60 protein-coding genes (2 of these 60 running past the window's edge) are annotated in these 53,320 nt (G+C 67.0%); 36 read left to right on the top strand and 24 right to left on the bottom strand.

Annotated elements, in window-relative coordinates; all coding sequences use genetic code 11:
- The 15 genes from AC07O3_RS15070 to AC07O3_RS15140 form a co-directional block, all read left to right on the top strand.
- Positions 1-795: the 3' portion of a Tim44 domain-containing protein gene (locus tag AC07O3_RS15070; protein ID WP_495339709.1), read on the top strand. The gene continues 228 nt to the left of window position 1, outside the view; only the last 795 of its 1,023 coding nucleotides appear in the window; the start codon falls outside the window, past its left edge; it ends in the stop codon at positions 793-795.
- A 160-nt stretch (positions 796-955) separates the two neighbouring features.
- Positions 956-1,525 (top strand): ubiquinone biosynthesis accessory factor UbiJ, encoded by a 570-nt coding sequence (locus AC07O3_RS15075; protein WP_093057475.1) that lies wholly within the window; start codon positions 956-958, stop codon positions 1,523-1,525.
- Entirely contained in the window at positions 1,522-3,087 is a 1,566-nt protein-coding gene (gene ubiB, locus AC07O3_RS15080) for a ubiquinone biosynthesis regulatory protein kinase UbiB (protein ID WP_093077450.1), read from the top strand. The genes AC07O3_RS15075 and ubiB overlap by 4 nt, the downstream gene beginning before the upstream one ends.
- A gap of 13 nt (positions 3,088-3,100) precedes the next feature.
- On the top strand, positions 3,101-4,549 hold the full coding sequence (locus tag AC07O3_RS15085; RefSeq protein ID WP_495339710.1) for a high affinity choline transporter 1: 1,449 nt from the start codon (positions 3,101-3,103) through the stop codon (positions 4,547-4,549).
- A 102-nt stretch (positions 4,550-4,651) separates the two neighbouring features.
- Positions 4,652-4,987 (top strand): FmdB family zinc ribbon protein, encoded by a 336-nt coding sequence (locus AC07O3_RS15090; protein WP_093077447.1) that lies wholly within the window; start codon positions 4,652-4,654, stop codon positions 4,985-4,987.
- 9 nt (positions 4,988-4,996) lie between these two features.
- On the top strand, positions 4,997-5,629 hold the full coding sequence (locus AC07O3_RS15095; protein ID WP_093057479.1) for a DUF502 domain-containing protein: 633 nt from the start codon (positions 4,997-4,999) through the stop codon (positions 5,627-5,629).
- A 38-nt stretch (positions 5,630-5,667) separates the two neighbouring features.
- Positions 5,668-7,473, top strand: coding sequence for an aspartate--tRNA ligase (aspS, locus tag AC07O3_RS15100; RefSeq protein ID WP_093057480.1), 1,806 nt, complete (start codon positions 5,668-5,670; stop codon positions 7,471-7,473).
- 15 nt (positions 7,474-7,488) lie between these two features.
- The gene (gene nudB, locus AC07O3_RS15105) at positions 7,489-7,965 is read left to right on the top strand and encodes a dihydroneopterin triphosphate diphosphatase (RefSeq protein ID WP_495339711.1); all 477 of its coding nucleotides are present in this window, start codon (positions 7,489-7,491) and stop codon (positions 7,963-7,965) included.
- A complete protein-coding gene (locus tag AC07O3_RS15110) occupies positions 7,962-8,735 on the top strand; it encodes an endonuclease/exonuclease/phosphatase family protein (RefSeq protein WP_093178726.1) in 774 nt (257 codons plus the stop codon). Before nudB ends, AC07O3_RS15110 begins: the two co-directional genes overlap by 4 nt.
- A gap of 73 nt (positions 8,736-8,808) precedes the next feature.
- Positions 8,809-9,540, top strand: a complete 732-nt coding sequence (gene folE, locus AC07O3_RS15115) for a GTP cyclohydrolase I (protein WP_093057483.1) — start codon at positions 8,809-8,811, stop codon at positions 9,538-9,540.
- Between the two features lie 3 nt (positions 9,541-9,543).
- Positions 9,544-9,966 carry a BLUF domain-containing protein gene (locus AC07O3_RS15120; protein WP_093057484.1) on the top strand — a complete coding sequence of 141 codons (423 nt, stop codon included), beginning with the start codon at positions 9,544-9,546 and terminating at the stop codon, positions 9,964-9,966.
- Between the two features lie 10 nt (positions 9,967-9,976).
- Positions 9,977-10,858: an EamA family transporter gene (locus AC07O3_RS15125; protein ID WP_495339712.1), complete on the top strand. Its 882-nt coding sequence runs from the start codon at positions 9,977-9,979 to the stop codon at positions 10,856-10,858.
- 4 nt (positions 10,859-10,862) lie between these two features.
- A complete protein-coding gene (locus tag AC07O3_RS15130; protein WP_495339713.1) occupies positions 10,863-11,687 on the top strand; it encodes a DUF429 domain-containing protein in 825 nt (274 codons plus the stop codon).
- 125 nt (positions 11,688-11,812) lie between these two features.
- Complete coding sequence (locus AC07O3_RS15135; protein WP_093057487.1) at positions 11,813-12,010, top strand: CsbD family protein; 198 nt, start codon at positions 11,813-11,815, stop codon at positions 12,008-12,010.
- Positions 12,011-12,075: 65 nt separating this feature from the next.
- The gene (locus AC07O3_RS15140; protein ID WP_093178722.1) at positions 12,076-12,594 is read left to right on the top strand and encodes a BON domain-containing protein; all 519 of its coding nucleotides are present in this window, start codon (positions 12,076-12,078) and stop codon (positions 12,592-12,594) included.
- Between the two features lie 98 nt (positions 12,595-12,692).
- On the opposite strand, the gene AC07O3_RS15145 is transcribed toward AC07O3_RS15140, so the two are convergent.
- The 6 genes from AC07O3_RS15145 to AC07O3_RS15170 form a co-directional block, all read right to left on the bottom strand.
- Positions 12,693-13,247: a ferritin-like domain-containing protein gene (locus tag AC07O3_RS15145; protein ID WP_093058056.1), complete on the bottom strand. Its 555-nt coding sequence runs from the start codon at positions 13,245-13,247 to the stop codon at positions 12,693-12,695.
- Positions 13,244-13,756 carry a hypothetical protein gene (locus AC07O3_RS15150; protein ID WP_495339714.1) on the bottom strand — a complete coding sequence of 171 codons (513 nt, stop codon included), beginning with the start codon at positions 13,754-13,756 and terminating at the stop codon, positions 13,244-13,246. The genes AC07O3_RS15145 and AC07O3_RS15150 overlap by 4 nt, the downstream gene beginning before the upstream one ends.
- Complete coding sequence (locus tag AC07O3_RS15155) at positions 13,743-14,126, bottom strand: phage holin family protein (RefSeq protein ID WP_093058054.1); 384 nt, start codon at positions 14,124-14,126, stop codon at positions 13,743-13,745. Before AC07O3_RS15155 ends, AC07O3_RS15150 begins: the two co-directional genes overlap by 14 nt.
- A gap of 41 nt (positions 14,127-14,167) precedes the next feature.
- Positions 14,168-14,545: a hypothetical protein gene (locus AC07O3_RS15160; protein ID WP_093058053.1), complete on the bottom strand. Its 378-nt coding sequence runs from the start codon at positions 14,543-14,545 to the stop codon at positions 14,168-14,170.
- A gap of 53 nt (positions 14,546-14,598) precedes the next feature.
- Positions 14,599-14,763: a DUF1328 domain-containing protein gene (locus tag AC07O3_RS15165; RefSeq protein WP_007837165.1), complete on the bottom strand. Its 165-nt coding sequence runs from the start codon at positions 14,761-14,763 to the stop codon at positions 14,599-14,601.
- A 199-nt stretch (positions 14,764-14,962) separates the two neighbouring features.
- Positions 14,963-16,282, bottom strand: a complete 1,320-nt coding sequence (locus tag AC07O3_RS15170; protein ID WP_093178720.1) for a CHASE3 domain-containing protein — start codon at positions 16,280-16,282, stop codon at positions 14,963-14,965.
- A gap of 131 nt (positions 16,283-16,413) precedes the next feature.
- Here AC07O3_RS15170 and AC07O3_RS15175 point away from each other — a divergent pair, with 131 nt between their 5' ends.
- Entirely contained in the window at positions 16,414-17,046 is a 633-nt protein-coding gene (locus AC07O3_RS15175; protein ID WP_007837167.1) for a response regulator, read from the top strand.
- A 52-nt stretch (positions 17,047-17,098) separates the two neighbouring features.
- On the opposite strand, the gene AC07O3_RS15180 is transcribed toward AC07O3_RS15175, so the two are convergent.
- Complete coding sequence (locus tag AC07O3_RS15180; RefSeq protein WP_093077435.1) at positions 17,099-17,512, bottom strand: response regulator; 414 nt, start codon at positions 17,510-17,512, stop codon at positions 17,099-17,101.
- Between the two features lie 247 nt (positions 17,513-17,759).
- Here AC07O3_RS15180 and AC07O3_RS15185 point away from each other — a divergent pair, with 247 nt between their 5' ends.
- Positions 17,760-19,778, top strand: coding sequence for an AsmA family protein (locus tag AC07O3_RS15185; RefSeq protein ID WP_495339715.1), 2,019 nt, complete (start codon positions 17,760-17,762; stop codon positions 19,776-19,778).
- Here AC07O3_RS15185 and AC07O3_RS15190 read toward each other — a convergent pair.
- From AC07O3_RS15190 to gpmA, 3 genes are all read right to left on the bottom strand, one after another.
- The gene (locus AC07O3_RS15190) at positions 19,775-20,539 is read right to left on the bottom strand and encodes a HesA/MoeB/ThiF family protein (protein WP_495339716.1); all 765 of its coding nucleotides are present in this window, start codon (positions 20,537-20,539) and stop codon (positions 19,775-19,777) included. The two genes, AC07O3_RS15185 and AC07O3_RS15190, sit on opposite strands and share 4 nt — an antisense overlap.
- Before the next feature lie 13 nt (positions 20,540-20,552).
- The gene (locus tag AC07O3_RS15195) at positions 20,553-21,995 is read right to left on the bottom strand and encodes a S41 family peptidase (protein ID WP_093058069.1); all 1,443 of its coding nucleotides are present in this window, start codon (positions 21,993-21,995) and stop codon (positions 20,553-20,555) included.
- A 125-nt stretch (positions 21,996-22,120) separates the two neighbouring features.
- Complete coding sequence (gene gpmA, locus AC07O3_RS15200) at positions 22,121-22,864, bottom strand: 2,3-diphosphoglycerate-dependent phosphoglycerate mutase (protein WP_093058049.1); 744 nt, start codon at positions 22,862-22,864, stop codon at positions 22,121-22,123.
- Between the two features lie 105 nt (positions 22,865-22,969).
- On the opposite strand from gpmA, the gene AC07O3_RS15205 reads away from it, so the two are divergent.
- From AC07O3_RS15205 to nadA, 6 genes are all read left to right on the top strand, one after another.
- Positions 22,970-23,353, top strand: a complete 384-nt coding sequence (locus AC07O3_RS15205) for a rhodanese-like domain-containing protein (protein ID WP_371127403.1) — start codon at positions 22,970-22,972, stop codon at positions 23,351-23,353.
- A 21-nt stretch (positions 23,354-23,374) separates the two neighbouring features.
- Positions 23,375-23,635 (top strand): glutaredoxin 3, encoded by a 261-nt coding sequence (gene grxC / locus AC07O3_RS15210; RefSeq protein ID WP_093058047.1) that lies wholly within the window; start codon positions 23,375-23,377, stop codon positions 23,633-23,635.
- Positions 23,636-23,762: 127 nt separating this feature from the next.
- On the top strand, positions 23,763-24,227 hold the full coding sequence (gene secB / locus AC07O3_RS15215; protein WP_093058046.1) for a protein-export chaperone SecB: 465 nt from the start codon (positions 23,763-23,765) through the stop codon (positions 24,225-24,227).
- Between the two features lie 34 nt (positions 24,228-24,261).
- On the top strand, positions 24,262-25,302 hold the full coding sequence (locus AC07O3_RS15220; RefSeq protein ID WP_495339717.1) for an NAD(P)H-dependent glycerol-3-phosphate dehydrogenase: 1,041 nt from the start codon (positions 24,262-24,264) through the stop codon (positions 25,300-25,302).
- Between the two features lie 25 nt (positions 25,303-25,327).
- On the top strand, positions 25,328-26,206 hold the full coding sequence (nadC, locus tag AC07O3_RS15225; protein ID WP_093058044.1) for a carboxylating nicotinate-nucleotide diphosphorylase: 879 nt from the start codon (positions 25,328-25,330) through the stop codon (positions 26,204-26,206).
- A 7-nt stretch (positions 26,207-26,213) separates the two neighbouring features.
- Complete coding sequence (gene nadA, locus AC07O3_RS15230; protein WP_489016506.1) at positions 26,214-27,332, top strand: quinolinate synthase NadA; 1,119 nt, start codon at positions 26,214-26,216, stop codon at positions 27,330-27,332.
- A 41-nt stretch (positions 27,333-27,373) separates the two neighbouring features.
- On the opposite strand, the gene AC07O3_RS15235 is transcribed toward nadA, so the two are convergent.
- From AC07O3_RS15235 to AC07O3_RS15265, 7 genes are all read right to left on the bottom strand, one after another.
- The gene (locus tag AC07O3_RS15235; RefSeq protein ID WP_093058042.1) at positions 27,374-27,736 is read right to left on the bottom strand and encodes a 6-carboxytetrahydropterin synthase; all 363 of its coding nucleotides are present in this window, start codon (positions 27,734-27,736) and stop codon (positions 27,374-27,376) included.
- Positions 27,737-27,775: 39 nt separating this feature from the next.
- Complete coding sequence (queE, locus tag AC07O3_RS15240) at positions 27,776-28,414, bottom strand: 7-carboxy-7-deazaguanine synthase (protein WP_097198218.1); 639 nt, start codon at positions 28,412-28,414, stop codon at positions 27,776-27,778.
- Positions 28,411-29,250, bottom strand: a complete 840-nt coding sequence (gene panC / locus AC07O3_RS15245; protein ID WP_307616252.1) for a pantoate--beta-alanine ligase — start codon at positions 29,248-29,250, stop codon at positions 28,411-28,413. Before panC ends, queE begins: the two co-directional genes overlap by 4 nt.
- A gap of 14 nt (positions 29,251-29,264) precedes the next feature.
- Complete coding sequence (panB, locus tag AC07O3_RS15250) at positions 29,265-30,161, bottom strand: 3-methyl-2-oxobutanoate hydroxymethyltransferase (protein WP_495339718.1); 897 nt, start codon at positions 30,159-30,161, stop codon at positions 29,265-29,267.
- Positions 30,162-30,229: 68 nt separating this feature from the next.
- Positions 30,230-31,804: an L-aspartate oxidase gene (gene nadB / locus AC07O3_RS15255; protein ID WP_495339877.1), complete on the bottom strand. Its 1,575-nt coding sequence runs from the start codon at positions 31,802-31,804 to the stop codon at positions 30,230-30,232.
- Positions 31,805-31,837: 33 nt separating this feature from the next.
- On the bottom strand, positions 31,838-32,674 hold the full coding sequence (locus AC07O3_RS15260; RefSeq protein ID WP_093058037.1) for a segregation and condensation protein A: 837 nt from the start codon (positions 32,672-32,674) through the stop codon (positions 31,838-31,840).
- An 89-nt stretch (positions 32,675-32,763) separates the two neighbouring features.
- On the bottom strand, positions 32,764-32,970 hold the full coding sequence (locus AC07O3_RS15265) for a DUF3460 family protein (protein WP_093058036.1): 207 nt from the start codon (positions 32,968-32,970) through the stop codon (positions 32,764-32,766).
- Positions 32,971-33,039: 69 nt separating this feature from the next.
- Here AC07O3_RS15265 and AC07O3_RS15270 point away from each other — a divergent pair, with 69 nt between their 5' ends.
- Complete coding sequence (locus AC07O3_RS15270; protein ID WP_495339719.1) at positions 33,040-33,516, top strand: outer membrane protein assembly factor BamE; 477 nt, start codon at positions 33,040-33,042, stop codon at positions 33,514-33,516.
- Positions 33,517-33,528: 12 nt separating this feature from the next.
- On the opposite strand, the gene AC07O3_RS15275 is transcribed toward AC07O3_RS15270, so the two are convergent.
- Complete coding sequence (locus AC07O3_RS15275; RefSeq protein ID WP_354337692.1) at positions 33,529-35,208, bottom strand: SulP family inorganic anion transporter; 1,680 nt, start codon at positions 35,206-35,208, stop codon at positions 33,529-33,531.
- A gap of 159 nt (positions 35,209-35,367) precedes the next feature.
- Here AC07O3_RS15275 and AC07O3_RS15280 point away from each other — a divergent pair, with 159 nt between their 5' ends.
- Positions 35,368-37,086: an enoyl-CoA hydratase-related protein gene (locus tag AC07O3_RS15280; protein WP_093178697.1), complete on the top strand. Its 1,719-nt coding sequence runs from the start codon at positions 35,368-35,370 to the stop codon at positions 37,084-37,086.
- A gap of 27 nt (positions 37,087-37,113) precedes the next feature.
- Here AC07O3_RS15280 and AC07O3_RS15285 read toward each other — a convergent pair whose 3' ends face one another.
- From AC07O3_RS15285 to AC07O3_RS15295, 3 genes are read right to left on the bottom strand one after another with little or no spacing between them, the layout of a single operon-like run.
- Positions 37,114-38,304 carry a CaiB/BaiF CoA transferase family protein gene (locus AC07O3_RS15285; protein WP_093058067.1) on the bottom strand — a complete coding sequence of 397 codons (1,191 nt, stop codon included), beginning with the start codon at positions 38,302-38,304 and terminating at the stop codon, positions 37,114-37,116.
- Entirely contained in the window at positions 38,304-39,278 is a 975-nt protein-coding gene (locus AC07O3_RS15290; RefSeq protein WP_495339720.1) for a Bug family tripartite tricarboxylate transporter substrate binding protein, read from the bottom strand. The genes AC07O3_RS15285 and AC07O3_RS15290 overlap by 1 nt, the downstream gene beginning before the upstream one ends.
- Positions 39,279-39,327: 49 nt before the next feature.
- Positions 39,328-40,083: an enoyl-CoA hydratase/isomerase family protein gene (locus tag AC07O3_RS15295; protein WP_093058032.1), complete on the bottom strand. Its 756-nt coding sequence runs from the start codon at positions 40,081-40,083 to the stop codon at positions 39,328-39,330.
- Between the two features lie 58 nt (positions 40,084-40,141).
- Between AC07O3_RS15295 and AC07O3_RS15300 the strand changes: the two genes are divergently transcribed.
- Positions 40,142-40,813: a GntR family transcriptional regulator gene (locus AC07O3_RS15300; RefSeq protein ID WP_093058031.1), complete on the top strand. Its 672-nt coding sequence runs from the start codon at positions 40,142-40,144 to the stop codon at positions 40,811-40,813.
- Between the two features lie 48 nt (positions 40,814-40,861).
- On the opposite strand, the gene metG is transcribed toward AC07O3_RS15300, so the two are convergent.
- Positions 40,862-42,952: a methionine--tRNA ligase gene (gene metG / locus AC07O3_RS15305; protein ID WP_495339721.1), complete on the bottom strand. Its 2,091-nt coding sequence runs from the start codon at positions 42,950-42,952 to the stop codon at positions 40,862-40,864.
- Between the two features lie 102 nt (positions 42,953-43,054).
- Here metG and AC07O3_RS15310 point away from each other — a divergent pair, with 102 nt between their 5' ends.
- The 6 genes from AC07O3_RS15310 to AC07O3_RS15335 all read left to right on the top strand — a co-directional run bounded on the left by AC07O3_RS15310 (position 43,055) and on the right by AC07O3_RS15335 (position 47,294).
- Positions 43,055-43,690 (top strand): LbetaH domain-containing protein, encoded by a 636-nt coding sequence (locus AC07O3_RS15310; protein ID WP_495339722.1) that lies wholly within the window; start codon positions 43,055-43,057, stop codon positions 43,688-43,690.
- A 32-nt stretch (positions 43,691-43,722) separates the two neighbouring features.
- Entirely contained in the window at positions 43,723-44,145 is a 423-nt protein-coding gene (locus AC07O3_RS15315) for a hypothetical protein (RefSeq protein WP_495339723.1), read from the top strand.
- 74 nt (positions 44,146-44,219) lie between these two features.
- Positions 44,220-45,254, top strand: coding sequence for an isocitrate/isopropylmalate dehydrogenase family protein (locus tag AC07O3_RS15320; RefSeq protein ID WP_093077414.1), 1,035 nt, complete (start codon positions 44,220-44,222; stop codon positions 45,252-45,254).
- A 25-nt stretch (positions 45,255-45,279) separates the two neighbouring features.
- Positions 45,280-45,978 (top strand): phosphodiester glycosidase family protein, encoded by a 699-nt coding sequence (locus tag AC07O3_RS15325; protein WP_093077412.1) that lies wholly within the window; start codon positions 45,280-45,282, stop codon positions 45,976-45,978.
- Positions 45,979-46,025: 47 nt separating this feature from the next.
- On the top strand, positions 46,026-46,703 hold the full coding sequence (locus AC07O3_RS15330; protein ID WP_307616243.1) for a YceH family protein: 678 nt from the start codon (positions 46,026-46,028) through the stop codon (positions 46,701-46,703).
- An 87-nt stretch (positions 46,704-46,790) separates the two neighbouring features.
- Complete coding sequence (locus AC07O3_RS15335) at positions 46,791-47,294, top strand: hypothetical protein (protein WP_495339724.1); 504 nt, start codon at positions 46,791-46,793, stop codon at positions 47,292-47,294.
- Here AC07O3_RS15335 and AC07O3_RS15340 read toward each other — a convergent pair.
- A complete protein-coding gene (locus AC07O3_RS15340; protein WP_495339725.1) occupies positions 47,263-47,733 on the bottom strand; it encodes an Lrp/AsnC family transcriptional regulator in 471 nt (156 codons plus the stop codon). The genes AC07O3_RS15335 and AC07O3_RS15340 overlap by 32 nt on opposite strands.
- 84 nt (positions 47,734-47,817) lie before the next feature.
- Between AC07O3_RS15340 and AC07O3_RS15345 the strand changes: the two genes are divergently transcribed.
- Both AC07O3_RS15345 and AC07O3_RS15350 read left to right on the top strand, forming a co-directional pair.
- Positions 47,818-49,005, top strand: coding sequence for a M20 aminoacylase family protein (locus AC07O3_RS15345; protein ID WP_495339726.1), 1,188 nt, complete (start codon positions 47,818-47,820; stop codon positions 49,003-49,005).
- Between the two features lie 5 nt (positions 49,006-49,010).
- Positions 49,011-50,255 (top strand): diaminopropionate ammonia-lyase, encoded by a 1,245-nt coding sequence (locus AC07O3_RS15350; RefSeq protein WP_495339727.1) that lies wholly within the window; start codon positions 49,011-49,013, stop codon positions 50,253-50,255.
- 13 nt (positions 50,256-50,268) lie between these two features.
- On the opposite strand, the gene AC07O3_RS15355 is transcribed toward AC07O3_RS15350, so the two are convergent.
- On the bottom strand, positions 50,269-51,465 hold the full coding sequence (locus AC07O3_RS15355) for a patatin-like phospholipase family protein (protein ID WP_093178681.1): 1,197 nt from the start codon (positions 51,463-51,465) through the stop codon (positions 50,269-50,271).
- Between the two features lie 75 nt (positions 51,466-51,540).
- Here AC07O3_RS15355 and apbC point away from each other — a divergent pair, with 75 nt between their 5' ends.
- Both apbC and AC07O3_RS15365 read left to right on the top strand, forming a co-directional pair.
- Entirely contained in the window at positions 51,541-52,632 is a 1,092-nt protein-coding gene (gene apbC / locus AC07O3_RS15360) for an iron-sulfur cluster carrier protein ApbC (RefSeq protein WP_093077402.1), read from the top strand.
- Between the two features lie 14 nt (positions 52,633-52,646).
- On the top strand, positions 52,647-53,320 hold the 5' portion of the coding sequence (locus AC07O3_RS15365) for a LysR family transcriptional regulator (protein WP_307616237.1). 271 nt of this gene lie beyond the right edge of the window; the window shows 674 of its 945 coding nt (coding positions 1-674); the start codon lies at positions 52,647-52,649; the stop codon falls past the right edge of the window.

Consider the following 53,320-nt stretch of genomic DNA (forward strand, 5'->3'; position numbering starts at 1 on the left):
GGCGCGATGCTCGGCGGTCTGGCCGCTGGCCTTGGCCTCGCATGGCTCGCAAGCTCGCTCGGCCTCGGTGCCGGCTTCGGCAACATCCTGCTGATCGGCCTGCTCGTGCTGGCCGGCGTGGTGGTGTGGCGCATGATCAAGTCGCGCTCGCAACCTGCCGGCAATCGCCAGGGCGGCTTCGCGTTCCAGGGCGCAGGCGGCAGCCCCGCCAATGCCAGCGCACCGGTGCAGTACAGCCCGGCCAACGTGGGTAACGACGCCTCGGCACGTCCGTGGGAGCGCAATGCAGCGGCCTTCGACGCCACGCCTGCAAACGAAGCCCCTCACGGCAGCAGCCTCTCGGCAGCGGGCGCCGCGGCCGGTGGCAGCATGATCGGCTCGGCACTCGCCGGTTCGCAGTCCTGGGGCATTCCCGCGGGCTTCGACATCGACGGCTTCCTCGGCGCAGCCAAGCGCAACTTCGTGACGCTGCAGGACGCATGGGACCGCGCCGACGTGTCGATGCTGCGTTCGATGATGACCGACGGCATGGTCGACGAGATCCGTGCCCAGCTGGCCGACCGGGCCAGCCACACCGGCGGTGCCTCGAACAAGACCGAAGTCGTGATGCTCGACGCCAAGCTGCTGGGCATCGAAGAGCTGCCCGACGCCTACATGGCCAGCGTGGAGTTCTCCGGCATGATTCGCGAAGACGCCTCGGCCGGCCCGGGTCCGTTCCGCGAAGTGTGGAACATGACCAAGCCGACCAGCGGCAACAGCGGCTGGCTGGTGGCTGGCGTGCAAGCACTGCAGTAAATAAAGGCTCGCTCCCAGGCTTCGCGCACTTCGTGTCGCTTCTCCTGCCCCCTGCCGGGGGCAACACCAGCAGCCCGGCAAAGCCGGTTCTGCGGTGTTTCTGGAAAAGGGCATGCGGTCTATGAGTCGCGGGGCGCTACAGTGACGGGATAATGGGGACATGGCCACACCATCGTCCCCATTTTCTTTTCTCGGCGACCTCTTCAACCGCATCGGCGAGCGCCTGCAGCCGCCGGACTGGGCCGTTCACGAGATCCAGCACCGCGCGGTCCTGTTCCTGAACCATGTGCTGCAGCAGGAGCCCGAGGCCCAGCAGCGGCTGCTGCGCCAGCAGGGGCGGGTGGTGCGCTTCCAGTGGCGCTTCGTGACCATGGAGCTGGTGGCCACGCCGGCCGGATTGCTCGACCTGGCCCCTGCCGGTTCGGTGCCCGAGCTCACGCTCACCGTCACCGACGATTCCCCCTTCGACATCGCCCGCGCCACGCTGCGCGGCGACAAGCCGGCCGTGCAGATCATCGGCGACGTACAACTGGCGGCCGAGGTCAACTGGCTGGTCGACCATGTGCGCTGGGACGTCGAGGACGACCTTGCCCGTGTGATCGGCGACGTGCCTGCGCACACTCTGGGCAACGGCGTGCGGCGTGTCGTAGGCGCGCTGCGCCAGTTCGTCGGCGACCGCACGGCCAAGGCTGGCGGCTCGACGGCCGGCTCGGCGAGCACGGCCGAATGAGGCGCTTCTACCGCGGACTGTTCATCGTCTGGGTCGCGCTGCGCTACGGCCTCGACGAGCTCGTGCTCACGAGCTTCCGGAAGCCCTGGCTGCTCGTTGTGGCGCGTGTCGTTTCGATCGGGCGCAACCTCGATGCGCCGCGCGGCCAGCGGCTGCGCGAGGCGCTCGAGCGCCTCGGCCCCATCTTCGTGAAGTTCGGCCAGGTGCTGTCGACCCGGCGCGACCTGCTGCCGCCCGATATCGCCGACGAGCTGGCCTTTTTGCAGGACCGCGTGCCGCCGTTCCCGTCGGCGGTGGCCATCGCCACCATCGAACGCGCATTCCGCCGCCCGGTGGGCGACGTGTTCGTGCAGTTCGACGAAACCCCCATTGCCAGCGCGTCGATCGCGCAGGTGCATTTCGCGACCATCCGCACCAACCAGGGCGATGTGCGCGAAGTGGCGGTCAAGGTGCTGCGCCCCAACATGCGCGGCGTGATCGAGAAAGACCTGGCGCTGATGGCCATGATGGCCGGCTGGCTCGAGAACCTCTCGGCCGACGGCAAGCGCCTGAAGCCGCGCGAGGTGGTCGGCGAGTTCGACAAGTACCTGCACGACGAGCTCGACCTGGTGCGCGAGGCCGCCAACGCCGCCCAGCTGCGCCGCAACATGGCCGAGCTCGACCTGGTGCTGATCCCCGAGATGTTCTGGGACTTCTGCCATCCCGAGGTCATCGTGATGGAGCGCATGAAGGGCGTGCCCATCGCGCAGATGGACCGCCTGCGCGCGGCCGGCGTCGACATTCCCAAGCTGGCGCGCGACGGCGTCACGATCTTCTTCACGCAGGTGTTCCGCGATGGCTTTTTCCACGCCGACATGCACCCCGGCAACATCCAGGTGAGCCTGGAGCCCGAGACCTTCGGGCGCTACATCTCGCTGGACTTCGGGATCATCGGCACGCTGACCGAGTCGGACAAGGAATACCTCGCGCAGAACTTCGTGGCCTTCTTCCGGCGCGACTACAAGCGCGTGGCCGAACTGCACCTCGAAAGCGGCTGGGTGCCGGTGGGCACCCGCATCGACGAGCTGGAGGGCGCCATCCGCACCGTCTGCGAGCCGTACTTCGACCGGCCGCTGAAAGAGATTTCGCTGGGCATGGTGCTGATGCGCCTGTTCCAAACCTCGCGCCGCTTCCACGTCGAGATCCAGCCGCAGCTGGTGCTGCTGCAGAAGACGCTGCTCAACATCGAGGGCCTGGGTCGCAACATCGACCCAGAACTCGACCTCTGGGCCACAGCCAAGCCTTTCCTCGAGAAGTGGATGGTCGACCAGATCGGCCCCAAGAAGCTGCTGCAGCAGCTCAAGGCCGAGGCACCGCGATACGCCAAGCTGCTGCCCCAGCTTCCTCGATTGCTGCACGATTTCCTGGAAAATCGCCCCTCCGACAACCGCCGCGAGCTGCTCGAACTGCTGGCCGAGCAGAAGCGCACCAACCGGTTGCTCCAGACCATCGTCTACGGTGGCATAGGTTTTGTATTGGGGTTGCTCGCCATGCAACTGCTGGTGCGCGTGCGCTTGTTCTAGAGGAGTTTCCGCCGTGTTGTTGACGCTGGTCATCGTCTATCTGCTGGTCACCATCGCAATCGGCCTCTATGCCGCCAAGCGGGTGAAAAACACCACCGACTTCGCCATCGCCGGGCGGCACCTGCCGCTCTTCATGATCGTTACGACCACCTTTGCCACGTGGTTCGGCTCCGAAACGGTGCTCGGCATCCCGGCCAAGTTCATCGAGGGCGGGCTCAACGGCGTGGTCGAGGACCCGTTCGGCGCGGGCACCTGCCTGATCCTGGTGGGCCTGTTCTTCGCGGGCAAGCTCTACCGCATGACACTGCTGACCATCAGCGACTACTACCGCGAGCGCTACGGCCGTACTGTGGAGGTGGCCTGCTCGCTGATCATCATGCTGAGCTACCTGGGCTGGGTGTCGGCGCAGGTCACGGCGCTGGGGCTGGTGTTCAACCTGCTGTCGGGCGACGCCATCAGCATTCCGGTGGGCATGGTGATCGGGGTGGTCTCGATCCTGGCCTACACGCTGTTCGGCGGCATGTGGTCGGTGGCGGTGACCGACTTCATGCAGATGATCATCCTGGTGGCTGGCCTGGCCGTCATCGCGGTGTTCGCGGGCAACATGGCCGGCGGCGCCGACAAGGTGGTGGCCTTTGCCGTGAGCAAGGACCTCTTCAAGTTCTGGCCCGAGCCGAGCTGGCACGACATGGTGTTCTTCTTCGCGGCTGCCATCACCATGATGCTTGGCTCGATTCCGCAGCAGGACGTGTTCCAGCGCGTGATGTCGGCCAACAGCGTCAAGGCGGCCCAGCGCGGCCCGGTGATCGGCGGCCTGGCGTACATCCTGTTTGCCTTCGTGCCGATGTTCCTGGTGGCCAGCGCGCTGCTGATCATGCCGGAGCAGACCGCCACGCTGCTGAAGGAAGATCCGCAGAAGGTGCTGCCCACGCTGGTGCTGCAAAAGATGCCGTTCGTGATGCAGGTGCTGTTTTTTGGTGCGCTGCTGTCGGCCATCAAGTCGACCGCCTCGGCCACCTTGCTGGCGCCCAGCGTCACTTTCACCGAGAACATCTGGCGCCAGTTCCGCCCGGCCGGCACGGACCGCCAGAACCTCATGACGATGCGCATCACGGTGCTGCTGTTCAGCGCCGCCGTGCTGGCCTACGCCATTCGCATGCAGGGCACCCCGATCTACGAACTGGTGTCGGGTGCCTATCAGGTGCCGCTGGTGGGGGCCTTCGTGCCGCTGGTGTGCGGCCTGTACTGGCGCCGCGCCAGCACCCAGGGGGCAGTCGCTTCGATCGTCCTGGGCATCGGCGTGTGGCTGCTGTTTCTTTGGATGCCCTGGGGCAGCGCGTTCCCGGCCCAGCTGGCGGGCGTGCTGTGCTCGTTCGTGGGCATGGTGGCCGGCTCGCTGCTGCCGCAATGGTTGGCGAACACTCACACGCCGCACCGCCCGCTGGCCACCGAGCCAGCCTGAAGCCCGGGCTCGGCGGTCGGGCTGGGCGCCCTTTGGCAGGGGCGCCCCTATAATCGAGGGCTTTGCGAGCGGCAGCTGCGCCGCTTTTTGACCTCATTTCCCATGCCCATCTACGCCTACAAGTGCAGCGCCTGCGGCTTTGCCAAAGACGCCCTGCAAAAGATGTCCGACGCGCCCCTGACGGTGTGTCCGGCGTGCGGTGCGAGCGCATTCGAAAAGCAGGTCACGGCCGCCGGCTTCCAGCTCAAGGGCTCGGGCTGGTACGTGACCGATTTCCGTGAGGGCGGCGGCAAGAAGGCCGAGCCTGCCACGGCGCCCGTGTCGAGTGACGGTGCCAAGTCCACCGAATCTTCCTCTTCCGCCGCCACGCCGAGCCCCGCTCCGGCGCCCGCGGCACCGGCCCCAGCGCCGGCTGCTGCCGCCAAGAGCGGCGACTGATCGATCACCATGCTCGCCCTGCGCAAATGGTTGCTGTCCGGCCTGCTGGTCATCGTGCCGCTGGTCATCACGCTCGGCGTGCTGAACTGGATCATCGGCACGCTCGACCAGACGCTGTGGCTGCTGCCTGAGCAATGGCAGGTCTGGCTTAGCGACCACAAGGTGCGTGGCCTGGGCGTGTTGCTCACGCTGGCGATCCTGCTGGTGGTGGGTGCCACCGCCAGCAACTTCGTCGGCAAGCGCCTGCTCGGCTGGGGCGACGCCGTGGTGCGCCGCATTCCGGTGGTGCGCTCGATCTATTCCAGCGTCAAGCAGGTGTCGGACACGCTGTTCTCCGAGAACGGCAATGCCTTTCGCACTGCGGTGCTGGTGCAATGGCCGCGCGAAGGCGTGTGGACCATCGCCTTCGTCACCGGCGCGCCCGGCAATGAAGTCGCTGAACACCTCGGCGAAGAGGAATTCCTCAGCGTCTACGTGCCGACCACGCCCAACCCCACGGGCGGCTACTTCGTGATGCTCAAGCGCAGCGACTGCATCGAACTGAAGATGAGCGTGGACGAAGCGCTCAAGTACATCGTCTCGATGGGGGTGGTCGTTCCAGGCGGCCCCACCACGGTGGCGGTGAAATCTTCCAACTCATAAAAAACGAACGCGCCGACAAGGCGCCGGAATGGATTCCTATGGCCATGCGTACTCACTATTGCGGTCTCGTGACCGAAGCCCTGCTGGGCCAAACCGTCACCCTGTGCGGCTGGGTCAACCGTCGCCGCGACCACGGCGGCGTGATCTTCATCGACGTGCGTGACCGCGAAGGCTACGTGCAGGTGGTGTGCGACCCCGATCGCGCCTCCACCTTCGCCGTGGCCGAGAACCTGCGCAACGAGTTCTGCGTGCAGATCACGGGCCTCGTGCGCGCGCGCCCCGAAGGCACGACCAACGACCAGCTCAAGAGCGGCAAGATCGAAGTGCTGTGCCACGAACTGAAGGTGCTGAACCCCTCGGTCACGCCCCCGTTCCTGCTGGACGACGACAACCTGTCGGAAACCACCCGCCTCACGCACCGCGTGCTCGACCTGCGCCGCCCGGCCATGCAGCGCAACATGATGCTGCGCTACAAGGTGACGATGGAAACGCGCAAGTTCCTCGATGCCAACGGCTTCATCGACATCGAGACGCCGATGCTCGGCAAGTCCACGCCCGAAGGCGCGCGCGACTACCTCGTGCCCAGCCGCGTGCACGACGGCAGCTTCTTCGCGCTGCCGCAGTCGCCCCAGCTGTTCAAGCAGCTGTTGATGGTGGCCGGCTACGACCGCTACTACCAGATCGTGAAGTGCTTCCGCGACGAAGACCTGCGCGCCGACCGCCAGCCCGAATTCACGCAGATCGACATCGAGACCTCGTTCCTCGCCGAAGAGGAAATCCGCGAGATGTTCGAAGGCATGATCCGCAACGTGTTCCGCAACGCCGCGGGCATCGACCTGCCGGTGTTCCCGACCATGACGTATGCCGACGCAATGTTCAAGTACGGCTCGGACAAGCCCGACCTGCGCGTGAAGCTCGAATTCACCGAGCTGACCGAGCTGATGAAGCGCGTCGAGTTCAAGGTGTTCTCGAATGCCGCCACCATGACCGGTGGCCGCGTGGTGGCGCTGCGCGTGCCCGGCGGCGGTGCCGAGGGCGGCCTGTCGCGCGGCGAAATCGATGCGTACCAGGAGTTCGTCAAGATCTACGGTGCCAAGGGCCTGGCCTACATCAAGGTCAACGACGCACAAGCCGGCCGAGAAGGCCTGCAGAGCCCGATCGTGAAGAACCTCGACGACAGCACGTTGGCCGAGATCATCGCCCGCACGGGTGCGCGCAATGGCGACATCCTGTTCTTCGGCGCCGACAAGGAAAAGGTCGTCAACGACGCCATCGGCGCGTTGCGCGTCAAGATCGGCCACAGCGCCTTCGGCAAGAAGGCGGGCCTCTTCGACGACCGCTGGGCACCGCTGTGGGTGGTGGACTTCCCGATGTTCGAGTTCGACGAGGAAGGCCAGCGCTGGAGCGCCGTGCACCATCCGTTCACCGCGCCGAAGGACGGCCATGAAGACCTCATGGACACCGCTCCCGAGAAGTGCATTGCCAAGGCCTATGACATGGTGCTCAACGGCATCGAAATGGGCGGCGGCTCGGTGCGTATCCACCGCGAGGAAGTGCAGAGCAAGGTGTTCCGCGCGCTGAAGATCAGCGCCGAAGACGCACAGCTGAAGTTCGGCTTCCTGCTGGACGCGCTGCAGTACGGCGCGCCGCCGCACGGCGGCATTGCCATCGGCCTGGACCGCCTCGTCATGCTCATGACCGGCGCCGAGTCGATCCGCGACGTGATCGCCTTCCCCAAGACCCAGCGCGCGCAAGACCTGCTGACGCAGGCGCCGAGCCCGGTCGACGAGAAGCAACTGCGCGAGCTGCACATCAAGCTGCGCAACACGCCTCAAGCTGCCTGATGCTCTGAGGTTCCCATGACGGCCAGCCCTCGACCCTGGAAGATCCCGGAGTCGGTGCTGGTCGTGATCCACACGCCGGCGCTCGATGTGCTGCTTATCCGGCGTGCGGATGCCGAGACCGACTTCTGGCAATCGGTCACGGGCAGCAAGGACGCGGCCGATGAGCCGCTCGCGCTCACCGCGGCGCGCGAGGTGGCCGAGGAAACCGGCATCCAGTGCGGCGAAGGCACGGCGCTGGCCTCGCAACTGGTCGACTGGCAGCTACGCAACGTCTACGAGATCTACCCCCGCTGGCGCGCCCGCTACGCGCCCGGTATCACCCACAACACCGAGCACCTGTTCGGCCTGTGCGTGCCCGAACGCATCACGCCCACGCTCGATCCGCGCGAGCACACCGACTGGCGCTGGCTGCCGTACCACGAAGCGGCGGATGCCTGCTTTTCCCCATCGAATGCCGAAGCCATTCTGTTGCTGCCAGAATTTGCGCGATGAACCAGCCGGCAGCAGCAGTAGCAGCAACGCAGAACCTCCGGGTCGCGACCTACAACATCCACAAGGGTGTTCAAGGCATCGGACCCGCACGGCGGCTTGAAATCCACAACCTCGGCCACGCCATCGAGCAGCTCGACGCCGACATCGTCTGCCTGCAGGAAGTGCGCAAGATGAACCGGCAGGCGGCCGCCCGTTTCGCGCGCTGGCCCGAGTTGCCGCAGGCCGATTTCCTCGCGCCCGAGGGCTACACAGCCGTCTACGAGACCAATGCCGTCACGCGCCACGGCGAGCACGGCAATGCGCTGCTCACGCGCTGGCCGGTGCTGCGAATCAACCATCAGGACATTTCCGACCACCGTTTCGAACAGCGCGGGCTGCTGCACGTGGTGATCGACGTGGAGGGCCGGCGGGTGCACACCATCGTGGTGCACCTCGGGCTCATCAAGGGCAGCCGGGTTCGGCAGATTGCCCGTCTGCGCGAGTTCATCGACCGCGAGGTGCCGCCCGACGAGGCCGTTGTGGTGGCCGGCGACTTCAACGACTGGGGTGCGCGCATGCGCTACGCCATGAACGCCATGGGCCTGCGCGACACCAGCGACCTGCGCGGTCCGCGCACGCTCACTTACCCCTCGCGCCTGCCGGTGGCGCAGCTCGACTTCGTCTACGGACGCAGGCTGGAGCCGCTGGCCTGCACGGTGCCGCGCGGCCCGATCTGGGCTCGCATGTCCGACCACCTGCCGCTGGTGGCCGATTTCACGCTCCTCAATTGATAGCATTGCTCCAAGAAGGGACGGGCGTTGCGGGCCCGAATGTCTGGAGCCATTCACTGGTACGATCCCCGCCATGCTGAGGAAAACCGACGTCGACCCGCGCCCCGATCGAAACGACGATGACGAGGGTACGCCCGTCTCCGTGAAGATCCGTGAGCGCCTCACCGCGGCGCGCAAGCGCTTCAACGCCAACGACAACATCGCCGAGTTCATCGAGCCCGGCGAACTGGAGGCCTTGCTCGACGAGGTCGAGGTCAAGATGAAGGGCGTGCTCCAGAGCCTGGTCATCGACGTCGAGAATGACCACAACACCGACAACACAGCACGGCGCGTCGCCAAGATGTACCTGAACGAGGTGTTCCGCGGCCGCTACGTGGCGCCGCCCTCGCTCACCGAGTTTCCCAACGCCGAGCATCTGAACGAGCTGATGATCGTCGGGCCGATCACCGTGCGCAGCGCCTGCTCGCATCACTTCTGCCCGATCATCGGCAAGCTCTGGATCGGCGTGATGCCCAACGAGCACACCAACGTGATCGGCCTGTCGAAGTACGCGCGCCTGGCCGAGTGGGTCATGGGCCGTCCCCAGATCCAGGAAGAAGCCGTGGTGCAGCTGGCCGACCTGATCCAGGAAAAGACGCAGCCCGACGGCCTCGCGCTGGTCATGGAAGCCGAGCATTTCTGCATGGCCTGGCGCGGCGTGAAGGAAATGGACAGCAAGATGATCAACTCCGTGATGCGCGGCGTGTTCCTCAAAGACCCGAGCCTGCGCCGCGAATTCCTCTCCCTCCTGCCAAGAAAGAGCTGAGCCATGCTGGTCCGACTTCTCTACGCCAGCCGCGCCGTCGACACCAGCCCCGAGGCCATCGAGGCGATCCTTGCGCAATCGCGCACGCACAACACGACCTGCGGCATCACCGGCATCCTCTGCTACGGTGCCGGCACCTTCCTGCAAGCCATCGAGGGTGGCCGCATGGCCATCAGCGAGCTCTACGGCCACATCCAGCGCGATGCGCGCCACAAGGACGTGGTGCTGCTGCACTACGAAGAGATTTCCGAGCGCCGCTTCGGCGGCTGGACGATGGGACAGGTCAACCTGTCGAAGCTCAACGCATCGACGCTGCTGAAGTACTCCGAAAAGCCCGAGCTCAACCCGTACGCGGTGTCGGGCAAGGTTTCGCTGGCGCTGCTCGAAGAGCTGATGGCCACCGCCGCCATCGTCGGCCGTCACTAGTCCGGCAGGGGTGCCGCTCTCCGCATTCGCGCTGATCCTGCTCGCCGGGATCGTTCACGCAGGCTGGAACATCGCCGCCAAGAAGGCGAACGGTGATGCGCGCTTCAGCTTCCAGACCAGCGTGTTCAACATGCTCATCTGGGCGCCCGTGGGCATCACGCTGGGCTGGAACGTGGTGCCCGGCTGGGGCGTGACGGAGTGGGGCTTCGTCGTGCTCAGCGGCGTGCTGCACATCTTCTATTTCATCGTGCTGCTGCGCGGCTATCGCAAGTCGGACCTCACGGTGGTCTACCCGCTCGCGCGCGGTTCGGGGCCGCTGCTGTCGTCGCTGGTGGCGGTGCTTTTCCTGGGCGAGAAGATCAGCCTGGTTGGCGTGGCAGGCATCGCTGGCGTGGTGGGCGGCGTGTTCCTCGTTGCCGGCGGGCCCAAGCTGTGGCGCAAGGCGCATGACCCGGCACAGCGCGAGCGCGTGCACAAGGGCATCCGCTACGGCGTGCTGACCGGTGGCTTCATCGCGGCGTACACCGTGACCGACAGCTACGCGGTCAAGTTCCTCGCGATGTCGCCGATCCTGCTCGACTACTTCGGCAATCTCGTGCGCATGGTGCTGCTGGCGCCTGTCGCGCTGAAGGACCGTGCGACCACCGCGCGCATGTGGCGCGAGCAGTGGAAGTACGCGCTACTGGTGGCGGCGGTCAGCCCGGTGTCGTATGTGCTGGTGCTGTACGCGGTGCAGCAGGCGCCGATCTCGCACGTCGCGCCGGCGCGCGAGGTGTCGATGCTGTTTGCCGCGTTGATCGGCGGCCACCTGCTGCGCGAAGGCGACCGGCTGCTGCGGCTGCTCGGCGCGCTGCTCATCGCCGCCGGGGTGGTGGCGCTCGCGATGGGCTGAGGCGATGGTGCTGTTCGGCTGCGACTTCTCCAGCGCGCCGACGGCACGCAAGCCGATCGTGATTGCTGTCGGAGAACTGGCCGGTGCCGACCGCGTCAGGCTGACCAGCCTGCAGCGCTTCGCGACGCTCCAGGCGTGGGGCGAATGGCTGTGCGCCACGCCGTCCTGGACCGGTGGTTTCGACTTTCCCTTCAGCCTGCCGCGCGAACTCGTCGAGCATCTGCGATGGCCGCTGCAGTGGAAGCCGCTGATGGCCCACTACGCCAGCCTGAGCCGTGCCGAAATCCGCGAGACCTTCGCTGCGTTCTGCGCGGCGCGCCCGGTCGGCGGCAAGTTCGCGCACCGTGCGACGGACGGGCCGGCGGGCTCCAGCCCCTCGATGAAGTGGGTCAACCCGCCAGTGGCCTACATGCTTCATGCGGGCGTGCCGCGCCTGCTGGCGGCCGGTGCGCGCATTCCAGGCCTGCACGCAGGCAGCGGTGCCGACCGTATTGCGCTGGAGGCCTACCCCGGCCTGCTGGCGCGCGAGCTGATCGGGCGCCGCAGCTACAAGAGCGACGACCTGCAGAAGCAGACACCCGAGCGGCACGCCGCACGCGCCGACCTGCTGGCCGCGCTCGAGGCCGGGACAACCCGCCTCGGCCTGCGGCTCTCCATCACCAAGCCGCAGCGCGCCGAACTGCTGGCCGATGCCCGTGGCGACGACATCGACGCAGTGCTGTGCCTCCTGCAGGCGGCCTGGGGCCTGCAGCGCGCCGACAGCCCCGGTCCGGGCCACGGCCTGCCGGAAAGCGTCGACCCGCTTGAAGGATGGATCGTCAGCGCCTGAGCCTTGTTGTCCTACACCGCTTCGGGCTTCCGTCGGCATTCGCCGTCACCGGCCGGGGCCTAGATTGAAATCAGTGGGTCATTCCGGCCCACGGATTTCACTACCCCGAACAGGAAGGAAGCGACATGAACAAGGACCAAGTGGCAGGCCGCGTCGAGGAAGCCAAGGGCAAACTGAAGGAAGTCACCGGCAAGGTCGTCGGCAACGAAAAACTCGAGGGCGAGGGCATTGCCGACCAGGCCGCCGGCAAGGTGCAGAAGACCTACGGCGACGTCAAGGAAAAGGCCAAGGACGCGATCAAGTCGGGCGCCGACAAGTTGTGACCGAACAGGGCGGCGGGCACACCCCGCAGCCCTTTTCCATCTCCGTGAGTGACTGGAGGATTCCCATGAACAAATCGAATCAATACATCGCCATGCCGCATTCGCGCGCGTGGCTTGCCGTGCTCGTGGCCGGCGCAGCGCTGACGCTGGCCGCCTGCGACAAATCCGACAACCGCACCGCGGGCGAGAAGCTCGACAGCGCGGTGGCAAAGACCGAGCAGGCCGCCGATACCGCGGCCGCCAAGACCGGCCAGGCTGTCAAGGACGCCACGGCCAAGGTCGAGTCGTCCAGCACCACTGCTGAGGTGAAGGAAGGCATGGCCAATGCCAAGGAAGCGGCCAAGGATGCCGGCGCGGCGATGAGCGCGACGGTGAACGATGCCGCCATCACGGCTTCCGTGTCCGCGGGCCTGGCCAAGGATCCGGACCTGAGCGCGATCAAGATCAACGTCGACACCAAGGCCGGCGCGGTGAGCCTGAAGGGCCCGGCACCCACGGCGGCAGCCAAGGCGCGTGCCGAAGAGATCGCCAAGGGCGTGCAGGGCGTGACGTCGGTGAGCAACCAGCTCGAAGTGAAGGGCTGATTGATCGCCCTGGCGAGCTTTACTTGTTCACCCATGAAAAAGCCCGGTTCTACCGGGCTTTTTCATGGGCGGGGCACGCAGCCCCTGATTGGTTCAGTTCAGTGACCGAGCCAGTCCTTCAGCTCGTCGGCATGCTCTTCCTCGTCCGAGAGGATGTCTTCGAGCATGCGGCGCGTGGTCGGGTCCTTGTCGCCGATCAGCGCGATCATCTGGCGGTACGACTCCACTGCGATGCGCTCCGCGATCAGGTTGGCGCGCACCATCGATTGCAGGTCGGTCGACTCGTCGTAAGCCGCGTGGCTGCGTTCCAGCAGGTGCGATGGCGCGAAGTCGGGTTCGCCGCCGAGCTGCACGATGCGCTCGGCAATGCGGTCGGCATGGCCCGACTCTTCGTTGGCATGCACCAGGAACTCGTCGGCGATGGCGGGCGATTCGACGCCGTTGGCGGTGAAGTAGTGGCGCTTGTAGCGCAGCACGCAGACCAGCTCGGTGGCCAGCGCGTCGTTCAGCAACTGGACGACGTCGTCGCGCCAGGGGCCGTAGCTGGGGGTGACGGCGCCGTCGTCGAGGCTCTTGCGCGCGGCATCGAGGCCGCCCTGGTCGAGCACCAGGTGCTTGTGTCCGTTGGTCTTGGAGGAAACATCGGCTTTCATGGAGGGTCCTTTCGTGGGGGGCTTGGGGTCTTCTGCATCAACGTGTTGACCAGGTCAGCCACGTCGGATGTCTTCAGTACCGCCGCCAGCACGGCCGTGGCCGACAGCAGTCGCCATGGCCTGACGAGCACCAGCACCGCGCCGGTGGCCGCGGCGGCCGCCATCAGCTTGGCCGGCTCCTTGCGCGCGTAGTGCTTGAGCAGCGGACGCGCCAGCTGGCCGACCGCATGCGCGGGGTGCCGGCGCCACCAGCGTTCCACCACGCTGCGGCCCACACCGAGCCACACGTTGTTTCTCGTTCCTCCTCCTTCTCTTCTTCCTCTTTCTCCTCGCGGGTTGCGCGGGTGCTGGTCATGCGGCGGCGCAGCAGCCGAGGCTTCGTGCTGCGCGTATTCCAGATCGTCGTTGTCGGGTGCGTCAGCGCCGTCGTTCAGCTGCCGCACAAGCGCGCGGCGCGAGAGGGCCAGGCGCTGCTGCGGGGTGAGGAGATGACGTTCAGCGCTGGCCATGGCGGGCTCCGGTGTCGCGCAAGGCCTGCAGGTCGGCGTCGAGCTGCGAGCGCAGGTCGTCGAAACCGTGGCCCGGCACGGGCCGTGTCGCATACCACGCACAGATGGCCGCGATCACCACGGCCACGGCCGGCACGGCCACCAGCACCCAGTGAAAGCTGCCGTGCATCACGCCGAGCAGCACGGCCACGCCTATGAGCCCGAGGGCCAGCGTGGCGCTGGCCACCGCCAGCAAGGCCGCGACGAGCCGGGCGACGAGGCCGCGCCCCGCCTGCGCGGATTCCTGGCGGACGAGGGCGGCGTAGTTGGCGAGATGTTCAGCAACGAGATCCGGATGCCCGAGCACCGTGGAAAAAATCGGATGAAGCATGGTGCCGGGAACCGGTGCAGCGACGGAAATTCAGCGGCGAATCAATAGTCGTCCCGGCTGCGGCGGCTGGCCAGCACGATGAGTGCCGTGATGGCTGCGCCGGCGGCTGCAGCCAGCAGCACGGAGCGCACAGGCTGGTCGGAGATGTAGCGGCCGGTGACGTCGGCAGCCTGTTCGATGCGGCGCTGCGCACGTGCGCTGGTGGTGGACGCGGCGTCCAGGCCGCGCTGAACGGCTTGCTGCACGCGGGCTGCGAGCTGCTCGACACCCGGTTCGGCATCGCGTTGCAGGTCGCGGACCTTTTCACCCGCCGCATTCACCGCGTTCTGTGCGTAGGCGCGGGTGGTTTCGACCGCTTCACGCGCGGTCTGGCGCACGTCGTCGGCGAGTTGCGAGGGAGTCTTGGTCGTCGTGTTCATGTGAGGTCCTTTCCGGAAAAATGAAATGCGCAAGCCTGTTGATCGTAACGACGCTACTTGCGTCGAAGCAAGCCGGCAAGGAAGCTCGCAATCGCGAGGATCGCGAAGATCACGAAAAGGATCTTGGCAATGCCCACCGCGCTGGCGGCGATGCCGCCGAACCCGAACAGGGCCGCGATCAGGGCGATGACCAGAAACACCACGGCGTAATGCAGCATGTGGAACTCCTTCGAGGCTTGCCTCGTCGTTATGAAAAACCATCGCATCCGCAACCTCGCGCAGAGGCTTCGGATGGCATGGGTGCAACCTTAAGTGGGGGCATGCCCCCGACCTGTCAGCGGCCAGGGGCGGGGTGCGTAGGAGATGGCCGAGTCGCTCTGCGCCCGCGCGTGCAGAAGTGCCGCTCCTGCAGGCAGCTCAGGCCGGCTTGACGACGGGGAGCATGGCGCTCAGTCGGGTGCCCTTGCCCGGCGTCGAGGAGACCGTGAGCTTGCCGCGCGCCGCCTCCACCCGGTGCCGCATGCCCGCGAGGCCATGCGTCGACGGGCGCATGCGCTGCGTGTCGAAGCCCTTGCCGTTGTCGGCCACTTCCACGATGACGTGGTTGTCGTAGTTCTTCAGCACGATGGTGGCTTCGCTGGCCTCGGCGTACTTGCTGATGTTGGTGAGGCTTTCCTGGACCATGCGATAGATGGTGAGCTGGCGCGACTCGTCCATGGTCACCGGCTCCAGCGCCATCTCGATCTGCAGGCCCGAGCGTTCCCCGAACTCGCGCCCCAGGATCTCCAGCGAGGCGACCAGCCCCAGGTTGGAGAGCGACGATGGCCGCAGGTCTTCGATGATGCGGCGCTTGAGCGCGATGCCGCTGTTGAGCAGGTCGGTCAGGTGCTGCAGCCGCTGGATCGCGTCGGGCGAGTCCGCCAGCCGCGACTTCAGCCGCGCCACGTCCAGCTTGGCGGCGGTGAGCAGAGAGCCCAGCTCGTCGTGCAGCTCGCGCGCGAGATAGCCGCGCTCGGTCTCGCGCACGTCCTGCAGGTGGGTGGCCAGTTCGGCCAGCGAGGCGGTGCGCTCGCGTACTTCGTCTTCCAGCGCATTGCGCTCGCGCTGCAGGGCCTCCTGCTGGCGCTCGCCGATGGAGTGCAGCGCATGCGTCTGGCGCAGGTACAGGAAGAAGGCGAACAGCGCGGCCAGCGCCACGATGGCAGTGCCGATGCGCGCCAGCTGCAGCGAGCGCAGCACCTGCTCCTGGCTCTGGTGCAGGGTGACGTTGCTGATCTTCACCAGCTCGCCCGCCGTCGCGCGGATGGAGTCCATCTCCTCGCGGCCCACGTCGGTCGTGATGACGAACTTCCAGGCATCTTCCTTGCCGTCCTGGCGCAGCCGCACGCTCATGTCCATCTCGGCCACCTTGCGCAGCACGTGCTTCGACAGCTCGGCCAGCTGGGTGAGTTCGGCCGGACGGCCGGCGTACAGCCGGCGAAGGGTCGCGAGCTGGCCGTCGACCTGCTTGACCGCGTCGTCATAGGGTTTTCGGTAGTTCGCCTCGCCGGTCAGCAGGTAGCCTCTCTGGCCGGTCTCGGCATCCAGCATGTTCTGCAGGATCTGGTTGAGCGCGCCCCGCATCTGCTGCGCCTCGTCGATGTCGGCGAGGGCGCGGCTCGACTGCCGGTAGCCGGCCTCGTTGATGCCGACGAGGGCCAGCGCAGCCAGCGCCGCGAGCAGCAGGCTCACGGCCATTCTTGGAGGGGCTAACCAGTGCATGAAACTTTCGAGGCTGCGTACTACGCAAGTTCGTGAATAATTGATAACAATCAGGGACCCGGTATGTTGCGACCCGCATGTCCGCAACACAACGAAGAAAGTAACAGATGATCAAAATCGGAATTGTGGACGACCACGCCATCGTGCGATCGGGCCTCCGGCAGTTCTTCTCCGAGCACGTGGACCTGCGCGTGGCGGGTGAAGCAGCCAGCGGCCGAGAGGCAATCGAGCTGGTGCGCACCACGGAGCTGGACGTTCTGGTCATGGACCTTTCGATGCCCGGTCAAAGCGGTATCGATGCGCTCGCCATGATCCGCGCCAAGGCGCCGGACGTGGGCATCCTCATATTGAGCGGATACCCCGAAGAGCACTACGCGATGAACCTGATCCGCCAAGGCGCGAGCGGCTACCTCAACAAGGAGTGCGATCCCATCGAGATCGTCAACGCCATCCGCACCATCTCGCTGGGCCGTCGCTACATCACGCCCGCCGTGGCTGAACTGCTGGCCCGCCAGCTCGACCGCAAGGACGACGCCGCGCCGCACGAGCAGCTCTCGGAGCGCGAGTTCCAGGTGTTCCTGAAGCTCGCCAAGGGCGAGACCGCCGGAGACATCGCCAAGACGCTGTCGCTGTCGGTGAAGACGGTGAGCACCTACCGCACGCGCCTGATGGAGAAGATGAACCTCTCCTCCAACAGCGATCTCACCTACTACGCGCTGAAGAACAAGCTGATCGACTGAGATCGGCCAGGGAGCGGAAAGAGTGGGGAGGGGGCCCAACGCGGCTTCTTCCTCAACCCGCCTCGGGAGCCCCGGGCGCGGGGTGCAAGGCCTTGGCCTGCACGATGCAGAAGTCGACCAGCGCGTCGATTTCGTTCGACTTGTCGAACACCGCGTCGACCCCGAACTCGGCGCAGCGCCGCCGGATGTCGGGCGTCGCATAGTTGCTGAGCACCACCACCTTCTGCAGCGGCTTGCGCGACTGGCAGGCCTGGAGCACGCCCAGACCGCTGCCCTGCTTGAGAAAGAGATCGACGATGACGAGGTCCCACTCGCCATCGTGGCCGAGCAGCCACGCGCGTGCGCCGCTTTCGGTTTCGGCAAAGCCGACGACCGTGGTGGAGGTGAGTTCTTCCAGCGTGCCAATGAGGTTTTCACGGATCGTGAGGTTGTCTTCGACGACGTAGGTCTGCAATCTGGAATCCATGCCGAACCGCGCTTCCTCTGAGGATGGCAGACGCATTTGCAGCGCCTCGCTGGTGCAAATGCCTGCCAGCATGGACTTTGAGGCGTTGCGGCGGCAGATCATGCAAGCTTCGGCGCGTGGCTCTTGTAGGCGAGGTCCGACGCGTGCATCCGTCGAAGCCTGCAAGGTGCATTCGTAGGCAATGCCTCACGGTTTCTGCGGCCCATCGCCGACCCGGGCGGCGCGATCATTCGAGTTACAAGGACCCATGGCAACGAACGCAACGAACATCCTGCGCAACCGACCGCTCTGGCAGAAGCTGGTGGCCGGCGTCGTGCTGCTGTTCGCGGCGCTGGTCGTCGGGCTTGCCTTCTTTCCCTGGGACATGCTGCGCGAGCCGGTCAACCGCTATGTCAGCGAGAAGACCGGGCGCAAGTTCGAGATCACGCGCCGGCTCGACGTGGGCCTTGGCTGGCGACAGGCCACGGTCAAGTTCGACGGCATCGAGTTCGCCAACCCCTCGTGGGCGCGCGACCCTTATCTGGTCAAGGCGGATCGCGCCGAGTTCGACATCCGCATCTGGCCGCTGATCGCCAGCAAGATCGTCATTCCGCGGCTCGCGCTCTTCTCGCCCACGCTGGGCCTGCAGGTGGAGGCGGACGGGCGCCGCACCTGGGCGCTCGGCAAGGACACCTCCGATGGCGGCACCGTGCCCAGCATCGGCCTGATGCAGGTCGACACGGGCGCGGTCGACTTCCTGGCCAAGCACCTTGGGGTCGACCTGCACGCCGACCTGAGCTACGACAGCAGCCGCGGCGAGATGCCGCTCAGCTACCGCATCAAGGGCCGCTACAAGGGGCAGCCGCTGACCGCCAGCGGACGCACCGGCAACGTGCTGCAGATCAACGCCGCGGGTGCGCCGCCGTTTCCGATGGAGATCAACGCAGCTGCCGGGCAGACCCAGCTGAAGGCTGCCGGCACGGTGGCCGAGCTGTCGGGGCTCGATGGCATCGACGCCAAGTTCGAAATCAAGGGCCAGACGCTGGGCGCCCTGTTCCCGCTGCTGGGCATCGCGCTGCCGCAGACCTCGCCCTATGCCCTGAGCGGCAGCCTGGGCAAGCGCGGCAAGCTGTGGCAAGCCACCGGCCTCAAGGGCAGGCTGGGCCTGTCCGACATCGCCGGCGACATGCGCTTCGACCAGGCCGGCCAGCTGCCACATCTGGCGGGCGACCTGCGCTCGCGCGTGATGGACATGGACGACCTCGGCCCGCTGATCGGCCTGCCGCCCACGGCGCGCACTGCCGCCACCGTGGAAGGAGTGGCTCCGCCGCCGACCATCACCCAGGTCAAGCGCCCTGGCGGCAAGGTGCTGCCCACGGCGCCGCTCGACTTCGAACGCCTGCGCGCCATGAACGCCGACGTGAAATACACGGCAGACCGCATCCGGAATGTGCGCGACGTTCCGCTGGACAGCGGCAGCGTGCAGGTCAAGCTGGCCAACGGCGTGCTCACGCTCGACCCGCTCGACCTGGGTGTGGCCGGCGGCAAACTGAGCGGTGCGATCCGCATCGACGCCTCGAAGAACCCGGCGGACATCCGCGCCTCGCTCGACGTGCGGGCGATGCAGTTGGCCCGCCTGTTCCCCAAGCTCGAGACCACGGGCAACAGCGTGGGCCGTCTGGACGGGCGCATCAACCTGTCGGGCTCGGGCAGCACCGTGGCCAACTGGCTGGGAGGCGCGTCGGGCGACGTGGCGGTCATTTCGGGGCGCGGCCAGTTCGGCAACCTGCTGCCGGTGTTCGCGACGCTGGTGGGCGGCGACATCATCAAGTTCATGCTGCGCGGCGACCGCAACGTCGAGCTGCGCTGCGCGGCTCTGGCCTTCGACGTGAACAAGGGGCTGATGACCGGGCGCACGCTCGTGGTGGACACGACCAACGCCGTGTTCATTGCCACCGGCCAGGCCAACCTGGCGACCGAGGGGCTCGATTTCGTGGTCCGACCAGAGCCCAAGAGCAAGAGCATCCTGTCGATTCGTACGCCGCTGGTGGTGAGCGGCACCTTCGGCGATCCGAAGGGCGGCGTGGAGGTCGTTCCCCTGGCGGGGCGCGGGCTGGCTGCGCTGGCGCTGGGCGCCATCAATCCGCTGCTGGCGCTGGCCGCGACCATCGAGCCCGGCCCGGGCGTGGATTCCGATTGCAAGGGCGTGCTGGCGCAGGCCAACAAGCCCACGGCCGGGGCGGCCGCCAACGGCGCTGCCCGCGCTAAAGGGGCAAAGCAGCCTTAGAGGGGAAGGGCGGGGCGCTGCGCGCAGACGCTGCAGTGCGGGTCGCGCGCCACGCGCAGCGTGTCGAAAGAGGTGCTGCGCCCGTCGAACATCAACAGCTTGCCCGCCAGCGACGGGCCGATGCCGGCCAGCAGCTTCAGCGCCTCGCTGGCCTGCAGCGTACCGATGGTTCCGACCACGGGGCCGAACACTCCGAGCACCGCACAGCGCGTCTCCTCGAAATCCGCCTCGGGCGGGAACAGGCAGGCATAGCAGGGTGAGGCGGCGTCGCGGGTGTCGTACACACTCAGCTGGCCATCGAAACGGATTGCCGCGCCCGCCACCAGCGGCTTGGCGTGAGCCACGCAGGCGCGGTTGACGGCCTGTCGGGTGGCGAAGTTGTCGCAACAGTCGACCACCACGTCGGCCTGCGCGACCAGGCGCGACAGCAGCGCCTCGTCGGCGCGCAGGGCGTGGGTTTCGATGGCGATGTCGGGGTTGATGTCGCGCATGGCCTGCGCGGCGGATTCGACCTTGGCGAGGCCCACACGCGCGTGGGTGTGGGCGACCTGGCGCTGGAGATTGGTGAGATCGACCTCGTCGTCGTCGACCAGCACGATGTGGCCGACCCCCGCTGCCGCAAGGTACAGGGCCACCGGCGAACCCAGTCCGCCGGCGCCTATGACGAGAACCCGTCCCGCACTGACGCGCTCCTGCCCGTCGATGCCGAATTCCTCGAGAAGGATGTGGCGCGAATAGCGCAGCAGCTGGCTATCTTCCATGCGCCACCGGCTCTCAGTTCTCTTTCTTCTCTTCCTTGTTGTCGACGATGATCTGCGTCTTGCTGACCAGCACCGGCTGGCCCTTCAGGCGGTTGAGCGCCTGCACCAGCGGGAAGTCCTTGTCGGTGCCGAACTCGGGTACCTTGCGGTCCTGCGGCGGCTTCTTGGCTTCTTCCTCGAGGCGCTTGCGTGCTTCGTCGCGGGCCTTTTCGCGCTCCGGGTCCTTGACTTCGGGGCCCTGGCCGCTGGCCAGGTGCTTCTCGAGGTCGGCCTCGCGCATGCGCAGGGCGGCAAACGGGCTGCCTTCGGCGCTTTCGTCGATCAGCACGTTGGGCACGATGCCCTTGGCCTGGATCGAGGTGCCGCTCGGCGTGTAGTAGCGCGCCGTGGTGATCTTCAGGCCGGTGTCGGGGCCGAGCGGGCGCACCGTCTGCACCGAGCCCTTGCCGAATGTCTGGCTGCCCATGATGGTCGCGCGCTTGTGGTCTTGCAGAGCACCGGCCACGATCTCGCTGGCCGAGGCCGAGCCTTCGTTCACCAGCACCACCAGCGGCACGCTCTTGAGCGCGGCCGGCAGGCTGCGCAGCGGGTCGCTGCCCGAACGGCGCTGGTAGAACTCCGGCGCAGCCTTGTAGACCGACTTGCTTTCGGCCAGCTGGCCGTCGGTGGTGACCACCGTGACATTCTCGGGCAGGAAGGCCGACGACACCGCCACCGCCGCGTCGAGCAGGCCGCCCGGGTCGTTGCGCAGGTCGAGCACCAGGCCCTTGAGGTTCGGGTCTTCCTTGTACAGGTCGTCGATCTTCTTGACGAAGTCGTCGACGGTGCGCTCCTGGAACTGCGACAGGCGGATCCAGCCATAGCCGGGTTCCATCATCTTGCCGCGGACCGACTGCGTGCGGATTTCTTCGCGCGTGATCGTCACCGGGAAGGTGCGGCTCTCGTCCTTGCGGAAGATGGTCAGCAGCACCTTGGTGTTGGCTTCGCCACGCATGCGCTTGACCGCCTCGTTCAGCGACAGGCCGCGCACGGCGGTGTCGTCGATCTTGGTGATCAGGTCATTGGGCTTCAGGCCGGCGCGGAAAGCAGGGGAGCCTTCGATGGGCGAGACGACCTTGATGAGGCCGTCTTCCTGCGAAATCTCGATGCCCACGCCGACGAAGCGGCCGGTGGTGCCTTCCCTGAATTCCTTGAAGGACTTCTTGTCGAAGTACTGGGAATGCGGGTCGAGGCCGGCAACCATGCCCGAAATGGCGTCGGAGATGAGCTTTTTCTCGTCGACCGGCTCGACATAGTCGCTCTTGACCATGCCGAAGACGGCAGCGAGCTGCTGCAATTCCTCGAGCGGCAGTGGCGCAAGCGAACCGCGTGCGACTGTCTGCAACGAGACGGTGGTCAGGACGCCTGCTACGGCGCCGGCGGCGACCCAGCCGGTGATCTTCAGTTTCTGGCCCATCATGAGTGGTTGTCCTTGTCGGCGGCTGTCGAATCAATATACACAGCTTGGAAGCAATTTGTTTGCCGGGGTTCCACGGATGGAGCGCCGGGCAGGGGCTTTCAGGGCGGTCTTTACCGGTCTTTTCAGCCCTTGCCTTGCGATGCCACCGCTGCGGCTGCCTTTTCGGCGGCTGCGGCATCGCCGAGATAGTAGTGGCGCAGGGGCTTGAGGTCGTCGTCGAGCTCGTAGACCAGCGGAATGCCGTTCGGGATGTTCAGGCCGACGATGGCGTCGTCGGAGATGCCGTCGAGGTACTTCACCAGCGCCCGGATCGAGTTGCCGTGGGCCGCCACGACCAGGCGGCGACCGGTGCGGATGGCAGGCGCCATCGACTCGTTCCAGAAGGGCAGCACGCGCGCCACCGTGTCTTTCAGGCACTCGGTCAGCGGAATCTGTTCGGGCGCCAGCTTGGCGTAGCGCACGTCGCTGCGCTCGCTGCGCGGGTCGTCGGCTTCCAGCGGCGGGGGCGGGGTGCCGTAGCTGCGGCGCCAGACCAGCACCTGCTCGTCGCCGTATTTCTTGGCGGTTTCGGCCTTGTTCAGGCCTTGCAGGCCGCCGTAGTGGCGCTCGTTCAGGCGCCAGGAATGGACCACGGGCAGCCAGGTGCGGTCGAGTTCGTCGAGCGTGTGCCACAGGGTGCGGGTGGCGCGCTTGAGCACGCTCGTGTAGGCGACGTCGAAGTCGTAACCTTCGGCCTTGAGCAGCCGGCCGGCCTGCTTGGCCTGCTCCACGCCGGTCTCGGTCAGGTCCACGTCGGTCCATCCGGTGAAGCGGTTTTCGAGATTCCAGGTGGATTCGCCGTGACGGATCAATACCAGTTTGTGCATGTGGGAGGCCTTTGGCTGCGCTTGCGAAACCTCGCATTCTAAAATCCCCGGTTTGCCATTCAAGGAACCCCCGTGAAATTGATCGAATTCGTCACCGCGAACTGGATGCTGATCCTGATCGCGCTCAGCTCGGGAGCCATGCTGGCCTGGCCGCTGGTGCGGGGGGCGGGCGGCGGAACGCTCACGGCGCAGGGTGCCGTGCAGCTCATCAACCGCGAGCGCGCGGTGCTTGTCGACGTGCGCGAGGCGGAAGAATTCGCCACCGGCCACATGATCGGCGCCAAGAACATTCCCCTGAACCAGCTCGAGGAAAAGCTCACCGGCGCGGTCAAGAACAAGACCGTGCCGCTGCTGCTGGTATGCGCCACCGGCGCCCGCGCCCAGCGCGCCGTGGCCATGGCCAAGAAGCTGGGCTACGAGCAGGCCCAAGCCGTGGCCGGCGGGCTGAAAGCCTGGAAAGACGCTAACCTGCCCGTTGAAAAGGCCTGAAATCTCCCCGAGATAGAGCGTATGCAAGCAGTCAAGATGTACACCACCGCCGTTTGCCCCTACTGCACGCGTGCGAAGCAAATCCTGAAGTCCAAGGGCGTCGAGCAGATCGAAGAGATCCGCATCGACACCGACCCCCAGGCCCGCAACACCATGATGGAAATCACCCAGCGCCGCACGGTGCCGCAGATCTTCATCGGCGACACCCACGTGGGTGGCTGCGACGACCTGATGGCCCTCGACAGCCGCGGCGGCCTCGTGCCCCTGCTGCAGAGCGCCTGAAACACAAAGCAACCGGCGTCACGGAAGTGGCGCGGTCGCCGGGCGATAATCGTTCGCTCATCCATCTGCAGCCCGCTGCGGGAACCTCTCCCCGGCGGGCATTGTTTTGATCCTCGAAAGTTCAGCCATGGCCGACCAGCAAGCCCAAGATCCCGTTTTCCAGATCCAGCGCGTCTACCTCAAGGACCTGTCGCTCGAACAACCCAATTCGCCCGCGATCCTGCTGGAGCAGGAGCAGCCCACCGTCGACATCCAGCTCGGCGTGGACGCCCAGCCCGTGACCGACGGCATCTTCGAGATCACCGTGTCGGCCACCGTGCAGACCAAGATCGGCGACAAGACCGTGTTCCTGGTCGAAGCCAAGCAGGCCGGCATCTTCGAAATCCGCCACCTGCCGGAAGAGCAGATGGGCGCCATCCTGGGCATCGCCTGCCCGCAGATCGTCTACCCGTACCTGCGCGGCAACGTGGCCGACGTGATCCAGCGCGGCGGCTTCCCGCCCGTGCACTTGGCTGAAATCAACTTCCAGGCGATGTACGAGCAGCAGCAGGCGCAGGCCGCCGGCCAGGCTGCGCCGACCCTGGCGCAGTAAACAGCGCCCAACGCCCTCGATGTCGCCAACGCCGATGAAGATCTGCGTTCATGGCGCCGGTGCCTGGGGCACGGCAGTCGCTGTCAACGCGGCGGCTCGCCACGAGGTCACGCTCTGGGCGCGCGATGCCGCCCAGGCCGACGCCATGTCGGCCGCGCGTGAAAACACCCGCTACCTGCCCGGGCTGGCACTGCCGGCCTCGCTCGCCGTGCGCGCGGGCGACATCGGCCAGGCGCAGGCCGGCGCCGACCTCGTCATCGTGGCCACCCCCATGGCTGCCCTGCGTGAACAGCTCATTGCACTGCGTGGCACTACTGCGGCGGTGGCGTGGCTGTGCAAGGGCGTTGAGCCCGCACTTGACGCCTCACCCGCATCCTTCGGCCTGCTCGCCCACGAAATATGGATGCAGGTTGCTCCTGATTTGAGAGCGGGCGTGCTCAGCGGCCCCAGCTTCGCGCAGGAGGTCGCCGAAGGGCGCCCGACCGCGCTGGTGGCCGCCAGCCCGCATGCCGCCGTGCGCGACACGCTGGTCGACGCCTTCCACGGCCCCGCGCTGCGCGTCTACGCCAACGAGGACATCGTGGGCGTGGAAGTGGGCGGCGCGGTGAAGAACGTGCTGGCCATCGCCACCGGCCTGTGCGACGGCCTCGCGCTCGGGCTCAACGCCCGTGCGGCGCTCATCACCCGGGGCCTCGCAGAAATGACGCGCTTCGGCCTCGCGCTGGGCGCCCGCGCCGAAACCTTCATGGGCCTTTCGGGCCTGGGCGACCTGGTGCTGACCTCCACCGGAGACCTGTCGCGCAACCGCAAGGTCGGCCTGCTGCTGGCCCAGGGCCGCACGCTGGCGCAGGCCGTCGATTCGCTGGGCCACGTGGCCGAAGGCGTGTACTGCGCCCGCACCGTGGTGCAGCGCGCGCGTGGCCTCGGCATCGAGATGCCGATCGCCGAAGGCGTGGTCGCGCTGCTCGATGGCCGCGTGAGCCCGCAAGACGCGGTGGCCGCCCTGACCGGCCGCGACCCGGTGCCGGAATCCGTGCCGCCCGGCGCTGCGGCTTCTCCTCGCCATTCCTCTTAATAAAAAAACGCAGAGACAAAGAGCCATGAGCCTTCGCTTTGATTTTTCAGCGTCGGCCGTGGCCGCGCTGGCCCTGTCCGATGCCACCCGCGCATTGCAGGAAGACGTCGCCGACGGCGACCTCACCGCGTCGCTGGTCGACCCGGCCCGCACTGCCCGCGCCCGCGTGCTGGCGCGCGAATCCGCCGTCGTGTGCGGCGCACCCTGGGTCGAGGCCACGCTGCGGCAGCTCGATCCGCAAGTGCGTATCCACTGGCTGTGTGCCGAAGGCGAACGCTGCGCGGCCGACCAGACCGTGCTCGAAATCGAAGGCGCCGCCCGCGCGCTGCTGACGGCCGAGCGCACTTCGCTCAACTTCCTGCAGTTGCTGAGCGCGGTCGCCACCAAGACCGCCCTCTACGCCGACGCCGTGCGCGGCACGCGCGCCCGCATCGTCGACACCCGCAAGACCATTCCGGGCCTGCGCCTCGCGCAGAAGTACGCGGTGCGCACCGGCGGTGGCCTGAACCACCGCATCGGCCTGTACGACGCGGTGCTCATCAAGGAAAACCATATCGCCGCAGCCGGTGGTGTGGCTGCGGCCCTGCGCGCGGTGGCGCCGGTTGCCTCGCAGGCCGCCTTCGTCGAAGTCGAGGTCGAAACGCTGACCCAGCTGCGCGAAGCGCTGGAAGCAGGCGCGCGCATGGTGCTGCTCGACAACATGGACTTGCCCACGCTGCGCGAGGCCGTGCGCATCAACGACGAAGCCGGCGAAGACCGCAAGGCCGTGCTGGAGATATCCGGTGGCGTCACACTGGACGGTCTGCGCGCACTGGCCGAAACCGGTGTAGACCGTATTTCGGTCGGCGCATTGACCAAGGATGTCAAAGCCATCGACTACTCGATGCGTTTTCTGGAAAGCTGATCCGCCCATGTCGTCTCCGGTCATCGACGTCGACTACGAGCAGCCCGCCGCAAAGGCCGGCGCCGTCTGCGACACGCGCCACGCCTGGGCCCGAGTGCCGGCCGAGCCTTCGCCCGATGAGCGCATCGCGCTGAAGGAGCGCATCCGCCGCCTGCTGCGCGAACGCAACGCGGTGATGGTGTCGCACTTCTACGTGCACCCCGACCTGCAGGACCTTGCCGAGGAAACCGGTGGCATCGTGAGCGATTCGCTCGAAATGGCGCGCTTCGGCCGCGACCACGCCGCGCAGACGCTGGTGGTGTCGGGCGTGCGCTTCATGGGCGAGACCTCGAAGATCCTCTCGCCCGAAAAGCGCGTGCTGATGCCCGACCTCGATGCGAACTGCTCGCTCGACCTGGGATGCCCGGTCGAGCAGTTCAGCGCCTTCTGCGACCAGCACCCCGACCGCACCGTGGTCGTCTACGCCAACACCAGCGCGGCCGTGAAGGCGCGCGCCGACTGGCTGGTCACCTCCAGCTGCGCGCTCGACGTGGTGAACGCGCTGCACGCGGCGGGGCAGAAGATTCTCTGGGGCCCCGACCGCCACCTGGGCGACTACATCCAGCGCCAGACCGGCGCGGACATGGTCAGCTGGAACGGCGCCTGCATCGTGCACGACGAGTTCAAGGCGCTGGAGCTCGAACTGCTCATGAAGGAGCATCCGAAGGCGAAGGTGCTGGTGCACCCCGAGTCCCCGTCTGACGTGATTGCGCTGGCAGACGCGGTGGGCTCCACCTCGGCCATCCTGAACGCGGCGCAGCGTATGGATGCCAGCGAATTCATCGTTGCCACCGACAGCGGCATGCTGCACAAGCTGCGCACGCTGAACCCCGGCAAGACCTTCATCGAGGCGCCCACGGCCGGCAACGGCGGCACCTGCAAGAGCTGCGCTCATTGCCCGTGGATGGCGATGAACGGGCTGGTCGAGCTGGCGAATGCGCTGGAAACGGGCGCGGGCGAGATCCATGTCGACCCGGCGCTGGGCCTGCGGGCGCGCGTGCCGATCGACCGGATGCTGGCGTTTACTGCCGGGCTGAAGAACGGGCAGGCGCCCGGCAGCTTGGTAGCAGGCATCGGCGCCGCCTGACCCTGTCTTGCTCCTTCCCCCTCTGGGGGAGGGAGAAAAACCTAGAAGTCCACGGTGCAGCTGTCGCCCAGCGCCTCGCGCCACACACGCACGCGGGCCAGCGAGGGCCGCAAGTCCGGCAGCGCATCCGCAATGAACACGCACAGGTTCTCCAGTGTCGGCGGATGCAGTCCGGCCACGTCGTCCAGCAGGTGATGATCGAGCTGCTCGCGCACATCTTCCAATCGCCGGCGCAGTAGCCCCAGGTCGATCACCATCCCCGTCACTGGATCGCGCTCCCCTGCAAGCCACACCTCCGCGTGGTACGTGTGGCCGTGGATACGGCGGCTGCCTTCGACTTCGATCTCGCGCTTCAGTGTGTGGGCGGCGTCGAAGAAAAAGCGTTGGCTGATGGTGAATCGCATCGTCAAAAAAAGAAACTCAGAGGAAAAAGGGCCGCAGTGTCAGCGGATCCCGGTGATCTTGTGCGTCTGCACGCTCAGGCGCCAAACCGGCTGCTTCATGCATTCGGCAATGCAAAGCTCGGTGTTCGCGACCCGGTCGGGGCCGTCCATCGGCTGCAAAAAGCGGTGCGTGAACTCGCCCGTGCGCGCCATCGTGTCGAGGTCGAACTCGGTCTGCGGCCACACCAGCTTCAGCTCCTGGCCGCGCTGCTGCACCCATGGCGCGCCGGCCTTGGGGCTGATGCACAGCCAGTCGATGCCTTCGGGCGCCTCGACCGTGCCGTTGCTCTCGACTGCGATGCGGAAGCTCCGCGCGTGCAGCGCGTCGACCAGCGCGGCGTCTACCTGCAGCAACGGCTCGCCGCCGGTCAGAACCACGAGGCGATGGTCGGCATCTACGGCTGGCCATTGCGCGGCGATGGTGTCGGCAAGCAGGTCGGCGGTCTTGAACTTGCCGCCCAGCGTGCCGTCGGTGCCCACGAAGTCGGTGTCGCAGAAACGGCAGACGGCGGAGGCTCGATCTTCCTCGCGGCCCGTCCAGAGGTTGCAGCCTGCAAAGCGACAGAACACGGCCGGCATGCCCGCCTGGCCGCCTTCGCCTTGCAGGGTGTAGAAGATTTCTTTGACGCTGTAAGTCATGAGGCCGGTGTGTCGATCTCGAGGTTGTCGATCAGCCGCGTGCTGCCCAGGCGTGCAGCAGCCAGCGCCACGAGCGGTTCACCCGCGGCCGGTGCCTGCAGGTCGGCGCGGCGCCGCAGCACAAGATAGTCCGGCTGCCAGCCGCGTTGCGTGAGCATCTGCATGGCCCGCGCTTCGATCGCGGCCAGGTCGCGCTCGCCCGCGCGCACCGCCTCGGCCATTGCCTTCAGCGCCTTCGACAGCTGCACCGCCTCGGCGCGTTCGCTTTCGCTCAGGTAGCCGTTGCGCGACGACAGCGCGAGGCCGTCGTCGGCGCGGAAGGTCTCGCTGCCCACGATCTCGATGGGCAGCGCGAACTGCCGCACCATGTGCCGGATCATCATCAGCTGCTGGTAGTCCTTCTTGCCGAACACGGCCACGCGCGGCTGCACGCACTGGAAGAGCTTCATCACCACCGTGCACACGCCGATGAAGAAGCCGGGGCGGAAATGCCCTTCGAGGATGTCGGCCAGCGCCGGGTCGGGGTGCACCTTGCAGGTCTGCGGCTCGGGGTAGAGCGCCTTCTCGTCGGGCGCGAACAGCACGTCGCAGCCGGCGGTGCGCAGCTTCTCGCAGTCGCTGTCCCAGGTGCGCGGGTAGGTGTCGAAGTCTTCGTGCGGCAGGAACTGCAGGCGGTTCACGAAGATGCTGGCCACCGTCACGTCGCCCAGTGGCTTGGCCTGCTTCACCAGGGCCAGGTGGCCGTCGTGCAGGTTGCCCATGGTGGGAACGAAGGCGGGGCGCTTGAAGGCGGCCAGGTGGTCGCGAAGTTCGGCGATGGTGTGTGCGATGTACATGAGGGTTTCCTTCCTTACCAGGCGTGGAGTCGGTCGTCGGGGAAGCTGCCGTCCTTGACGGCCTGCACGTAGGCCCTGAGGGCGGGCAGCACGCCCGGCGCGTCGGCCATGAAGTTGCGCACGAACTTCGGCATCTTCCCGAGGTTGATGCCAAGCATGTCGTGCAATACCAGCACCTGCCCGGCGGTGGCCTTGCCGGCGCCGATGCCGATGGTGGCGCAGTGATTCAGTTCGGCGGTGAGCTCGGCGGCCAGCGCGGCCGGCACCATTTCGAGCACCAGCATTGCGGCGCCCGCGTCCTGCAGCGCGTAGGCCTGCTGCTTCAGCAGCGCGCCGGCGGCGTCGCCCTTGCCCTGCACGCGGTAGCCGCCCAGTGCATGCACCGTCTGCGGCGTCAGGCCGAGGTGGGCGCACACCGGGATGCCGCGCTCGACCAGGAAGCGCACCGTGTCGGTGGTCCAGCCGCCGCCTTCGAGCTTGACCATGTGCGCGCCGGCCTGCATCAGCACCGTGGCGCTGCGCAGCGCCTGTTCGCGCGATTCCTGGTAGCTGCCGAAGGGCAGGTCGGCAATCAGCCAGGTCGTGCCCTGCACGCGGCGCAGGCCGCGCGAGACGCTGTCGGTGTGATAGCGCATGGTGTCCAGGCTCACGCCCACCGTGCTGTTCAGGCCCTGGCAGACCATGCCGAGCGAATCGCCGACCAGCAGGCAGTCGATGCCCGCGGCGTCGGCCATGGCCGCGAAGGTGGCGTCGTAGGCCGTGAGCATCGCGATCTTCTCGCCGCGCGCATGCATGTCGGCCAGGCGCGGCAGGCTCACGGGCTTGCGCGATGCAGGCGGGGAGGCCGGCGGCAGCGTGCCGTAGGGCGAAGCGGGCGGCGTGTCGGTGATTGGGGGCGTGGTGTTCGACATGGTTGGGTTTCTCCCTGCGGGCGTCGGTGGCCGGGCATCCTTGAGTGAAGAAAACGAAGCGGGTGGGGCTATCGGTCGTCCGGCGGCACCAGCACCGTGGGTGCGGTGGGCTCGGCGAGCGAAGGATAGTCGCGGCTGAAATGCAGGCCACGGCTCTCGTGGCGGGCCTGCGCGGAACGAACGATCAGCTCGGCCACCTGCACCAGGTTGCGCAGTTCGAGCAGGTCGCGCGTGACGTGGAAGTTCGCATAGAACTCCTGGATCTCGGCCTGCAGCAGCGCGATGCGATGGCTCGCGCGCTCCAGGCGCTTGTTGGTGCGCACGATGCCGACGTAGTCCCACATGAAGCGGCGCAGCTCGTCCCAGTTGTGCGAGATGACCACGGCTTCATCGGCATCGGTGACGCGGCTGTCGTCCCAGGCGGGCAGCTCGGCGAGCTCGCGCACCGGCGCCGATGCGATGGCGCTGGCCGCGGCGCGCGCGAACACCATGCACTCGACCAGCGAGTTGCTGGCCAGGCGGTTGGCGCCGTGCAGGCCGGTGCAGGCGGTCTCGCCGATGGCGTAGAGGCCCGGGATGTCGGTGCGCCCGCTCAGGTCGCTGAGCACGCCGCCACAGGTGTAGTGCGCGGCCGGCACCACGGGAATGGGCTCGCGCGTGATGTCGATGCCCAGCTCCAGGCAGCGCGCGAGGATGTTGGGAAAGTGCTCTTTCAGGAACGCGGCCGGCTGGTGCGAGATGTCGAGGTGCACGCAGTCGAGGCCATGCTTCTTCATCTCGAAGTCGATCGCGCGGGCCACCACGTCGCGCGGTGCGAGTTCGGCGCGCTCGTCGTGCTTCGGCATGAAGCGGGTTCCGTCGGGAAGCTTGAGCAGCCCGCCTTCGCCGCGCACCGCTTCGCTGATCAGGAAAGACTTTGCATGCGGGTGATACAGGCAGGTCGGGTGGAACTGGATGAACTCCATGTTCGACACCCGGCAGCCCGCGCGCCACGCGGCGGCAATGCCGTCGCCGGTGGCGGTGTCGGGGTTGGTGGTGTACAGGTACACCTTGCCCGCACCGCCGGTGGCCAGGATGGTGTGCGGCGCGCGGAAGGCCAGCACCTCGTCGGTCTCGTCGTCCAGCGCGTAGAGGCCCAGGCAGGCCGGGTCATTCAGCCCGATCTTGGGCCCGGTGATCAGGTCGACCAGCGTGTGGTGCTCGAACAGCGTGATGTTCGGCGTGCGCCGCACCCGCTCGATCAGCACCTGCTGCACTGCCGCGCCGGTGGCGTCGGTCACGTGCACGATGCGGCGCTGGCTGTGGCCGCCTTCGCGCGTCAGGTGCAGGCCGCCGTCGTCCTCGGAAAAGGGCACGCCCAGCTCGCGCAGCCAGCCGATGGCCTGGGGTGCGTGCTCGACCACGAAGCGCGTGGCCTCGGGGTCGCACAGGCCGGCGCCGGCCACCAGCGTGTCTTCCACGTGCGCATCGAAGCTGTCGCCCGCCGCCAGCACGGCCGCGATGCCGCCCTGCGCCCAGGCGCTGGAGCCGTCGTTCAGCGCGCGCTTGGTCAGCACGGCCACGCGGTGCGTGGGCGCCAGGTGCAGCGCGGCCGAGAGGCCGGCCAGGCCGCTGCCGACGATGAGGACGTCGAAGTCGCGCACGGCGGAAGTCACTGGGTATGGGGACCGGTTGGGTCAGGCTGGCGAATAAGCCAATCTGACGTAGATAGGGGCGAAGGCCTCGGCCTGCGTGATTTCGATCAGCGTTTCCTTCGCGAGCTCCAGCATCGCGATGAAGGTGACGATGAGCACGGGCGTACCGCGCGACACGTCGAACAGCTTCTCGAATTCGACGAAGCGCTGCCCCTGCAGGTGGCGCAGCACGATGCTCATGTGCTCGCGCACGTTGAGCTCTTCGCGCGAGATCTTGTGGTGCTGCACGAGCTTGGCGCGCTTCATGATGTCGGCCCACGCATCGCGCAGCTCGACCACGTCCACGTCGGGGAAGCGCGGCTTCAACGACTGCTCGATGTAGACCTGCGCCTTCCAGAAGTCGCGTCCGTACGTGGGCGTGGCGCTGAGGGCGGCGGCCTGCAGCTTGGTCTGCTCGTATTCGAGCAGGCGGCGCACGAGCTCGGCGCGCGGATCTTCGGCCTCTTCGCCGTCGGCCACCTTCTTGGGCGGCAGCAGCATGCGCGACTTGATCTCGATCAGCATCGCGGCCATCAGCAGATATTCGGCCGCGAGTTCGAGGTTGGTCTGGCGGATCTCGTCGACGTAGCTCAGGTACTGCCGCGTGAGCCCCGCCATCGGGATGTCGAGGATGTTGAAGTTCTGCTTGCGGATCAGGTAGAGCAGCAAGTCCAGCGGGCCTTCGAAGGCCTCCAGGAACACCTGCAGCGCCTCGGGCGGGATGTACAGGTCCTTCGGCATCGCGAACAGCGGCTCGCCATAGAGCCTCGCGAGCGCGACCTGGTCGACCACGTCGGGCATGTCGACCACCAGCGTGCCGTTGTCCTCGTCGCTCTTCATTGGGTCATTGCTATCGTTTCAATAGCGACCAGCGCAATGCGGACGGGAGCTTGCTGCCAAATCGGCATCGGGAAATCGGCATCGGGGAATTACTTGGCCTGGGTCTGGTAGACGTACGGCTGCATCGGTACGCGGGCTTCGCTGTACTCCTCCAGCAGGCTGCGGTCGAGGTGCTTGTCCCAGAGGAGGGCGCGGCCGGCGCGCTGTTCGGCTTCCAGCGTTGGCTTCTTTTCCTTCATCTCCTCGATGAAGTTCGTGATCTCGGAGGTGTAGTGGGGGCGGCGGAAGATGGACATAGACTGGACCTTTATGACGCGAATTTTACCGGGGACGGCATGAAGCAACGGCGAGGATGGCAGATCGGCATGGCAACAGGGTTTCTGGCGGCGGTGATGGCTCTCGTGGGATGCGACTCGAAGAACATCTCCGAGCTTGAAGAGGGCGTGTCCACAGAGGCCGACGTGCGAGCCCGTTTCGGCCAGCCCGAGAACGTCTGGGACGCCCCCGGCGGTGGCCGCGTGTTCGAGTACAACCGCCAGCCGGCGGGCCAGAAGAACTACATGATCACCATCGGTGCCGACGGCAAGATGAGCGCGCTGCGCCAGGTGCTCACGCCCGAGAACTTCGCCAAGGTGCAGCCCGGCATGATGATGGAAGACCTGCGCAAGATGCTGGGCAAGCCTGCCAAGGTCACGACCTATGCGCTCAAGCGCGAGACCGAATGGGAATGGCGCTGGGTGCAGCCGCCGAACTCGGCCATGGTCTTCACCGCCACGCTGAACGACGACCAGCGCGTGGTGCGCAGCGGCTCTTCGCCTGACCGGGGTACCGAAGCCCCGTAGCTTCCTTAGCGGCTATGCGCCATGCGACGCGCCGGGCTGGCCCGTCGTCAATTCCTCGGCAAAGCCCGAACGCACCAGCACCTCGAGCGGTTGCGGCTGCAACGACTCGATGCGCAACAATCCGTCGCGCGCCAGCACCGCCCGGTGCAGTTGCCGCAGCGCATCGACACCGGTGGCGTCGATGTAGATCAGGTGCGTGGCGTCCAGCACCACCGTCATGCCGCGCGGCGCGCGCTCGGCGGCGTTCACCGCCTCGTCGAGCTTGGCCGCCGCGCCGAAGAACAGCGCGCCGTATAGGCTGTAGGTGAGCACCGGCGGCTGCAGCGTGACCAGTTCGACGCTGAACAGCCCGTTCATGCGCCGGATGAAGAGGGCGCAGGCCAGCACGATGCCCACCTGCACCGCCACCGTCAGGTCGAACACCACGGTGAGGAAGAAGGTGCCCAGCATCAGCAGCCGGTAATGCCGGCTGAAATGCCGCAGCTGCGTGGGCGTGAACTCGCGCCATTCGCCCATGTTCAGGCCCACGAACACCAGGATGCCTGCCAGCACCGCGAGCGGCACGTGGCGCGCCAGCGGCGCGGCCAGCAGCACCACCGCCAGCAGCGTGATCGCATGCACGATGCCCGCGATCGGCGAGGTGCCGCCCGAGCGGATGTTGGTCACGGTGCGCGCGATGGTGCCGGTGGCCGGCATGCCGCCGAAGAAGGGCGTGACGATGTTCGCGATGCCCTGCGCCATCAACTCCTGGTTGGGGTCGTGGCGCGGCTGGCCGCTGAGCTGGTCGGACACGCGCGCGCACAGCAGCGACTCGATGGCGCCGAGCAGCGCGATGGTCAGCGTGGGCGTCACGAGCTGCTTCACCGTCTCCCACGAGAAATCGGGCAGCGCGAAGGCCGGCACGCCTTCGGGAATGCCGCCGAAGCGCGTGCCGATGGTTTCCACCGGCAGCTCGAAGCCCCATGACACCAGCGTGAGCGTGACCAGCGCCACGATGGGCCCCGGCATGCGCGCGCCCACCTGCACGGCGCGCGTGCGCGCCACCCGGCCAGCGACGCGCAGCACCGCGGTGCCCACCTTCGAGTCGCTGCTCAGCAGCAACGGCCACAGCAGCAGCCCGGCCACGCAGGCAATGCCGAGCCCGAAGGCATAGGGGTTGAAAGTGCTGATTTGCAGCGCCATCGCATGCAGCTGCGAGAACACGTCGGCCGGCATCTTCGCCACCGTCAGCCCGAGCAGATCTTTCAACTGCGACAGCAATATCAACACCGCGATGCCATTGGTGAAGCCCACCACGATCGACAGCGGCACGAAGCGCACCAGCCGCCCCAGCCCGAACAACCCCGCCATGAACAGCAGCACGCCCGCGCACGCGGTGGCGATCAGCAGGTTGGCTACGCCATAGCGCTCGACGATGCCGTAGACGATCACGATGAACGCCCCCGCCGGCCCGCCGATCTGCACCGCCGAGCCGCCCAGCAGCGAGATCAGGAAGCCCGCGATGATCGCCGTCCAGATGCCCGCCTCGGGCTTGAGCCCCGAGGCGATGGCAAAGGCCATGGCCAGCGGCAGCGCGACGATGCCGACCGTGGCGCCCGCGCCCAGGTCCTTGAAGAAGCGCTCGCGGTCGTATCCCGCGAGCGCGTCCATCAGGCGTGGGCGGAAGCGGGTGAGGTTCAGCGGGGAATGCATGAGTCGTTCATTGTGGACTGCCACCCGGCCGTGCAGCAGGCCGCGGACGGGTGGGTCATGCCGATGCGAACTTTCGCTCAACTTATCCGGAACAAAGGATCCCGATACATTTTTGACATTCATTGACATTTGGTCACCGAAATTACCGAGGTCCGTCCGATGCACATCCTGCTTGTCGCAAGCGCGTTCAACAGCCTGACGCAACGGGTTCTCGCCGAACTCCAGGACCGCGGCCACACCGTCGGGGTGGAGCTGGCGCTCGGCAATGACTTGGCCCTGCGCGAAGCCGTGCGGCTGCATTCGCCCCAGCTCATCGTGGCGCCGATGCTGACCACCGCCATTCCCCAGGACATCTGGACCGCCCACACCTGCCTGATCGTGCATCCCGGCCCGCCGGGCGACCGGGGGCCTTCGTCGCTCGACTGGACGCTGCAGGGCGGCTTCGAAAGCTGGGGCGTCACCGTGCTCGAGGCCGTGGCCGAAATGGATGCGGGCGATGTCTGGGCATGGTCGCCGCTGAAGGTGCCGCCGCTGGCCGGCAAGAGCGACCTCTACCGCGGCGAGGTGGCCGACGCCGCACTCGACGCGGTGCTGCTGGCGGTGGAGCGCTTCGCCTCGGGCAAGTACAAGCCCCAGAAGCAGAAGACCGCAGCCCTTGCCGCCGGCTGGCGGCCCTTCATGAAGCAGGCGCAGCGCCGCATCGACTGGGCGACCGACACGACCGAGTTTGTGCTGCGCCAGTTGCGCGCGGCCGATTCGCAGCCCGGCGTGCTCGACGAACTACTGGGCGCGCAGTGGTACCTGCACGGCGGCCATCCCGAAGACGAACTGCGCGGCAACAAGCCCGGCGAACTGATCGCCACCCGCGCCGGTGCCGTCTGCCGAGCCACCGTCGACGGCGCGGTATGGATCGCGCAACTGCGCCCCTGGCGCGAGCCCGGCTCACGGCTGCCCAGCTACAAGCTGCCGGCCGTGCAGGCGCTCGGCGAGCTGCTGCCCTTCGAAGTGCCGGAGGTGCCAGCACCGCTGCAGTTGCCGGCCGGACGCCGCACCTGGTCCGACATCCGCTACAGCGAGCATGGCGCGGTCGGCGTGCTGAACTTTTCATTCCCAGGCGGCGCGATGAGCACCGTGCAGTGCCGCCGGCTGCTGCAGGCCTATCGCTTCGCCTGCACCCGTCCGACCTCGGTGCTGGTGCTGGGCGGCCTGCGCGATTTTTTCTCCAACGGCATCCACCTCAACGTGATCGAGGCGGCCGACGACCCGGCCGAGGAGTCGTGGGCCAACATCCACGCGATGAACGACCTGGTCGAGGCGGTGCTGAGCACCACCGACCGGCTCACCGTGTCGGCGCTCGGCGGCAATGCGGCGGCTGGCGGCGTGATGCTCGCGCTGGCGGCCGACGAAGTGTGGTGCCGCGACGGCGCCGTGCTCAACCCGCACTACACGCTGATGGGCCTGCACGGCTCCGAATACTGGACTTACACCCTGCCGCGCCGCGTCGGCGCCGCCGAGGCGCAGCGTTTGACCCAATCGGCCCTGCCCGTGAGCGCCAGGCGCGCCGTCGAACTCGGCATGGCCGAGCGCGTGCTGCAGGCCGCGCCGGAAGAGTTGGGCGATGAAGTGACGCGGCTGGCCGCGCAACTGGCCGCCTCGCCGGACCTGGCCGCGCGCATCGCGAAGAAGCAGGCGGCGCGCGCGCAAGACGAAGCCGCAAAGCCGCTGCAGCAGTACCGCGATGAAGAACTGGCGCACATGCGCCGCAATTTCTTCGATGCCAGCGAGCCGCACCGCGCATTGCGGTCCGCGTTCGTGCGCAAGGAGAAGGCGCTGCACACGCCGCCGCATGTCGCCCGATTGGGGCTCGCCGCGGACTGAGCGGGCGCAGGCCGCGGCCTTCCGTCGTCAGGGTTGCGCCAGCTCCGCAAGAATCGCTTCGCGGTCCTGGTCCAGCCGTGGCGGCTGCCGCAGCACCTGCGTGCGGTGGCCACCCACGTGCACCGGGTTGCCCGCCACCGTGAGCGGCCGGCCGCTCTGCGTGCGCACCTGCACCAGCATCTCGCGCGCCTGCACCTGCGGGTCGTTCACCACCGCGGCCACGTCGTTGTAGCCGCCCGTGGGAATGTTGTGCTGCATCAGCAGCGCCTGCCAGTGCGCGCAAGTCGCCGACGCCAGGCGCTCTTCGAGCAACTGCTTCAGCACCTCGTGGTGCTGGCAGCGCCCGGGGTTGGTGGCAAAGCGCTCGTCGTCCTGCAGTGCCGGCAATTCCAGCACCGTGCACAGGCGCTGGAACAGCGCGTCGTTGCCCGCCGCGATCACGAACCAGCCGTCGGAAGCACGGAACACGTCGAAGGGCGTGATCGACGGGTGCCGCGAGCCGATGGGCCCCGGCGCGCGGCCATCGGCCTCCATGCGCGAGATCGCGTTCTCGAGCAGCGCGACCTGGCAGTCGAGCATCGCCACGTCGACCCTGTCTCCCAGGCCGGTGCGCCCGCGCTGCAGCAATGCGGCCTGCGTGCCGATGGCCGCATACAGGCCCGCGCCCAGGTCGCCGATCGAGACGCCCACGCGCGTCGGCGGCGCGCCGGGGTGGCCGGTCAGGCTCATGATTCCGCCCATCGCCTGCACCACCATGTCGTAGGCGGGGCGCCTGCTGTAAGGCCCCGTCTGTCCGAAGCCCGAGACCGAGGTGAACACCAGTTTCGGAAAGCGCGCATGCAGCGTCGGCCAGTCGTAGCCCAGCTTTTCCATCGTGCCGGGTCGGAAGTTTTCGACCAGCACGTCGGCCGTGGCCAGCAACGACTCGAAAACCGCCCGGTCGGCCGGCGCCTTCAGGTCCAGCGCAATCGACTCCTTGTTGCGGTTGACCGACATGAAGTAGGCCGAGTCGCCCTCGACGAACGGGCCGATCTGGCGGGCATCGTCGCCCAGCCCCGGCTGCTCCACCTTGATGACGCGCGCGCCCAGGTCGGCAAGCAGCAGCGTGCAGTACGGGCCCGCGAGCACGCGCGTCAGGTCGATGACGGTAAAGCCGTGCAGCGGGCCCGCCGTGGCTGCGGCTGTGGCTGCGGACGCGTTGGAAGAAGTGCCCGGCATCATTCGACGGTCGCGCCCGAGCGCTCGGTGAGTTCCTTCGATTTCGCGCCTTCGGCCGTGGCCCAACTGCGGAACTCGGCGAGCGATTTCGATGGCGCCGATTCGTTGCCCGACTTTTCCATCCGCGCCTTCACGTCGGGGTCGTTCAGTGCCGCCACGCTGGCGTCGAACAGCTTCTGCGCCATTTCAGGCGGCAGGCCGGCCGGTGCGAACAGGCCGAACCAGAAGGTGTAGTCGTAGCCCTTCACGCCGGCCTCGGCAATGCTCGGCACATCGGGAAAGAGCGGCGAGCGCTGGCCTGAGGTCACGGCCAGCACGCGCAGCTTCTGGCCCTGGGCCATCGGCAATACCGACGGCGGCGTGCCGAAGGTCAGTTGCACATCACCCGCGGCAACTGCCTGGATCGACGGGGCGCCGCCCTTGTAGGGCACATGCAGCATCGTCACGCCGGCCGCCTTTTCGAACGACAGGCCCGCAAGGTGGGTCACCACGCCGGTGCCCGACGACGAATAGGCCAGCTTGCCCGGGTTCTGCCGCGCTTCGGCAATCAGTGCCTGCACGGTCTTTGCGCTCACGTCCTTGTTGACGGCGAGCAGCATCGGGGCCGAGCTCCAGCGCGAGATGGGCACGAAGCTCTTCGCGCCGTCGTACTTCACGGCTTTGTAGAGCAGCTTGTCGCTGCCGTATAGGTTGGCGCTGCCCAGCAGCAGCGTGTAGCCGTCGGGCGCCGCGCGCGCCACCTGGTCCGACGCGATGGTGGTGCCCGCGCCGGGCTTGTTGTCGATGATCACCGGCTGCCCCAGCAGCTTGGCCATCTTGTCGCTGACGATGCGTGCCACCGTGTCGGCCCCGCCGCCGGCGGGAAAGCCCACCACCAGCGTGATCGGCCGCGCGGGGTAGCTGTCCGCCAGGGCGCCGGCCGAAGCCAGCAGCGCCGCGGCGGCGAATGAAATGGCGCGAAGTTGTTGCTTCATGTCTTTGTCTCCGGTTTCTTGTCGTATCGATGGGGAGGGCGGCGCCCGGTCAGCGGCCCTTGAAGACCGGCAGGCGCTTCTCGCGCCAGGCACGGCCGCCCTCGGCCAGGTCTTCGGAAGCGACGGTGCGCTGCACTTCGCGCTGGATCGAAGCGGCGTCGGCACTGCCGCGCGCAATCTGGTTCAGGTGCTTCTTCATGCCGAGCAGCGCCAGCGGCGCCATGCCGGCGAGCGTGGTGCGCAGGCGCAGTACTTCGGCGTCGAGCGCCTGTGCGTCGTCGACCAGTTGCGTGAGAAAGCCGCAGTCGCGCATGGCGGGACCGTCGAGCTTTTCGGCGGTCAAAAAGAGCCGCTTGGCCGTGTCCAGCCCGAGCCGCGACACATAGCGCTCCATGCCGCTCTGGTAGTAGTGCAGGCCGAGCCGGGCGGCGGGCATGAATATCTCGGCGCCGCGCACGCCCACGCGGAAGTCGCAGGCCAGCACCAGGTCGGTGGCGCCGCCGAAGACGCCGCCATGCACCGCCGCGATGGTGACGGCGCGGCAGTTTTCGAGCGCATCGACCATGTCGCCGAAGCTGCGCCCCTCGGTCTGGCTGCTGGAGGCCACCTCTGATATATCGTAGCCGCTGCAAAAGTACTTGCCCTCGGACCGGAGGACCAGCACCAGCACTTCAGGTGAGCGATTCACCGTCTCCACGAGGCGAACCAGCTCGGGCAGGTCCTCCGGCACGAGCTTGTTCGCGGCCTGCGGGCGGCGCAGCGTCAGGAAGGCGACCGGGCCTTCGATGTGGAGTGTTGGGAGCATTGATGTACCAAATGACTGAATTGATATATCTTTAAGGTTAGCTAATATCGCGATTCCCATGCAACCCGCGAAAACCCTCGACACCCCCAGCCTGCAGGACCAGATCCGTGGCCGGCTCGAAAAAGACATCCAGCAAGGCACGCTGTCGCCCGGCATGCCCATCGACGAAAAGGCGCTGGCGCTGAGCTTCAACACCTCGCGCACGCCGGTGCGCGAGGCGCTGCTGCTGCTGAGTGCGCGCGGCCTGGTCGACATCGTTCCGCGCACCGGCATCTACGTGCGCCAGCTGCGGGCGAACGAACTGGTCGCGATGATGGAAGCGCTGGGCGAGCTTGAAGGCGTGCTGGCGCGGCTGGCGGCGTTGCGCATCGGCCCGGCGTTGCGCGACGAGTTGCTGCGCGCGCTGGCCGGCACCGCCGCGCAGGCGGAGGCGAACGACGCGGAGGCCTACCAGCAGGCCAACGCCGTGCTGCACGACGTGATCTACCGTGCCAGCGGCAATCCGTTCATCGTCGAGCAGGCGCAGACGGTGCGCCTGCGCATCGCGGCTTACAGGGGGCGGATGTTCGAGAAACCCGGGCGCCTGGCCGCTTCACAGCGGGAGCACGAACGGGTGGTGGAGTGGATCCTGAAGGGCCACGCGGACAACGCCGCGGAGGCGATGCGCGACCACATCTCGGTGGGCGGCAAGGTGTTTGCCGACCTCGTGCTGAACAACAAGTTCGGCTAGCCCGGCCAGTCGCCCGGCCGGACCTGTTTTTCTTTTTCTTCTTCTCTTTCAGCGAACGCGCATGCCCGGCGTCGCGCCCGGCCACGGCTCGAGCACATGGATGCCCGGGTGGGCCTTTTCGTCGCCATGGCTCGCAGCCAGAACCATGCCTTCGCTGACGCCGAACTTCATCTTGCGCGGCGCGAGGTTGGCGACCAGCACCGTGAGCTTGCCCACGAGTTGCTTGGGCTGGTAGGCCGATGCGATGCCGCTGAACACATTGCGGGTCTTGCCCTCGCCGGCGTCAAGCGTCAGGCGCAGCAGCTTGGTCGAGCCTTCGACCTTCTCGCAGGCCACGATCTTCGCGATGCGCAGGTCGATCTTCGCGAAGTCGTCGATGGTGATGGTGGGCGCGATGGCTTCGCCGCCCGGCAGCGATTCTTCTGCCACGGCGACGGCCGGTGCGGGCTCGGGCGCGTCGAACAGCTTGTCGACCAGCTTGGCGTCGGCGCGCTGCATCAGGTGCTTGTACTCGCCGATGGCGTGGCCCGCGGGCAGTGACTGCGCCGCGTCCGTCCAGACCAGCGGCGAGATCTTCAGGAAGGCTTCGACGTTCACAGCCAGCGCCGGCAGCACCGGCTTCAGGTACAGCGTGAGCAGGCGGAAGGCCTCGATGCACACGGTGCACACGTCGTGCAGCCGCGCCTCGGCACCTTCCTTCTTGGCCAGCTCCCAGGGCTTGTTCTGGTCGACGTATTCGTTCACCTTGTCGGCCAGCGCCATCACCTCGCGCAGCGCGCGGGCGTAGTCGCGGCCGTCGTACAGAGAGTGCAGCTGCGGCGCTGCATCGCGCAGCGCGAACAGCAGCGCGTCGCCGTCGGCCGACACCTCGCCCAGCTTGCCGCCGAAGCGCTTGCCGATGAAGCCAGCGGCGCGGCTCGCGATGTTGATGTACTTGCCCACGAGGTCGCTGTTGACGCGCGCGACGAAGTCCTCGGGGTTGAAGTCGATGTCCTCGTTGCGGCCGTTGAGCTTGGCGGCGATGTAGTAGCGCAGCCATTCGGGGTCAAGCCCGATCGACAGGTACTTGAGCGGGTCGATGCCGGTGCCGCGGCTCTTGCTCATCTTCTCGCCGCTCACCGTGAGGTGGCCGTGCACGTAGACGGCGTCGGGCGCCTTGCGGCCGCTGAAGTGCAGCATCGCGGGCCAGAACAACGTGTGGAAGGTGATGATGTCCTTGCCGATGAAGTGCACCTGCTCCAGGTCGGGGTCGGCCATGTACTCGGTGTACGAGATGCCGTCGCCGCCGAGTTCGATGCAGCGCTTGTCGAGCAGGTTCTTCAGCGAAGCCAGGTAGCCCACGGGCGCATCGAGCCACACGTAGAAGTACTTGCCCGGCGCATCGGGAATCTCGATGCCGAAGTAGGGCGCGTCGCGGCTGATGTCCCAGTCGCCGAGGCCGCCCTTGCCTTCGTCGTCCTTGTAGAGCCATTCGCGGATCTTGTTCTGCACCTCGGGCTGCACGTGGCCCGCGGCGGCGGTCCATTCCTTCAGGTAGGCCTCGCAGCGTGGGTCGGAGAGCTTGAAGAAGAAGTGCTCCGAGCTGCGCAGTTCGGGCTTTGCACCGGACAGGGCCGAGTAGGGGTTGATCAGCTCGGTGGGCGCGTACACGGCGCCGCACACCTCGCAGTTGTCGCCGTACTGGTCCTTCGAATGGCAGTTGGGGCACTCGCCCTTGATGAAGCGGTCGGCCAGGAACATGCCCTTTGCGGGGTCGTAGAACTGCTCGACGCTCTTGGTGGCAATCAGGCCGTTGGCGCGCAGGTCGCGGTAGATGTCCTGCGCCAGCTGGTGGTTCTCGGGCGCATCGGTCGAGTGCCAGTTGTCGAAGGAGATGTAGTAGCCGTCGAGATACGGCTTGCGGCCCGCGGCGATCTCGGCCACGAAGGCCTGCGGCGTCACGCCGGCCTTGTCGGCCGCGATGGTGATGGCCGCGCCGTGCGCGTCGTCGGCGCACACGAAGTTGACGTCGGCGCCATTCATTCGCTGGTTCCGCACCCAGATGTCGGCCTGGATGTACTCCATCATGTGGCCGATATGGAACTTGCCGTTGGCATACGGCAGGGCGGTGGTGACGAAGAGCTTGCGCGGGGCGGACATCGGGAAGGGCGCTTTCGGGAGTGGCTGGCTGGACTGACTGACGGGAACCGGGCATTTTAGGTGGCGGCGTCCCGGGAGGTGTTCGATGGCAGCATCGACCCCATGACGCATGCCATCGATCTCGCCGCCTACATCGCCGGATTCACCGGTTCGCCCCTGGCGCCATGGGCTGCCTCGCTGCCCTGGGAACTGCCGCCGCGCGCCCCTGAAATCGTGCGCCGGTTACTGGCCGGGCTGCCCGCCGGCGACTACGTCGTCGAGGGCGAAGTCGCCGTTCACCGCAGCGCCCGCGTCGAGCCGGGCGCGGTGCTCAAGGGCCCGTTGATCCTCGGGGCGGACTGTTTCGTGGCCGCCGGCGCCTACCTGCGCGGCGGCAACTGGGTCGACGCCCGCTGCACCATCGGGCCGGGCGTGGAGCTGAAATCGTCCTTCGTTTTCGAGGGCACGGCGCTCGCGCACTTCAACTTCGTCGGCGACTCGGTGATCGGCGCGGGCGTCAACATGGAAGCCGGCAGCATCATCTGCAACCACCGCAACGAGCGTTCCGACAAGCAGATCCTCGTGCGAAGCGGCGAGGGCGGCTCGCTGCAGGGCACGGGCTGCGACAAGTTCGGTGCGCTCGTCGGAGATGGGGCGCGCATCGGCGCCAATGCGGTGATCGCGCCCGGTGCCCTGCTTGTGCCGGGCCGCGTCGTGGACCGCATGACGCTGGTGGACGAGGAATTGCCCGGCCGATAAAGTCGAGGCGACAAACAGGGAGGAAGAAGACCATGTCTGACGATCGCTTTGCCCCACCGACCGCGGAAGTGCTGATGCCTGTCGTCGCGCCGCAAGTGCCAGATGCCATACGCAAGAAGATCCGTCTTGCCTGGGGCGCCGGCCTGGTTTCGGCGGCGGTGACGCTCATCTTCGTTCTGATCGCGGTTTCGGGGACGAGCCTGCTCGGCTTCGGTCTCGCGCAACTGCTGGACGTCGCGGTGATCCTGGGGCTGTCCTTCGGGATCTACAGGAAGAGCCGTGTTTGCGCGGTACTGATGCTGCTCTACTTCATCTATTCCAAGTTCCTGATGATGCGCATCGGCGGTATCAGCGGTGGCAACGTGTTCACTTCGCTGCTCTTCCTCTATTTCTACGTACAGGGCGTCATCGGCACCTTCGAGTACCACAAACACCTCAAGCAGAAGGTGCCTTGAGCGTGGGGGCGCTCGGCACTGTCTCGCGCGCGACGTATGCTCCAGCCCCCGATACAGAAAGCGAGACGCAGCCGATGACCACCCCCTCCATTCCCGCAACCCTGATCCCCGGCGACGGCATCGGCCCCGAAATCGTCGACGCCACGCTGGCCGCGCTCGATGCACTGAAGGCACCCTTCACCTGGGACACGCAGATCGCCGGCCTGGGCGGCGTCAAGGCGTCGGGCGATCCGCTGCCGCAAGCCACGCTGGACAGCATCCGCCGCACCCGCCTGGCCCTGAAGGGCCCGCTCGAAACCCCTTCGGGCGGTGGCTACCGCTCGTCGAACGTGCGGCTGCGCGAGGAATTCCAGCTGTACGCCAACCTGCGCCCCGCGCGCACCATCATCCCCGGCGGCCGCTTCGACAAGATCGACCTGGTCGTCGTGCGCGAGAACCTCGAAGGCCTCTACATCGGCCACGAGCACTACGTGCCTATCGACGGAGACCCGCATGCCGTGGCCATGGCCACCGGCATCAACACCCGCCAGGGCAGCCGCCGCCTGCTCGAATACGCCTTCGAGACGGCAGTGGCCACGGGCCGCAAGAAGGTCACGATCGTGCACAAGGCCAACATCATGAAGGCGCTCACGGGCATCTTCCTGGAGACCGGCCTGGACCTCTACGAGAAGAAGTACAAGGGCAAGTTCGAGCTCGACACGGTCATCATCGACGCCTGCGCGATGAAGCTGGTGCTCAACCCCTGGCAATTCGACATGCTGGTCACCACCAACCTGTTCGGCGACATCCTGTCCGACCTCGTGGCGGGCCTGGTCGGCGGCCTGGGCATGGCGCCCGGCGCCAACATCGGCGCAGACGCCGCGATCTTCGAGGCGGTGCACGGCTCCGCGCCCGACATTGCCGGCAAGGGCATCGCCAACCCCACCGCACTGCTGCTGGCCGCCGCGCTGATGCTCGACCACGTGAAGCTGCCCGAACTGGCCACGCGCCTGCGCACGGCCATCGACGAAACGCTGAACATCGACAAGGTGCGTACGGGCGACCTCGGCGGCACGGCGGGCACGGTGGCGTTCACGAAGGCGTTGGTCAGCCGCATCAACGGCGGTTGACCGGAGCGGGGCTCGCGGGCGCTTCATGAGAAGGCTTCTGCTGCTCCTGGGGGCGCTGCTGTTCGCAGGCTTCGCTGCGGCCGACCCGCGCTTCACCGTGGTGAAGGTCGACCTGCGTACCGAGCGGCTCGAACTGTTCCTGCGCGACGACGCGGGCGTGCCGTTCAAGCGTTTCGACCGGCTCGATGCCTGGCTGAAGGAGCGTCACCGCCAACTGGGCTTCGCGGTAAACGCCGGCATGTACCACGAGGACTTTTCCCCGGTCGGCCTGCTGGTGCGCAATGGCCGCGAAGAGGCACCGCTCAACCTGGCCGACGGTGCCGGCAATTTCTTCCTCAAGCCCAACGGCGTATTCCTTGTGTCGGACATGGGGCCGCGCGTGGTCGAGTCGTCGGAATACCCGGCGCTGGCGCAGGGCGTACGCCTCGCCACGCAGTCGGGCCCGCTGCTGCTGCGCCGCGGCGTCGTGCACCCGGCTTTCATTCCCCATTCCGATTCGCGCAAGATCCGCAACGGCGTCGGTGTGATCGGTCACACGGCGATCTTCGTCATCAGCGAGACGCCGGTGAATTTCTACGAGTTCGCGCTCTACTTCCGCGATGTGCTCCACTGCCGGGACGCGTTGTATCTCGACGGCACGGTTTCGGCACTGCATTCGACGGCGCTGCACAGAAGCGATTTCGTGCGGGAGCTGGGGCCTATCCTTGGCGTCGCGTCGCCCTGAGTGCGGCGCTTGCCTGCCTTCTGCGTTTCATCATCGATCCCCGAGCCATGTCCACCACACCGCTGCCCGTTCTGTCCCTTCTCGAAACCCGTGTCCTCGGCGTGCTGGCCGAAAAGCAGCGCACCGTGCCCGACAGCTATCCGCTCACGCTCAATTCCCTGCTGTCGGGCTGCAACCAGAAGACCAGCCGAAACCCCGTGCTCGAACTCGCCGAGTCGCAGGTGCAGGCCGCCATCGACAGCCTGAAGGGCTACAGCCTCGTCGCGGAAACCAGCGGCGGGCGCGCCTTCCGCTACGAGCACAACATCGACCGCGTGCTGCGCATCCCGTCGCAGTCGGTCATCCTGCTCACCGTGCTGATGCTGCGCGGGCCGCAGACGGCGGGCGAATTGCGCATCGCCTGCGACCGCATGCACAACTTCGCCGACATCTCGTCGGTCGAAGGTTTTCTGAATGAACTCGCTGAACGACAGGCCGGTGCGCTGGTGGTGAAGCTGGCGCGCCTGCCCGGTGCGCGCGAGAGCCGCTGGGCGCATCTGCTGAGCGGTGCGCCGGCGGAAGAGGTGGCTGGGCCCTCCGATGTGCCTTATGCCGCGCACGATGTGTCGCTGGGCGAGGTCGCGGCGCTGAAGGCCAATGTGGCGCGGCTCGAAGCCGAGGTGGCGTCGCTGAAGGCGCTGCTGGGGCGCGTGTGTTCCGAGCTGGGGATTTCCGAAGAGGGTTGATCGCACCACTTCACGCGGGCTTCACGCGGCCCGCACATTCGGTGTCTAACTTCGGCCCCCATTGCACACATCAATGGAGCACCGGCCATGGACAACGGACCCATCGGACAAACCGCAGCGTGGCGCGACCACATGCCCTTCGACGACATCACCCGGCGCGCGCTTGCGTGTCTTGCCCTCCTGGCGGGCGTCGCGAGCCTCTACGCGTTTTTCTGGTGGGCCGCGTCAGCCACCGGCTTCTTCTTTTTCGAGGGCTATCGCCATACCTGGGAGGGCCTGGGCACGGCACTCGCGTTCCGGGACATGGACACGGCGTACTACCTGCTCAGCTGGGTCTTCTCTGTGTTCGGCGGGCTGTTGGGCTGGGCCGCGCTGATCGGGTTTGCCGTGACGCACCGGCGTGGCTGGGATGCGGTCTCGCGCTGGATCAAGATCGGCTGCGCGGTCGGCGCGGCGGCTGGGCTGGCGTTCGAGCCCGGCCGGCTGCTGGCGCTGGGGCCCATCGTCTGCGTGATGGCGCTGCTGTTGCGGTCGATGCTGATGCCGGCAAGGATTGCGATCAGCCCGAGGCAACAGGTACATCAAGGCTGAGCTTCACCGCATCCATCGTGACCAGCGTGCGAAAGCGCTTCACGTTGTTGCTCTGGAAGAAAAGCTGCCGGGTCAGCGCCGTGTATTGCGCCATGTCGCGCACCACGAAGATGAGGATGAAGTCCCACTCGCCCGTCACGTAGTAGCACTGCTGCACCTGCGGGCAGTCTCTGAAGCTCTGCTTCATTGCGTCGAGCAGTTCGATCTGCTCGCTCTCCGTTTCCACCTCCGCCACGATGGTCAGCGGGTGGCCCAGCGCGGCGGGCGACAGCACCGCGCCGTAGCGCTGGATCACGCCCTCGTCGCGCATGCGCTTGAGCCGCCGGTTGACGGCCGCGGTCGACAGGTACACGCGCTCGCCCAGTTCGCTCTGCGGCATGCGGCTGTCCGCCTGGATCAGCTCCAGCAGGCGAAGGTCGAGGGTGTCGAGCGGCGTCATTAAGTGGGAAGTGACGCAAAAACGTTGCGTCGAAGGCGATGATTTTGCGCGCCCATACCGCCGCATTGTCAATAGCATCTCGCCATGAACCTCACCGATGCACCCCTGCGCGAAACGCTCGCCGGCTGGCGGCGGCAACTGCACGCCATTCCCGAAACCGGCTTCGAGGAAGCGAAAACCTCGGCCTTCGTCACCCGGGTGCTGAGGGCGCTGGGCCTCGAGGTGCATACCGGCATCGGCGGCACCGGCCTCGTGGCCAACCTGAAGGTGGGCAGCGGCAAGGGCGTGATCGGCCTGCGCGCCGAGATGGACGCGCTCGACATCACCGAGCTGCCCACCGACCGCGCCTACGCTTCTGGCACGCCCGGCAAGATGCACGCCTGCGGCCACGACGGCCACATGTCGATCATCCTCGGCGCGGCGCAGCTGCTGCGCGAGCGGCAGGACTTCGACGGCACCGTGCGCTTCATCTTCCAGCCGGCAGAGGAACATGGCCGCGGCGCGAAGGCGATGATGGACGACGGCCTGTTCGATCGCTTTCCGGTCGACGAGATCTACGGCCTGCACAACATGCCCGGCATGCGCGCCGGCACCATCGCCACGCGCACGGGCGGCCTCATGGCGAGCGAAGACAACTTCGTGATCCACGTGAAGGGCCGCGGCACGCATGCCGCGCGGCCGCACATGGGCATCGACCCGATCGTCATCGGCGCACAGATCGTGCTGGCGCTGCAGAGCATCGTTTCGCGCACGCTCGACCCGGGCGCGCACGCAGTGGTTTCGTGCACCGAGTTCATCACCGACGGCATCCGCAATGCAATTCCGTCGAACGTCGTTATCAAGGGCGACACGCGCAGCTACGACCCGGCGGTGCAGCAGATGCTGGCCAAGCGCATGCGCGAGATCAGCGAGGGCATCTGCCGCATGCATGGTGCCGAATGCGATTTCAGCTATACGCACGAGTTCGCGCCCACCGTGAACTGGGCCGAATGCGTGCCCACGGCGGTTGCCGCCGCCGCGGCCATCGTGGGCGCCGAGAACGTCGATGCCAACGTGGCGCCGATGATGATTTCGGAAGACTTCGGCGCGTTCCTGAAAGTCGTGCCCGGCGCCTTCGTGTTCCTGGGCAACGGCGCCGAAGGCGAGCCGGGCGGCACGCCGCTGCACAACGGAAGCTACGACTTCAACGACGAGGTGCTCGCAACGGGCGCCCGCTATTTCGCTGAGATCGTCCGCCTGCGCCTTCCCCGGCACAACGAAACAAGAGACTGACCGGCATGCTGTTCACCAACCCCCAGGCGCGGCGTAGCGCTTATGACGAATCGTTGAGCGAGGTGATGAACATCGCGCGCGGCCAGGAGAGCCGGCAGTGGCTGTCGCACTGGAACCGGCTCGCGCCGCACCCCACGCCGGCATGGCCGCTGCCCCGGCTGGCAGCGCAGCTGGGCATCGGCCAGTTGGTCGTCAAGGACGAATCGAAGCGCTCGGCGCTCGGCAGCTTCAAGGTGCTGGGCGCGCCCATTGCGCTGCTGCGGCTCGTGCTGCGCCGATGGCCCGACCGCGGATGGACGCCCGCGGAGCTTCTGGCGGGCAGGCATGCAGCGGCGCTGCGCGACTTCGTGGTCGTCAGCGCCACCGACGGCAATCACGGCCGCGCGCTCGCTGCGGCCGCTCAAAGCATCGGCTGCCGCTGCGTCATCGTGCTGCATGCCCAGGTCAGCGAGGAGCGCGAAACGCCGATTGCCGCGCTCGGCGCGGAGATCGTGCGCATCGCCGGCAACTACGACGAGTCGGTCGAGGAGGCCGCGCGCCTTGCCCGCGTCAATGGCTGGGAGGTGGTCTCGGACACCTCCTACGACGGCTACGAAGAGGTGCCGCGCGATGTGATGCAGGGCTACGGCATCCTGGCCGACGAGCTGCTCGAAGACGTTGCCGCCGGCGCACCGTGCCCGTTCACCCACGTCATCGTGCAGGGCGGCGTGGGCGGGCTGGCCGCGGGCGTCGTCAGCCATTTCTGGGAGCGCTACGGCGCGGCACGGCCGACCTTCATCGTGGTGGAGCCCGAGCAGGCCGACTGCCTGCTGCAAAGCGCGCGCAGCGGCCGGCCCGATCGCGCAACGGGCTCGGTCGATTCGGTGATGGCGGGGCTGGCCTGCGGCGAAACCTCGCCGCTCGCATGGCGCTTTCTTCAACCGGCCGTCGACCTGTTCATGACCGTGACCGACGTGCAGGCCGAGCAGGCGATGCGCACGCTCGCGAGCGGCGAGGCGGGCGACGTGCCCGTGCTGAGCGGTGAATCCGGCGCGGCCGGCCTGGCGGCGCTGCAGGTGCTGGCAGGCGACCCCGCGGCCCGAGATACCTCGGGATTGGGCCCCGATGCACGCGTGCTGCTGATCAGCACTGAAGGCGCGACCGCGCCCGGTGTGTATCGCGCATTGACGGGGCGATCAGGCGAGGAGGTCGTCGCGGCGCAGCGGCAGTGGATGGCGCGCGAGGGCATGGTCGAGCAGGCCGCCACCTGAGCGGCCGGACCCCTCAGGCCACGTTCCAGCCGAAAAAGCGCAGCACCTCGTCGCGCTGCTTCATCGCATCGGCGCGCCCCAGCGCCATCAGCTCGCGCGTGTAGCCCGACTCGAACAGCAGGTAGCTCGCGAGCGCGCCGCCCTTCACATCGGCCGCCACCTTCGAGCCGCCCAGCAGATGCCGCACCGCGCCGGGCAGGGCCTCGACGTGGCGCGCCGCGATCACGTCGAGGCGCTCCGACGGCGAGATCACCAGCAGGTCGAGCGGGCGCAGTGCGCTCGCCGCGCGCGCCTCTTCGGGAATCAGCCCCAGCGTGTGGTTGATGCGGCGCAGCCGCTCGATGTCCACCGCCAGCGCATCGAGAAAAATGCTCGACAGCGCATGGCCCGCGATCTGCGCCATCGTCGGATAGCCGCTGTGGGTGTTGGGCGCATCGGCGTCGCGCGGCTCGTGCATGCGGCCCGCGCCGATCACCACGATGCGTTGCGCGCCCAGGTGAATGGCTGCCGCGATGGGCGCCGACTGGCGCATCGAGCCGTCGCCGAAGTACTCGGTGTGGCCCTGCATGGGCAATGCCGTGGCCGGAAACACGAAGGGAATGGCCGACGACGCCAGCAGGTGGGTGTGCGTGATGCGGTCGCGCACCGACAGGCGCTGCGAGCGCACCCATGGCTCCATCGGCACGGCCGCCTCGAAGAAAGTGACGTGCTCGCCCGAGCTGTAGCTCGAAGCCGTCACGGCCAGCGCCTGCAGGTGGCCTTCCTTCATGAGCTGCGGCAGCCGCTCGAGCGGCACCATGCGTTGCAGCAGCTCGGCCAGCGGCGTGTTGTCGAGCAGCGACTTCGGCTTGATGCGCATCCAGTTGGCCGCGAAGCGCCCGAGCCCGAGCAGCATGCGCCAGCGCGCGCCGCTGCCAATCACCGAAAGCGAATCGGCGCGGTACACCTGTTCGGCGCGGAACTGGCCCCAGACCTCGGCGATGTGTGCCACCACGTGGTCGAAGTTGTCGCAGCCGCAGGCCAGCACGGCTGCGTTGATGGCGCCGGCCGAGGTGCCGGTGATGACCTGGAAGGGGTTGCCCGTGCCGGCGGCAGGGCCGACAGAGCGCCGGATCTCGGCAATGGCCTCCAGCACGCCCACCTGGTAGGCAGCCCGGGCGCCGCCCCCGGTGAGCAGGAGGCCGGTGGCGACGGGGCTTGTCTCTGGCATTTTTGGTTATTGGGAGGCTGTTCGATGCTGGCTCGGAGAGCGCACTAGACTACCCGCCATTCAGGAGTTAGATCAATGGCACTCACCCCAGATGGGCTCATGGACGCGCTCAAGGCCGTCGCAGACCCTAACACCGGCAAGCAATTCGTGGCGACCCGGTCGCTCAAGAACCTCCAGGTCTCGGAGGGCGACGTCTCGTTCGACCTCGAACTCGGCTACCCGGCGAAGAGCCAGCACGCGGCCATCCGCAAGGCGCTGGTGGCTGCCGCCAAGGCGGTGCCGGGCGTGGAGAACGTGTCGGTCAACATCGTCACCAAGGTCATCAGCCATGCGGTGCAGCGCGGCGTGCAGCTGATGCCCAACGTCAAGAACATCATCGCGGTGGCCTCGGGCAAGGGCGGCGTGGGCAAGAGCACCACGGCGGCCAACCTGGCGCTGGCGCTGGCGTCCGAGGGCGCCACGGTCGGCCTGCTCGACGCCGACATCTACGGCCCGAGCCAGCCCATGATGATGGGCATCGAAGGCCGCCCCGACAGCGCCGACGGCAAGACCATGGAGCCCATGGAGCGCCACGGCGTGCAGGTGATGTCCATCGGCTTCCTGGTCGACCAGGACCAGGCCATGATCTGGCGCGGCCCCATGGCCACGCAGGCGCTGGAGCAGCTGCTGCGCCAGACCAACTGGAAAGACCTCGACTACCTCATCGTCGACATGCCCCCGGGCACCGGCGACATCCAGCTCACGCTGAGCCAGCGCGTGCCGATGACGGGCGCGGTGATCGTCACCACGCCGCAGGACATCGCGCTGCTCGACGCCAAGAAGGGCATCAAGATGTTCGAGAAGGTCGGCGTGCCGATCCTGGGCATCGTCGAGAACATGGCAGTGCACATCTGCTCGAACTGCGGCCATGCCGAACACATCTTCGGCGCGGACGGCGGCAAGAAGATGGCGGCTGAATATCAGATGGAATACCTCGGCGCGCTGCCGCTGGACATCAAGATCCGTCTGCAGGCCGACAGTGGGGCGCCTACTGTGGTGTCTGATCCTGAAGGGGACGTGGCAGGCATCTACAAGGCGGTTGCACGTCGAGTGGCCGTCGGCATTGCGGAGAAGGCCAAGGACTTTTCGGCGAAGTTTCCGACGATCTCGATCAGCAAGAACACCTGAGGAACGGCGTCTCGATGAACCTGCTCGCCTCGATGCGCTATCTGGTAGCGCTGAACGAGCACAAGCACTTCGGCCGCGCGGCGCAGGCCTGCCACATCACGCAGCCTGCGCTGTCGAATGCACTGCGTGCGCTGGAGACCGAGTTCGGCGTCGTCATCGTCAAGCGCGCCCGCGTGTATGTCGGCCTCACGCACGAGGGCGAGCGCGTGCTCGCCACGGCGCAACGCATGCTGCGCGACAACGAAGTGCTGCTGCAGGAACTGCGCAGCGACGTGGACAACCCGCACGGCCGCCTGCGCATGGCCGCAGTGCCCACGGCGATACCGATGCTCTCGCGCTTTGCGGCCATGCTGCAGCAGCGGCACCCGGGCATCGTGCCGGCCGTGCTGTCGATGAGTTCGCAGGACCTGGAGACGGGGCTCGAAAGCCTGTCGATCGACCTCGCGCTGGGCTACACCGAGCGCATGCACCTGCCCGGCATCAAGCTCACGGCCTGGCCGCAGAGCATCGAGCACTACTTCCTGCTGCGCCGCGCTAAAAAGGCCTCGACCGATGAACTGCGCATCGGCGAGCCCATCTCGTGGGCCGAGGCGGGCAAGCTGCCGCTGTGCCTGCTCACGTCCGACATGCACAACCGCGCCATCGTCGACCAGGCGCTGCGCGAAGCCGGCGTGCCTGTGATGCCCGC

The sequence above is a fragment of the Variovorax sp. GW821-FHT09D05 genome, from assembly GCF_059416325.1.

Bases quoted from the DNA above. Each gene is read 5' to 3' on its own strand.
- AC07O3_RS15260 (WP_093058037.1), bottom strand. From the start codon at position 32,674: ATGAAGAGCGACGAGGACAACGGCACGCTGGTGGTCGACATGCCCGAC.
- AC07O3_RS15330 (WP_307616243.1), top strand. From the start codon at position 46,026: ATGTCCACCACACCGCTGCCCGTTCTGTCCCTTCTCGAAACCCGTGTC.
- gpmA (WP_093058049.1), bottom strand. From the start codon at position 22,864: ATGCACAAACTGGTATTGATCCGTCACGGCGAATCCACCTGGAATCTC.
- AC07O3_RS15095 (WP_093057479.1), top strand. From the start codon at position 4,997: ATGCTCGCCCTGCGCAAATGGTTGCTGTCCGGCCTGCTGGTCATCGTG.
- folE (WP_093057483.1), top strand. From the start codon at position 8,809: ATGCTGAGGAAAACCGACGTCGACCCGCGCCCCGATCGAAACGACGAT.
- AC07O3_RS15315 (WP_495339723.1), top strand. From the start codon at position 43,723: ATGTCTGACGATCGCTTTGCCCCACCGACCGCGGAAGTGCTGATGCCT.
- AC07O3_RS15310 (WP_495339722.1), top strand. From the start codon at position 43,055: ATGACGCATGCCATCGATCTCGCCGCCTACATCGCCGGATTCACCGGT.
- AC07O3_RS15150 (WP_495339714.1), bottom strand. From the start codon at position 13,756: ATGGCCAGCGCTGAACGTCATCTCCTCACCCCGCAGCAGCGCCTGGCC.
- AC07O3_RS15235 (WP_093058042.1), bottom strand. From the start codon at position 27,736: ATGCGATTCACCATCAGCCAACGCTTTTTCTTCGACGCCGCCCACACA.
- AC07O3_RS15090 (WP_093077447.1), top strand. From the start codon at position 4,652: ATGCCCATCTACGCCTACAAGTGCAGCGCCTGCGGCTTTGCCAAAGAC.
- nadC (WP_093058044.1), top strand. From the start codon at position 25,328: ATGAGCCTTCGCTTTGATTTTTCAGCGTCGGCCGTGGCCGCGCTGGCC.
- ubiB (WP_093077450.1), top strand. From the start codon at position 1,522: ATGAGGCGCTTCTACCGCGGACTGTTCATCGTCTGGGTCGCGCTGCGC.
- AC07O3_RS15130 (WP_495339713.1), top strand. From the start codon at position 10,863: ATGGTGCTGTTCGGCTGCGACTTCTCCAGCGCGCCGACGGCACGCAAG.
- AC07O3_RS15135 (WP_093057487.1), top strand. From the start codon at position 11,813: ATGAACAAGGACCAAGTGGCAGGCCGCGTCGAGGAAGCCAAGGGCAAA.
- queE (WP_097198218.1), bottom strand. From the start codon at position 28,414: ATGACTTACAGCGTCAAAGAAATCTTCTACACCCTGCAAGGCGAAGGC.
- AC07O3_RS15170 (WP_093178720.1), bottom strand. From the start codon at position 16,282: ATGGCCGTGAGCCTGCTGCTCGCGGCGCTGGCTGCGCTGGCCCTCGTC.
- AC07O3_RS15140 (WP_093178722.1), top strand. From the start codon at position 12,076: ATGAACAAATCGAATCAATACATCGCCATGCCGCATTCGCGCGCGTGG.
- panB (WP_495339718.1), bottom strand. From the start codon at position 30,161: ATGTCGAACACCACGCCCCCAATCACCGACACGCCGCCCGCTTCGCCC.
- AC07O3_RS15110 (WP_093178726.1), top strand. From the start codon at position 7,962: ATGAACCAGCCGGCAGCAGCAGTAGCAGCAACGCAGAACCTCCGGGTC.
- AC07O3_RS15325 (WP_093077412.1), top strand. From the start codon at position 45,280: ATGAGAAGGCTTCTGCTGCTCCTGGGGGCGCTGCTGTTCGCAGGCTTC.
- AC07O3_RS15265 (WP_093058036.1), bottom strand. From the start codon at position 32,970: ATGTCCATCTTCCGCCGCCCCCACTACACCTCCGAGATCACGAACTTC.
- AC07O3_RS15185 (WP_495339715.1), top strand. From the start codon at position 17,760: ATGGCAACGAACGCAACGAACATCCTGCGCAACCGACCGCTCTGGCAG.
- AC07O3_RS15180 (WP_093077435.1), bottom strand. From the start codon at position 17,512: ATGGATTCCAGATTGCAGACCTACGTCGTCGAAGACAACCTCACGATC.
- AC07O3_RS15355 (WP_093178681.1), bottom strand. From the start codon at position 51,465: ATGCCAGAGACAAGCCCCGTCGCCACCGGCCTCCTGCTCACCGGGGGC.
- AC07O3_RS15165 (WP_007837165.1), bottom strand. From the start codon at position 14,763: ATGCTGCATTACGCCGTGGTGTTTCTGGTCATCGCCCTGATCGCGGCC.
- AC07O3_RS15190 (WP_495339716.1), bottom strand. From the start codon at position 20,539: ATGGAAGATAGCCAGCTGCTGCGCTATTCGCGCCACATCCTTCTCGAG.
- panC (WP_307616252.1), bottom strand. From the start codon at position 29,250: ATGTACATCGCACACACCATCGCCGAACTTCGCGACCACCTGGCCGCC.
- AC07O3_RS15120 (WP_093057484.1), top strand. From the start codon at position 9,544: ATGCTGGTCCGACTTCTCTACGCCAGCCGCGCCGTCGACACCAGCCCC.
- AC07O3_RS15075 (WP_093057475.1), top strand. From the start codon at position 956: ATGGCCACACCATCGTCCCCATTTTCTTTTCTCGGCGACCTCTTCAAC.
- AC07O3_RS15270 (WP_495339719.1), top strand. From the start codon at position 33,040: ATGGCAACAGGGTTTCTGGCGGCGGTGATGGCTCTCGTGGGATGCGAC.
- AC07O3_RS15335 (WP_495339724.1), top strand. From the start codon at position 46,791: ATGGACAACGGACCCATCGGACAAACCGCAGCGTGGCGCGACCACATG.
- metG (WP_495339721.1), bottom strand. From the start codon at position 42,952: ATGTCCGCCCCGCGCAAGCTCTTCGTCACCACCGCCCTGCCGTATGCC.
- AC07O3_RS15160 (WP_093058053.1), bottom strand. From the start codon at position 14,545: ATGAACACGACGACCAAGACTCCCTCGCAACTCGCCGACGACGTGCGC.
- AC07O3_RS15220 (WP_495339717.1), top strand. From the start codon at position 24,262: ATGAAGATCTGCGTTCATGGCGCCGGTGCCTGGGGCACGGCAGTCGCT.
- AC07O3_RS15275 (WP_354337692.1), bottom strand. From the start codon at position 35,208: ATGCATTCCCCGCTGAACCTCACCCGCTTCCGCCCACGCCTGATGGAC.
- AC07O3_RS15145 (WP_093058056.1), bottom strand. From the start codon at position 13,247: ATGAAAGCCGATGTTTCCTCCAAGACCAACGGACACAAGCACCTGGTG.
- AC07O3_RS15350 (WP_495339727.1), top strand. From the start codon at position 49,011: ATGCTGTTCACCAACCCCCAGGCGCGGCGTAGCGCTTATGACGAATCG.
- secB (WP_093058046.1), top strand. From the start codon at position 23,763: ATGGCCGACCAGCAAGCCCAAGATCCCGTTTTCCAGATCCAGCGCGTC.
- AC07O3_RS15205 (WP_371127403.1), top strand. From the start codon at position 22,970: ATGCTGATCCTGATCGCGCTCAGCTCGGGAGCCATGCTGGCCTGGCCG.
- AC07O3_RS15345 (WP_495339726.1), top strand. From the start codon at position 47,818: ATGAACCTCACCGATGCACCCCTGCGCGAAACGCTCGCCGGCTGGCGG.
- AC07O3_RS15280 (WP_093178697.1), top strand. From the start codon at position 35,368: ATGCACATCCTGCTTGTCGCAAGCGCGTTCAACAGCCTGACGCAACGG.
- AC07O3_RS15195 (WP_093058069.1), bottom strand. From the start codon at position 21,995: ATGGGCCAGAAACTGAAGATCACCGGCTGGGTCGCCGCCGGCGCCGTA.
- AC07O3_RS15340 (WP_495339725.1), bottom strand. From the start codon at position 47,733: ATGACGCCGCTCGACACCCTCGACCTTCGCCTGCTGGAGCTGATCCAG.
- AC07O3_RS15290 (WP_495339720.1), bottom strand. From the start codon at position 39,278: ATGAAGCAACAACTTCGCGCCATTTCATTCGCCGCCGCGGCGCTGCTG.
- nadA (WP_489016506.1), top strand. From the start codon at position 26,214: ATGTCGTCTCCGGTCATCGACGTCGACTACGAGCAGCCCGCCGCAAAG.
- grxC (WP_093058047.1), top strand. From the start codon at position 23,375: ATGCAAGCAGTCAAGATGTACACCACCGCCGTTTGCCCCTACTGCACG.
- AC07O3_RS15300 (WP_093058031.1), top strand. From the start codon at position 40,142: ATGCAACCCGCGAAAACCCTCGACACCCCCAGCCTGCAGGACCAGATC.
- AC07O3_RS15320 (WP_093077414.1), top strand. From the start codon at position 44,220: ATGACCACCCCCTCCATTCCCGCAACCCTGATCCCCGGCGACGGCATC.
- apbC (WP_093077402.1), top strand. From the start codon at position 51,541: ATGGCACTCACCCCAGATGGGCTCATGGACGCGCTCAAGGCCGTCGCA.
- AC07O3_RS15295 (WP_093058032.1), bottom strand. From the start codon at position 40,083: ATGCTCCCAACACTCCACATCGAAGGCCCGGTCGCCTTCCTGACGCTG.
- AC07O3_RS15155 (WP_093058054.1), bottom strand. From the start codon at position 14,126: ATGCTTCATCCGATTTTTTCCACGGTGCTCGGGCATCCGGATCTCGTT.
- AC07O3_RS15175 (WP_007837167.1), top strand. From the start codon at position 16,414: ATGATCAAAATCGGAATTGTGGACGACCACGCCATCGTGCGATCGGGC.
- aspS (WP_093057480.1), top strand. From the start codon at position 5,668: ATGGCCATGCGTACTCACTATTGCGGTCTCGTGACCGAAGCCCTGCTG.
- AC07O3_RS15285 (WP_093058067.1), bottom strand. From the start codon at position 38,304: ATGCCGGGCACTTCTTCCAACGCGTCCGCAGCCACAGCCGCAGCCACG.
- nudB (WP_495339711.1), top strand. From the start codon at position 7,489: ATGACGGCCAGCCCTCGACCCTGGAAGATCCCGGAGTCGGTGCTGGTC.